We start from the raw sequence: 57,671 nt of genomic DNA on the forward strand, positions 1-57,671 counted from the left end.
CTTCCCCGTGACCTACAAGGCGCTCGGCGTAGGCCCGCTCGTGGGCATGCCCGTTCCCGGCACCGGCACAGCCGTGTGGTGGGAAGGCCTGCAGAACGGCATGTACTTCGGCATCCCCCAGGTGGGCATGATCGACAACGCCGGCAACTTCATGGAGAACACGCAGCTGGAGCCCGACATCCGCCAGCCGCTGGAGCCCGAGGAGGTGGCGAGGGGGCGCGACCAGCAGCTGGAAGCCGCCGTGAGGGCCTTGCTGGAGCAGCTGGGGCGTTGAGCCCAGGGCGGCCGGGGGACGATCGTCAGCCTGCAGGCCGGCGCAGCGCCTATATTGGCCGCCGGCTTGACCGATGCGGCAAGCCGGATGCATGCGTCAACAAGGCCAGGTCAAGTTCGTCCCGAAGGACCGTTCCGCTTTCCATGCCACCCTTCGGCAGCGCGTGGATGAGCATTTCCGCACCACCGGCCGCAGCCGGCACGCCAATGCGGCCATGATCGTGAAGACGGTGGTGCTGCTCACCATGTACCTGGCGCCCTTCGTGCTGCTGCTCACCCTGCAGCCGGGCGCGGGGGCCTCCATCGCCTTGTGGGCCATCATGGGCTTCGGGCTGGCCGGCATCGGCATGAGCGTGATGCACGATGCCAACCATGGCGCCTATTCCGCCAACGAGCGCGTGAACTGGTGGCTGGGCCACACGCTGAACCTGCTCGGCGGCAGCACCCACAACTGGAAGCTGCAGCACAACATCCTGCACCACACCTACACCAACATCACGCACGTCGACGACGACATCGCCGACCGCCTGGTGCTGAAGTTCTCGCCGCACACCGGCAAGCGCTGGTACCACCGCTTCCAATGGCTCTATGCCACCCTCTTCTATGGCTTGCTCACGCTCTATTGGGTGGTGGCCAAGGACTTCGTGCAGTTCAAGCAGTACGCGGCGCGCGGCGTGATGGCGGGAAGCGCCAGCGCGAAGCGCAGCGCCCTGCTGCGCATCATCGGGCTCAAGGTGGTGTACCTCGCCCTCGTCATCGGGCTGCCCCTCGCGCTGGGCCTGCCCTGGCTGCAGGTGGTCCTGGGCTTCCTGCTCATGCACTTCATCGCGGGCGCCATCCTCACCCTTGTGTTCCAATTGGCGCATACCGTCGAGGGCACGGACCATCCGCTGCCCGACGCGCACGGCGTGATCGCCGACGACTGGGCTGCGCACCAGCTGCGCACCACGGTCGACTTCAGTCCGGGCAACGGCCTGCTCAGCTGGTACGTGGGCGGGCTCAACTACCAGATCGAGCACCACCTCTTCCCGCGCATCGCCCACGTGCATTACCCGGACATCGCGCCCATCGTGGAGCGCACCGCGCGCGAATTCGGGCTGCCCTACATGGTGAACCCCACCCTGCTCAGCGCGCTGCGCTCGCACTTCGCGCTCATGCGGAGGATCGGGCTTCCGAGCTTGAATGAGGCGATCGGGTAGGCGCGAGGGGGGCGGGGGGGGTAACGACTACCCCGACTGCGCCACTCCTTCGCTCCACTTCGGAGAGCGAGGCAACGCTATGGTCAGCGAAGCATCAGGCCGCTCTTCCAGCCAGAGGTTGGCGGCCTGGGTCGTGCCTCAACGCTGAATGATCACGCGCTGCACCACCGGCGCGCGCCCCTTGCTCCGAACCGCCACCGTGTACAGCCCTTCGGCTTGCCGCGATAAGTCCAACACCATGCTGGCACTGGTGATGCGCTGTTGCAATACCGTGCGGCCAAGGGCGTCGCGCACTTCCACTTCTTCCGCCCCTCACTGCGCGTAGCCTGTGGCTACGCGCCACAACGCAGATCCATCGTAGCCTGCGGCTGCAACCGTTGCTCGTTCTACTCCACAACAACCCGCTCATCCCCCACCCGCCGCCCCTTGCTCCACAGCTCCATCAGGTACACGCCGCTGCCCAGCCCGTGCAGGCCCAGCGTGTGCTGGTGGGTGGTCACGCGCTCGCGTAGCACTTCGCGTCCCAGCGCATCGCGCAGCAACAGAACGCTAGCAGCAGGCAATTGCCCCAATTCGAGCGTGACCGATGCACTGGCCGGGTTGGGGTAGAGCGTGAAACTGATCTCCTCGTGCTCCCGCACCCCCACATCCAACCCGTACAGCCTGCTCACGAAGCGCTGCGTGGGGTCGTTGGTGGTGCCATCGTCGTAGCCGTGGTAGGCACCGTGGATGTAGTAGCTGCCATCGAACGAGGGTGCAATGCCTGCAACAACCAGATATAATGTGCCATTGTAGTTGTACATGCCGCATCCTTCGCCCTCGAATACACCAGGCAGCAACGCTCCATCAGCCGATAGCATCGCGATGCCCCCGCGGGTCTGGCCGTCTATCCGATCAAACCAGCCCGTCACGATCATGCGGCCATCGCTCAGCAAGTGAATATCCCTAACACTTGGCAAATCGCTGTTCGGATTGAAGGCAACCCCGAAGTCAAGCAGGTTGAAGGTTGGGTCGATGGAGCCATCCGGCATGAACCGCAAAAGGCTGTAAATCGTGTCGTTGCCGGGAAGCTTGAACAAGCCGCCCGCCAGTATGCGCCCATCCGCAAGGGTCAGGAACTTGTAAGCGCCTCCCCACGACTGCAGGACGGGGCTGAACGACGGGTCCAATCCGCCGTCAGGATGCACTCGGAAAACAGGACTAACCGGGACTCCTTCATACTCGGTCATCGTTCCCGAGCACAGGAACTTCCCATCCGGCTGCTCCTCGAACTCGAAGAGCACCTCGTCGCATCGCCGGTGGTGCTTGGTGGTATCCAACTGGCCCGTATTGGTGAACCAGATCAGGTTGTACAAGCCCACGAAGCCATGCTCCGGGTCGTTCAGCGTGTGCGCACCGCTGATCACGATGCGCCCATCGGGGTACACATGGTAGTCCCCGCCTTGGAGCGAGGAAAATAGTGGAGCATTAGCGTTTAGATGTTGAAACGAAGGATCCACATTGCCATTCAGAAGCAACCTCCGAACGGTCTGCGAAAGACCGACATAGATCTTATCCTGCCACGGCGTAATCCTACCACCCATAGAGGGGTAAGCTGGGAAGGTGGGGTCCAAAGCTCCGTCCTGCATCAAGCGCGCACCAGTTCTCCAAGATGCATCACCCGGATACCGAAACATGCCGGAAATCAGAACATTCCCATCCGGCAATGGAAGAACACTATTCACGGAAACCTGTTGTATGCTCGTCCTGAAGCCCATATCCAGATTGAAGGGCTGTTGGGCAAGGCCCAGCGTGGCCACCACCAGGGTGGCCACGCCAGACGTTGCTCGTTTGAGTTCCTCGATCACTCTACGCTGAGTTTGCGCGCATCCAAGGTAAGGCCTAGCTGCTGCAGCTCCACGGTGTACTGCCCGGCAGCAAGGCCGCGCAGGTCGAGGACCTGATCCATACCGTTGGCAACCACACGTTGGCGAAGCGCGATCCGGCCAAGCGCGTCGCGCAGCACGAATTCACCTTCGTCAATTCGGCCAGCGAGCTTGGCCGAGGTCCAGTTGCGCGCGGGGTTGGGCGCCAGCGTGAAGCTGGCTGCCGCAGCTGCTTCTTGAACGGGCAGCTTGCGCGCCTTGGGGCCTTCTTCCTCGCTGCCGCCGGTGAGCGGTGCGCGGCAGATGCCGTAGTGGAAGCAGAGGATGTTCTGCGCCCAGGTGGCAGGGCGGTCGTATTGATTGTTCACCAATGCCTGCAGCTGCGCTTGTTCCACTGGGCTCAGCTCGCCCTCATCACGCCCATCGGCATGCACCGCGTCAAGCAAATCAATCAAGTTCAGCATGCCCTGGCGCTCAATAGCCCCTCAACCTCGGCAGGGTCTCCCGCAGGGGACCCTGCCGCACCAACGCAACTATCACCTCTGCCGCGGCGCGCCCGCACCGTTGCTCGTTCTATTCCACCACCACCTTCGCACCCGCCAACCACCGTGTGCCATCGGTGAGGTGCAGGTAGTGCAGGCCGGTTGCGAGGTTGGAGGCTGCAAGGTTGCAGGTTGTGCCGCGCATCTGTTCCTCGTGCACCCTGCGGCCGGTGGCATCCAGCAGCACCACCCGTAATGGGCCGTTGGGCGTGAACGTTGGTGGCGGCTCGAAGCGGATGCGCAGCGGCTGGCCAGCGGCCACAGGGTTGGGTGCGATGCTCAGGTATTGGTTCATATCCAACGCGTATTCCTGCACGCCCACCGTGTGGCAGCCCGGCACCACGCAGCCAAGGCTGTCGGTCTTCACCACGTAGATGGTCTGCGATTGCTGGAAGTTGGGCGCGTCTATCGGCATCATGCGGTTGGCCTCGCCGGTGCAGACGAAGCCGCCATCGCTGGTGAGGGTCACATCGTTGAGGTAATGCGGGCCATGGGCCACCTGATAGCCCCGCGTCCACAGGCTATCGCCTTGCGGAGAGAACTTGCAGAGCATGCCGTTGAGGCCCGCCGCCGCGCTGAAGGCCACCCCAATGAAGGAGCCATCGGGCAGCACCTCGAAGTCACGGGCTCCCACATTAAAACCATAGTGGCTTTCCTTCTGCCAGACGATGTCCCCGACCGCGTTCCATTTGGTGAGCATCACCTGGCTGTATTCCGACGGCCAACTCGGCTCGCGGTAATTGCTCCAGGTCACGATGCCGCCATCTGCCGTTACCTTCACTGAACCATTCTGCGTAGCGTAACCGCCGTAGTAGCGCGTCCAGATCGGGTTGCCATTGGCATCGGTGCGGATCAGGAAGCTGGAGTTGAAGATGCTCGTGGCTTGGCGGTAGCCCGTGAGCACGAAGCCGCCATCGGTGTACTGATCCAGACCTAGTATGACCTCGTTCTGAGACGCGAGGCCGATGCGCCTCGTCCACAACGTGTCGCACTGCGCGTTCAGCCTGATCAAGAAAGCCTGTACGTCACCGGGCTGCTGCCAGAACCCCCCGAGCACATACCCATCATCCATTGTCGCGCGCGACTGACGGATGGCTCTGTTCACGGAATCCTCGGCCGGATACACCAGAAATGGCAACCGGAATATCCTATTCCCGCTCGCATCGAACCTATAGATGAAGGTCGTGTCCCCGTAGCCCCATCCTTCAGGGACACTGGCCAGGAAACTCCCATCGTTCCCATCGGCCAGCGCATCGATGTAGCCGATATCGTAGTGGCGGTTGTCGCCGTAGGTGTACTCCAATTCGCCCTGCACTGTGCCTTCTTGATCAAGCCTTCGGGTGAATACGTGCAGCTTCCCCGTGCCATCGTGCGAATATTGATGGCAGAATGCGAGGTATCCATCCGGCACCTCCCTTACAGAGATGCCCGCTCCGCTACGCCCCGCCTGCAGATCGTTGAAATGAACGATGAAACCCCCTTGGGCGGATGCCCGAAGGCACCCACCCAAGAGGATCATCATCAAAACTTGCCGGAAGCTCATCGGACCACGTTGAACTTGGTGCTGCCCAAGTTATAGCCATCGAGCATAAGACGCACCACGTAGAGGCCATCGGCCCAGCCGCGCACGTTGCTCTCCACCAAACCCTTGCGGCCATTGAGCGCAATGGTCCGCATTAGACGGCCTTGCGCATCGTGGATCTCCAGCACGCCTTCTTCGAGCCCCTCGCCGTAGGTGAAGGCGATGCGGTCCGTAGCCGGATTGGGCATCGCGGTAATCACTGGAATGGCCGTCAACTCATCCATGGAGTTCCGCCCGCGCGGCCGGCTCTTGAACATCACCGGCAGCTCTGGGGTCGGCAGGCTGTCGATCTCTGCCAATTGGTAGAGCGTGGCCCAGGCCAGGGCGCCGCCCGAGGGTGCGTGGCTCATGGCCATCTGGTAGAGTTCGTCGCGATCGGCCGGGGTGCTCTGGGTCCAATCGCCGTTGTGGTTCTGGTACAGAGCGCCCCATTCCAAGAGGCCCTCAACGCCCTTCGCGTAGGTGAGGGCAGCGGCCAGTTGCGCGGCTTTCGCGTCATCGCCGTTCAAAAGCGCCAAGAGGTAGCGGCCTCGCAAGCCATCGCCAAGGGAATCGGCCTGTAGCAGACCGTCAATCAATTGAAGGCAATTGAGCACCGTGCTGTCGTTAGCGAGCGAATCGAGCAGCAGCACCTTGGTGAACTGCGCCTCCTGCTGGCGCGCAACGATCTCCTGCTCCAGCAACTGCTTCAGGCCCATGCCCTGGTCGTACTGCTTCAGCAGGTTGTAGAAATAGAGCGGGATCAGGTTCGGATCCTCCACATAGCCCCACACCCATGGGCTCAGCGGACTATTCTGGATGAGCACTTGCGTGAGGTGCCACGCGTCCATGGGCTGCTCGCGCTTAAGCATGTTGATCATCACTGAATCGCTCAAGGGGTAGTTGCCCAGCAGCGTATCCCGGAGCAGATGGCTGGGGTGCCAGGGCTGGTGATGGATCATGCCCACCAGGTCGCCGGTCTTCATGCGGTCCATGGTGCCCCGGTAGTTCTGCCAGGCGCTGGCCAGCTCCGCCTGCCGCAAGGTGTACTGGCCCGCCAAGGCCATGTGCCCGCCACCGGGTGAAACAGCATCGAGCTTGCCCGAATGACAATCCCGCTCTTTGTCGAATTCAACAGCCTGCTCATGCCTGTTCAGGTCGTAGAACACTTCCCCGGTATAGGAGAGCGGGTTTCCGAACTGATCCTCTATGCAGTCCTGTCGTTGCTGGGGGCTGCTGGCATGGCCATAGTAGTGGTAGTTCACGTAGAGGCCGGTGGGTTGCCATGCCGCCACGTAGGTGTGCACACTGGGTGCAGTGCTGTTACCGGGGTCGCAGGTAACGCTGCTGAGGAAGCGGTTGTTGGCGAGCTTCTGGGTGTTCTCGCCAAGGCCTTGGTTGTGGCGGATCCAGCCGTTCCAGAGGATTACCTGGTCGGCCAGGTTGCCTAAATGGTCGCCGCAGCGCATTTGCAGGCCGGGCACAAGGCTTTCACCAGCAGGCGCGTTGTACGCCGCATGCCTGCCTTCCACCAGGCAGCCCACATTGAGGTTGTTGAACTCGTTGTCGTATACCTCATTGTTCTGGTAGCTCTGCCCCAGGAAATGGATGCCCACGCTGGGAACGCTGGTGCCCTGGTCGGTGAAGGTGTTGCGCTCCACGGTGTAGCCCTCGGCATTGAAGAGGCTGAGGCCCACGCTGGTCTGGCCCAAAGAGGGCATATTGGCCATGGTGGTGAAGCGGTTATTCGTGACCACGCCTCCCGTGCTGCCCCAATCGAGCAGGCCGTGGCTGTTGTTGAAGAAGCGCATGCCATCCACCCTATACACCTCCGCCGGATCCGGCACGTGGGCCGAGACACCGAGTGTGAGGCTCTCGAAGCGGCTGTTGGCGTTGCCATAGCCCAAGCAGCGGAAGGCCGCATCGTAGGAACGGATGCCCACGCCGCGCTGCCAGCGGTTCCAGTTCTGCGGCACCTGGTTCACGAAGCGGCTGTTGGTGACGAGCACGCCGTTCACGTCCTGAATGTCGATGTGGGCGCCGGGGTTTCCACCCGGCCAATCGGCGGTGGTCTCGAAGGTGCAGTTGTGGAAGTTCCCGAAGTAGTTCGCTTCCGCACCATTCAGGTACCGGTGGTAGTTCGTGATGCGCGCACCGTTGATGCAATCGCGGAAAGTGGTGCTCTGGACAAGCGCCCTCCCACCGAAGTAGCCGTTCACAGGTGTACTGATGTCCAACTCGCGGGCGGTCCACAGGCCTACTTGAGCATTGGCAACCGTGGAACTGGTCATGGTGATCTTCCCCTGAATGCTTTGGGATTGTGTTGGGTCGTTGGAGTCGCCCTCCACGCGTATACCAGGCCAGCGCTCACCAGGGCAAGTGATGCTGGTGAAGGTGGTGTTGTTCGTAGTGAGCGAGCCGGCACGCTTCACGATGACCTTAGCACCGTTGGTGAACTTGAGCGTGAGGTTGTTGAGCGTGAGGCTGGCACCACTTTCCACCACCAGGTCACAGTTGAACACGAGCGTGTTGCTCCCGGGCTGCAGCGGGTTGGTGGCCGCATTCCAGGTGCTGGGCTGCATGCCTTGCAATTGGGTATGACCTCCCACCACGGCGCCTGGCACCGTCTGGAAGTAGGTGCAGCAAGCGGCGAGGTTGGTGGCCGAGAGGTGGGTGTCACCTTGGACGGCGATGTCCAGGAAGCGCGGATATGGCGTGAAGCTGCTCGGTGCCATGTCGGGCGAGACCTGCAGCTGCGGCGCGTGGCCAGCCAATGCGCCGTTCACCACCGCGATGGAGGCCGGGTTGGCAATGCCGGTGATGGCATCGACCCCTCCCGCACGAGGGACGTAGATGGCCTCGCCGGATCCGGAAGGCGCACGGTTCCTGTAGAAACGGCTCTCGGTGTAGGCTGCCACGTTCGGCAAAGCGGCAGTGAGGTTCGTAGCGGCGCCCGTGATGAGGTCCACGTAGCCGAACCAAGGGGATGAGGTTGTGCAATCCGCGCTGATGCGGCCTACGATGTAGGCACCCGCGCCATCCGGGCTGAGGGCGCAACCGGCAAAGCCTGTAACCCCTGACGGAAAGGCATTGCAATAGAAGAGCTGATGCCCACGAACGGCGTAGTTGCCGCCGCTTTGGACCACCTGCCCTGTATTGGGGTCGAAGTCCATGGACAGCACGTTGTAGGACGTGCTGGCGTTGTTGTTCGGGTAGGCTCTGTAGCCCCCGAGATCAACCTGCACTAAACGCACATGGCCATTCGGGAGCAGTCTGGCATCGGCATCGCGCTGGTAGTTCTTGAAGGTGGAGACATCGCCGGTGCTGCCGGTGGGCAAGTGGTCGTGCGTGGGCACCGGGTTCACGCGGAACACCCCATTGCCCGTGATCTTGTAAACGGTTGTCTTGGTGACCATGATGGCGAAGAGCCAGGACGGAGACCCAGGCGCAGAACCCTCGACTACGCGTAGCATGGGCGATGTGCTCTTGCCGAACTGGTCGATGGGCAAGCGCGCTACGTATGGGGTCGTGGTCACAACGCCCGGCTCGAAGGCCAGGGCGCCGGAGTTGGCCCATTCGGAGAACTGAGGCATGTCGAGGAGCTCGCCATCCAGCATGCCCAGGAGCCGGCCTTTCTTCGGATTGCAGGTGCTGCCTTGGTTACCGAATCTGGGGTTGTCCTCGCCCATGTCCAGAATTGCCGCTTGCACGTAGGAGTAGTCGTAGGTGCCTTTAGGAACACTGCTGAACAGATAGTACTTGTCGCAGCTTCCTGGTACGGGTACACTCACGAACTCCATCACTCCGGGAGCCAGGCACTCCGAGCAGGTCTGGCTGCGCGCGTCTGCGATCAGATATCCATCCCCATCGTACAGGTTGCCATCCACCTCGAAGAAGATGAGCTGGCCGCTGCCGTTGGTGCGGATGTGCTGGGAGTAGCGGGCGGCCTGGCCGTTGTAGCCCAAGGCTCCGCCGGGCGCAGGCAAGGCCACTGTACTCCCGGGCGCGCCCAGCATGTTCGTCCAATTGCCACTGCCATTGCTCGCTGCTGTGGAGGTAATCCACGCATCGGCCTGCCCCATCACCTCCATCCCGCCCCAGCCGCACCATGCGGCCAGGCTTGCTGCAAAGGCAGCGGTTCGTCCCGCTTTCCAGCGGGATGACATCGTGTTTCTCATGGTCCAACGGGTTTTGGGTTAAGGCCGGTGTTGGCCTTGCCCAAACCTTTCGGACCAGGAGCCGCAACTCCACGCAACCGCGTTGCGGATCTGTTGCGAAAGCGTGCGCCCGTTGCGCAATAGCGCCTTCCTCTCCTCAATCGGGATGCGCCACTCTCCGCTACCGGGTTGCGAATCCACCCTCCCTGCGCTATGTTCAATCCGCCGTATGGCGCATCCTATTCCGTATCATGTCGTCCTCCAAGGCGGCGCGCTTCACCCCTTCCGCATGCCATGAGCCGATTCCCGGAACGATTCAAGGAGCTCCTGCTCTCCCTGGGCCTCACGTTGAAAGCGGCCGGCGAGCGCTTGAGCATGGATAAGAGCAACGTGTCGCGCCTGTTGCGCAACCCGCATCCGAAGCCGCACCTCCTCGCCCGCATCAAGAAGGCCTTCGGCGTGGATGCGGAGCGCTGGGTGCATGAGGATGGCTCCCCGGCCGCGGCACAGGCCGAACCCTCTGCGGATGAGCAGTTGCGCATCGTTCACCTGGAGAGCTCCGACGCATCGCGGCGGAAACCCAAGGACAAGCGGAAGCACCGCAAGCGCAAGGCCTTTCTGCGCGCCTTCGAGGAGTACGTGCGCCTAAAGGCGAAGCAGGATGACTGGAAGCGCGAGAAGAAGCGCCGGAAGCGTGATGGACGAAGTGGCGGGAACCAGCTTGGGGGGGGGGGGGGGGGTAATTGACTGGCGCTCAGCTGCGTAATCGCCATTGGGGCGAGCCCAGCACAGTGCGCACCCAGGCGCATGAGCGCGGTCCGATACCCTACTGCGCCCGCTCCAGCTTCAGGTCCCTCACTTGCAGCATCACCGCATACTCGTTGCGGAAGCCGTTCTCCGGGCCCGTGCGACTCATGCGGAAGCCCATGTGCAATGGCTCGGCCGACGTGGCGGGCCATCGCCACCCCTCCGCACCCTCAGTGCCCAGCAGGCCCAGCAGGCTCTGGTAGGTGACATCGAACCCCAAAGCGGCATATTCATCCACGTCGGTGTGGAAGCGCTCGCGGAACCGGCGCATGAAGGCCGCGGTGCGGGGCTCCAGCGGATCGATGAAGGACCCGGCGGCGAAGGAGAAGCCCAGTGCATCGAGGTCGGCGGCCGCCACCGGTGCCATGCCCAGCCAGGCCTCCGTGCCCACCAGCAGGATGCGCTGCTTGGCGGCGATGGGCTTCAGCTTCGTCACCAAGGAGGTCACGAACTCCACGTCCTCGCTCGGCGCCACGATCACGTTGAGCGCCGACGCATCAAGCCGCGCCGCCAAGGCACCGATGTCGCGACGGCCCGTGGCCACGATGCTGACGCTGTCGCGCAGGCGCGCGGGCTGGCTGCCCACCGCCGTGTTGAGCGCAGCCAGCACCTGCTCCTGCAGGTCGCGCTCACCGGCGATGTCGGGGCGCAGCACGATGATGTTCTCGCGGGCATGCTTCGCGGCCACGAAGCGGGCGGCATGCTTCAGCAGGTCGCTGCGCGAGGCGGAGGCCTTGCTGACGTTGGGCAGGCCGAGCACGATCTTGTTGGACTGGGGCACCGGGCAGATCACCGGCAGCCGCGGCTGCGCGCGGGCGAGCTGCTCGATGGCCGATCGATGGAAGGGCCCGATGCACAGCTCGACCCCCGCGATGGCCGGATCCTTGAGCGCAGCGGTCCATTGCGCGGGATCATCGCCCACATCGATCACGGTCACCTCGGCGCGGAGCCCCTGCCGCTCGAGCGAATCGAGGGCGAGCAGCGCGCCGGCGTAGAACTGCGCCGCGATGCGCGATGCCTCATGGAACCGCGGGCCGCCGGTCGCCAGGGCCGTGGCCTCCAGCGCGCTGTCGTTGCGCTGCACCGAGAAGGGCAGCAGGAAGCCGATGCGGCGCACCTCGCCCGGCGGACGGACGGGCTCCACCGCACGGATCACCGGGGGCGCCTCGCCCCGTTGCGGGATGCGGACGATGGCCCCGGCCTTGAGGCCTTCCGGCAGCCCATCGTTCGCGCGCTGGATCTCCTCCGGCCGCACGCCGTAGCGCTGCCCGATGCCGAAGAGCGTCTCACCCGGCTGCACCGTGTGCTCCACCAGGTGCACCGGCTCAGCAGGACGCAGCGCGGCATCGGCGCCCGGAGGCGCCGCCTTCACCGGGATGACCACCTGCACGCCTTCCTTCAGGCCTTCCGTGAGCTCCGGATTGCGCTCGAGCAGGTCGTTGATGTCGAGGCCATAGCGCCGTGCGATGCCGAAGAGGGTCTCCTTCCGCGCCACGGTGTGGATGAGCTCGCCATCCTTGGCCATGACCGGCGCCGTGCGCGCCTCCTTCTTCACCACCGCCGCCTGCGGTATGAGCAGCTCCTGGCCGATGGACAATCCATCGCGGGCCGCGGGATTGGCCTTGAGGAGCTCCTCCACGGGAACGGCGTAGGCGCGGGAGATGGCGAAGAGGGTCTGCCCCTGCTGCACGGCATGCACGGTGAACCGCTTCCCATCGATGGTGCGCACCTCCTGCGCCCGGGAAGCGAGCGGGGAGAGCAGGAGGCACACCGCGAGCAGCAGCCTGCAAGGTGCGCCGGCGGCGCCCGGAAGGCCGGCACTGAACCCCTCAACGCGTGCGATCATTCCCATTCGATGGTGGCGGGCGGCTTGCTGCTGATGTCGTACACCACGCGGTTCACGCCCTTCACCCGGTTGATGATGGCGTTCGAGATCCGTGCCAGGAATTCATAGGGCAGGTGGCACCAATCGGCGGTCATGCCATCGGTGCTGGTGACGGCGCGCAGGGCCACCGCATTCTCATAGGTGCGCTCATCGCCCATCACGCCCACGCTGCGCACCGGCAGCAGGATAGCACCGGCCTGCCACACCTGGTCGTAGAGGCCCTCATCGCGGAGGCCTTGGATGAAGATGTGATCGACCTCCTGCAGCAGGGCCACCTTCTCGGGCGTGATCTCGCCGAGGATGCGGATGGCCAGGCCGGGCCCCGGGAAGGGATGGCGGCCGAGGATGTTGGGGTCGAGGCCGAGCTCGCGGCCCACGCGCCGCACCTCGTCCTTGAAGAGCAGGCGCAGCGGCTCCACCACCTGCAGCTTCATGCGCTCGGGAAGGCCGCCCACGTTGTGGTGGCTCTTGATGGTGACGCTGGGGCCGTTCACGCTCACGCTCTCGATCACGTCGGGATAGATAGTGCCCTGGCCCAGCCATTTCACATCCTGGATGCGGTGCGCCTCGCGGTCGAAGACCTCGATGAAGGTGCGGCCGATGGCCTTGCGCTTGGCTTCGGGCTCCTCGAGCCCCTTCAGCGCGGCATAGAACTCGGCCTTCGCGTCCACGCCGGTGATGTTGAGGCCAAGGTGACGGTAGCTCTCCAGCACGCGCGCGAACTCATCCTTCCGCAGCAGTCCGTTATCGACGAAGATGCAATGGAGGCGATCGCCGATGGCACGGTCGAGCAGGAGCGCGGCCACGCTGCTGTCCACGCCGCCGCTCAGGGCCAGCACCACCTGGTCATCGCCGAGCTGCTGCTGCAGGCTGGCCACGGTGTGCTCCACGAAGCCGTGCGGCGTCCAGTCGCCCGCGCATCCGCAGATGCCGATGACGAAGTTGTGGAGCAGCTGCAGCCCGTCGGTGGTGTGGTACACCTCGGGGTGGAACTGCACGGCGAAGGTCATGTGGTCCTTCAGCCGGTAGGCGGCCACGGGGACATCCTTGGTGCTGGCGATCACGTCCATGGCCTCGCTGGGCGCGGTGATGCTGTCGCCGTGGCTCATCCAGACCTGGGTTCCGGCCTGGATGCCGTCGAAGAGGTGGCTGTCGACGATGGTGCTCAGGTGGGCCCTGCCATACTCCCGCACCCGGCTGCGCTCCACCGGTGCACCGGCGCGCTTGGCGAGCAGCTGGGCGCCATAGCAGACCGCCAGCACGGGTATCCGGCCGAGGATGCCGTCCAGGTCCGTATCCGGCGCATGGGCATCGTGCACGCTGCTCGGGCTCCCGCTGAGGATGACTCCCTTCACCGCCGGATCGGCAGCCAGCTCGCGGGCCCGGGTGTAGGGATGGATCTCGCAGTAGACGTTCAGTTCGCGGACACGGCGGGCGATGAGCTGCGTATACTGCGAACCATGATCGAGGATGAGGATGCGCTCGGACAAGACAGTGGCGGGATACGTGAACGGTAGGGTCGGCCAAAAGTAGCCAGCCCGCCCGGAGTGGCCCGCTCAGCCGTCCACCACCATCGTGAAGCGCGCATCCAGCGGGTCCAGTGCGTCCAGCAGCGCATCGAGCGCCCCGGGGCCGCTGGCGGCCAGCATGGGCAGGATGCCGTGGCGCCGCTCCTGCAGCCCGCCCCCGGGGAACAGGGCGTCGAGCATGGCCTGCACACGGCCCAGGTGCACCGCCTCGCGCCGGCGCAGGGCCCTGGCCATGCGGGCCTCCGCTTGCGCCAGGATCCGCTGCATGCGCACCGCTGCGGCATCGATGCTCGGGCCCAAGGTGGGGTCGATGGCCGTGGCACGCGCGCGGATCGAAGCTGACAGGCTGTCGAGCAGCGCGCGCTCCTGCGGCAGCGCGCTCGAGCGACCGGATGCCGCATGGGCCACGCGGTCCATGAGCGCGTGGGCGGGCAGGAAGAGGTCCTCCAGCGCGAGCCCGAGCTCACGGCGCTGGCGGTCGTGCTTGACCGTGAGGAAGGCGGCGCTGGTGCGCAGCAGCACCGCGGGCATGGGCAGCCGAACCGCTTGGAAGAGCCACTTCAGCTGCATCCAATAGGCCAGCTCCCCTCCTCCGCCGATGTAGGCGATGCCGGGCAGGATGGTCTCCTGGTAGAGCGGGCGCATCAGCACGTTGGGCGAGAAGCGCTCCGGATGCTGCTCCAGTTCCGCCAGCAGGCCATCCAGGTCGAATCGCGGCCCGCCGTGCAGCACCTGATAGCCTTCGCCGTCGCGCTCGATGCGCGCACGGTGCCCCGGCCTGAGGTGGAACAGGTTGATCGGTCGCGCATGGGCCTGCACGGCATGGCGCACGGCGAGCCGCTCATTGGCGTACCGCACCGCCTGCTCGGTGATCCCATTCAGCAGCTCCTCGCGCATCACCGGCGCGAACAGCGCCTTGAGCGCGGGATCGTCGCCATCGAGGATCAGCAGCCCGAACCGACCGAAGAGCGCATGGACGAACCGGCGCGTGGCATCGGCCAGCGTGCGGCCAGGCTGATAGCATTCGCGCAGCAAGCGCCCCAGGGCCTCGGCTTCGCTTCCGCTGCCGAGGAGGGTGCAGGCCTGCTCCACCACGGGGGCGATGCCCTCCAGGGGCAGGCGGCCCACGGCCCCGGCGGCGGTACCCGGCCAGTGCACCTGTCGCTCACCGAGCCATGCGTGGTCGATCTCGGCGCGGTCGTGGTCCTCCGTGGCCATCCAGAACACCGGCACCACCGGCCGACCCAGATCGTCGCTGAGGGTGCGCGCCAGGCGGATGGCATTCAGCAGCTTGAACGGGACGTAGAGCGGCCCCGTGAACAGGCAGAGCTGATGACCGGTGGTGACGGCGAGCGCATCAGGACGTGCCAGGAGCGCCAGATTGCGCTCCACGGCGGCCATGGGCTCCGATCCCCTGTACTGCCGGCGCAGCGCCTCCACCAGAACGGTGCGCGATGCCGCCGGGAAGGACCGCTGCTGCGCGGCTGCCCTCAACCCGTCCAGCGTGGGCGGGAAGGAGCGGAACGCATCCAGGAAAGCATCGCCCCCGGCGTGCTCCTCCACCAGCCGGGTGAAGCGCCTGGTGGCGGCATAGCCGATGCGCGTGCACTCCATGAGGGCGGCAAAGGTACCCGCAGGCCGCCGCCCGATGGATCAGCACTTGCCCGTGCCCCGCGCCTCCAAGTGCACGTTGAGGAACTCCGCGCCCTTGTCCACCCGCGCGGATTGCAGCAGCCGGCGGACATAGGTGATGGCATCCGCCCGGTCCGACAGCGGCACATCGGTGAGCTTGAGCACCACCACGCCGCTCCATTCACAGGCATACTCCAGGCTCATGGACCGATCCTTGGCCACCTCGGCCTGCAAGCGCGCATGCGCATCGGCATCGAATGCCTGCAGCTTGAGCACCAGGTGCGCATCCTGATTCTGCGCCACCGCGATGCTCGGCGCCCACGCCACCAGCATCGGCAGGAGAAGGAAGAGGGCAATCGTTCTGCTCAATGACATGGAATCCGCATTTGTGAGCGAAATTCGACCACGTCATCCATAACCACCATGACGGATGACAGGCCTCCCGGCCACCCCTACAGGAGGCGGCTGCAAGCCCCACCGTCCAACCCCCTGCGCGATGCCCATACGAATGACCCCTGACCGCCCCGGCGGCGGCACGAGCAATCGGCCCAGCATGCCCTCCGGCGGAGGCCGTCGCGGTGGCGGTGCCGGCCTCCTGGGAGCGCTCCTCCCCTTGCTGCTGCGCAACCCCAAGTTGCTGCTCATCGGCGCGGTGATCCTCGGCCTCGTCTGGCTCCTCGGCGGGCTGGATGGCTGCGGCGGCATGATGCAGCAGGCCGATGGCGGCAACCTGCTGGCCCAGCTCACCCGCGGTGCCACGCTCGATCCCGCCGAATACGACAAAGCCGAGGTGTATGAGCCCCTCACCGACAACGTGCGGTCCCCGCTTCCCGAGCGCGCCAGCCTGGAGCGCTTCGCGCCAGAGCGGCGGAACCAGGGCCGCCAGGGCAGCTGCGTGGCGTGGGCCAGTGCCTACGCGGCCAGGAGCATCATCCACAACCAGGCGTCCGGCGACGGAGGGACGACGGCCTTCAGCCCCAGCTTCATGTACAATCGCATCAAGATCGACGGGAGCGATTGCCAGGGCAGCTACATCCTGCGCGCCATGGACGACATGCTGCAGCGCGGTGCCGTCCCCTTCAGCCGCTTCGCCTATACCGATAGCGACTGCAGCGCCCAGCCCGATGCCGAGACCGAGCGCAGCGCCACGCGCTTCCGCATCAAGGGCTACCAGCGCCTCAGCCGCACCGACGACCCCAACAGCCCGGTGGACATGGTCGCCATGAAGCAATACCTGGCCCAGGGCTCGCCCGTGGTCATCGGCATGCTGGTCGGCGGCAGCTTCATGGAAGGCATGGCCGGCCAGGAGGTGTGGCTGCCCACGCAGCAGGACACCCGCATGCAGGGCTTCGGCGGGCACGCCATGTGCGTGATCGGCTACGACGACTACAAGCTCGGAGCCGGACAGGGCGGAGCCTTCCAGATCATGAACAGCTGGGGGCCGGAGTGGGGGCGCAACGGCATCGCCTGGGTGCCCTACGACGCCTTCGCCTTCTTCACCAAGGAGGCCTATGCTGTATATCCCATGGGCGCCAGCGCCGAGGAGCGCCCCGACCGCTACGACCTGCGGTTCGGCCTGGCCGTGGTGGATGCGGAAGGCGCGGCCACCGGCGAGCACATCGCGCTTCAGCACCGGGGCGGCCGAACCTTCCGCACGGAACGGCCGGTGCCGGCGGGCACGCGCTTCAAGGTGGAGCTGACCAACAACCTGGAGTGCTACACCTACCTCTTCGGCGAGGAGACCGATGGCAGCACCTATGTGCTCTTCCCGTACACGCCGAAGCATTCGCCCTATTGCGGCACCACCGGCATGCGCCAGTTCCCCAGGGACCACAGCCTCACCGTGGATGAGGCCGGAAGCCGCGATGCGATGGCGATCCTGGTGGCCAACCAGCCGCTCGACTATCCGCTCATCAACCAGCGCATGATGGCAGCGGGAGGTGCCGGACTCGCCCAGCGACTGGAAGCGGCACTGGGCGAAGAGCTGATGCCGGGCGAACAGGCCGCCTATCGCGCCGGGGAGACCTTCGGCCTCTCGGCCCCCGCCTCGCACAACGCCGTGGCCGTGATCCTGGAGATCGAGAAGCGCTGAGGCACCATCGACCGCTTACAGCATGCGACCCGCGCCGCTGATCGCCAGCCTGCTCCTGCTCGCCGCACCGGCAGCGGGCCAGGACCTGCTCTTCGATCACCTCGCCCGCACCGATGGGCTTCCGGGCGACGAGGTGCTTGCGCTGCACGAGGACCGGCATGGATTCATCTGGATCGGCACCGCCACGGGACTGGCGCGCCATGAAGGGATCCGCATCCGGACCTGGCATCACGACCGCAAGGACCCGCGGAGCCTGCCGAACAGCACCATCTGGGACATCGCGGAGGACGATGCCGGCACCATCTGGATCGCCACCGACCACGGCCTGGCCGCCTACGATGAGCGGCGCGGCGATTTCCAGCGGGTATACGTGACCGATGGCCGGAGGAACCCCACCAGCGCCAACCGCATCCACGGCATGGCACCGGATGGGAACGGCCTGCTGTGGCTGGCCACGGAGGACGGCGCGCACACCATCGACCTGCGCACACGCACATGGCGCCCGCTGCCGCCTGGCGCCGACAGCCCCCGGCTCACCAGGCCGCCACGCGCCACCCACCTGGTGCGCGACACCGTGCTCAACGGCCTATGGATCACGGCGGCAGACGGCATCGTGTTCTATGATGCCGCGGCCCAGCGGTTGGTGGAGCGGCCCACGGCCGGCTTCCCCTACCCCTGCCTCGCGGACCCGCGCGCCTCAACGCCCACCCCCGACCCCGCCTGCGGCCTCATCTGGCTTTCCACCGCGGACTACCGGCTGCACGGCATGGACCGCACGGGGCGCATCACCCTCGATGAGCCGATCGGCCAGGGACTGCCCAAGGCCACGCTCCAATTCCTGGCCCGCGACCGCACGGGGCGTCTCTGGGCGAGCCGCTGGACGCACGACCTGCAGCTCCGCCGGCGCGATGGCGGATGGATGCCGGTGAGGCATGCGCCCGATGAGCCTTGGAGCATCACCTCGGCCAATGCCAAGAGCTGGCTGGAGGACAGACAGGGCCGCATCTGGATCGGCACGATCGACGGGCTCAACGTGCTCGACCCGCGCAATGCAGGGATCGAAGCGTGGACCGTGCCGATGCAGGCGGCGCGGTCAGCGCTCGCCTTGGTGGCCGCCGCCGATGAGCTCCTCGTCTGCACGGACGGCGACGGGCTCGCCGTGCTCGACCGGGCCAAGGGCCGCTGGCGCACCGCCAGCCTGGAGAAGGCCTCGCGCGATGCCGAAGCGCTGCGCTGGGGCAACATGCCCGTGGCCGCCGAGCCGTGGAACGACGGCTGGCTGGTGGGCAGCGCCGCCGGGGTGTTCCATTGGGATGGTGCCTCCCCGGCCTACCGGTCGCTCCCCTGGCTCATCGACTCGGCCGGGGCCATGATGGCCACGCGTACCGCCTTCATCAAGCGCATCGCTCCGGGCAAGGCCTGGGTGGGCACCTGGACCAAGGGGCTGTTCGAGGTCACCGGCAACGGACCGGCCGTGCGCAGGGCCGCATTCGGGGGCGAACCGCTGCCCACCGCCCAGCTGCTCGCTGCGGCCAGCGCGGGCCGGGAGGTCTGGCTGGGCTTCAACAACGGATACGGCGCCATGCGCATCGCCGGTGAGGCCATCGTGCAGCGCATCCTTCACGAGCCCGACAGCACCGGCACCGCCTACGGCGTGGTGCGCAGCCTGGAGGTGCACCCCGATGGCACCCTCTACATCGGCACGCTCACGGGCGGCTTGGGCGTGCTGCCCCCGGGATCGGACGGAATCGGATGGCTCACCCGCAGCGACGGCCTTGCAGGGGACCGCATCGAACAGCTGGCCCTTGACCGGGAGGGCCTCCTCTGGATCCGGACGAATGAAGGCCTTTCGCGGCTGACGCCGTCCACCGGCGAACTGCGCACCATCGAGCTGCCGCGTTCCATCGCCTCGCAGGGGCGGCTGTCGGCCATCGCCGCCGACCACGATGGGTCGCTGCTCTGCGCCATCGGCCGCTACATCCTCGACCTCCCGCCGGACTGGGCCGGGCAGGCCATCGCGCCGGCCCCGGTGGTCACCGACATCCGATTCCTGGGCGCACAGCATGCCGCGTGGCCAGCGGACAGCACCGTGCAGCTGCCCTACGACCGGCGATCGCTCTCCATCGAGCTGGGCACACTGCCCTTCCCTGCCGGCCAGGGCATCCGCATGGCGTACCGGCTGCCCGCCACGGACAGCGCCTGGCGCACCTTGGGGGAGGATGCGCGGATCAACCTGGACCAGCTGCCGATCGGCGAGCACCGGGTGGAGATCCGCGCGGGGACCGGGGGCAACCGGTGGTCGGCCCGCCCCCTGGGCATCCGCCTGCAGGTGCTGCCGCCCCTGTGGGCCACCTGGTGGTTCAGGCTCGGAGCGGCTGCCGTTGCGGCCTTGGCAGCCTTTCTCGGCCTGCGCGCCTACACGCGGCGCAGGCTGCGCGAACAGCGCCAGCGCTTCGAGCGCGAGCAGGCCGTGCTGCGCGAGCGGGAACGCATCGCGAGCGACATGCACGACGACCTCGGCGCCGGCCTCAGCGGCCTGAAGCTGCGCAGCGAGATGGCCCTGCGGGTGGAGCAGGACCCCGTCAAGCGCGAGCAGCTCGCCTCCCTGGCCGCAACAGCGGGAGAACTCATCGGCAGCATGCGCCAGATGATCTGGGCGCTCGATCGCGAGCAGGCCAGCCTGGAGGACCTGCTCGTGTACGCCACCAGTTACGCCCGCACCTATTGCGACCATCACGGGCTGGCGCTCACCATCGACATCGCACCGGACCTCCCGCAGGCCGAGCTCACCACCGAGCAGCGGCGCAGCCTCTTCCTGATCATGAAGGAAGCCCTGCACAACACCGTGAAGCACGCCCGGGCCGGGCGCTTCACCATCACGGTGCGCTGGTCCGATGGCCTGCTCCTCACCCTGGCCGACGATGGGCTGGGGCTGCCCGCCGCCACCGAGCACGGCACGGGCAACGGCATGCGCAATATGCGCCGGCGCATCACCGCCCTCGGCGGCTCCATGGAACTGCGCGCCGAGCGGGGCACGGCCATCCACCTCCGCCTGCCGCTGCGCGCGGGCACTAACCTTCGTTCTATTGCCACGGCCTGAACAGCGGCGCAGCTTTGCCCCGATGCCCGAGGAACATACCATTCAAGTGAGCATCGTCGAGGACGATGAGATCATCCGCGAGACGCTGCGGACCCTTTTCGAACTCGAGGAGGGCATGGAGCCCTTCACGATACACAGCACCGCAGAGGACGCCTTGCTCCGCTTGAAGGCCAACTGCCCCGATGTGGTGCTCATGGACATCAACCTTCCCGGCCAGAGCGGCATCGACTGCGTGCGGCAGCTGAGCGTGCGCTGCACAGGCACGCAATTCCTCATGTACACCGTGCACGACGATGACCAGCGCGTGCTGGAGGCGCTCAAGGCAGGCGCCAACGGGTACATCCTGAAGCACAGCACGCCCGATGAGATCATCACCGCCGTCCGCGAACTGCACGCCGGCGGAGCGCCCATGAGCGCCCATGTGGCGCGGCGCGTGGTGCAGCAGTTCCGGCCGTCGCCCAGCGGCGCAGGAACCGAGGCGGACCTCAGCGAGCGGGAGCGCGCGGTGCTGGAACTCCTGGCACAGGGGCTGCTCTATAAAGAGATCGGCGAGCGCATGGGCATCACCACCGGCACCGTGAAGCAGCACATCCACCGCATCTATGGCAAGCTGCACGTGCAGAACCGCACCGAGGCGGTGAACCGCTACTTCGGACGATGAGCCGCCGCGCGCTCGGCCTGGTCCTGGCGCTGGCCTGCCTGGCCGCTGAAGGCACGCTCGCCCAGCCCGCCGTGCTCGGCATGCGCCGGCTGCCGCCCTTCGCCAATGCCGATCTGGACCGCCAGATGGCGCGCATCATCGCCCAGATGGACGCCTTCCATGGCGATTCGGCCACCATGCTGCTGAACGCGGCCTTGGCGATGACCGACCCCGAGAAGGACCATGAAGAGCGGCACTACCTGCTCGCCTACCGCGCCGAGGTGCTCTACTACGAAGGCCTCTTCAACAAGGCCATGCGCGACCTGGAGGAAGCGGAACGGCTGGCGCAGCGGCTCGGCGACAGCACGCTCATCGCGAACGCGCTCAACCTGAAGGGCCTGCTGCATGAGAATATCCAGGACAGCCGGGAGGCCCTGCCCTACCTGCGATCCGCCCTGCACTGGTTCCCGCACCATCCTGCCGCGCGCTACCCGGTCACGGAGCTGCATCATATCCACGGCAACCTGGGCAGCTACCTCAGCGCGCTGGGCATGCTCGACAGCGCCCGCCACCATGCGCGGCTCTCGCTGCGCCTGGCCGAGCAGGTGGAAGCGGCGCGCGCCATCGCCGTGGCCCATTGGACCCTCGGCAACATCGCGCTCAAGGCCGGCCATGCCGATTCCGCGCTGATGCGGTATGATCATGCCTGGGCCACGGCCGATGCAGCGCGCGACCACGACATCGGCGTGGATGCCCTGGTGGGCCGCGCGCTGGCGCTTGCCGAGGCCGGCCGAGCCGCTCAGGCACGCGAAGCGCTCCGGCTCGCGGGCGACTACCTGGAGGCCCATCGCGCGGGGGTCGGCCTGGTCACCCAGCGCAACTTCGCCCGCATGGCCGCGCAGGCCAGCCGCACCATCGGCGACCCCGAGGGCGCGCTCGGCCACATGGCCGCCTGGCACCGCATCGACAGCACCATCACCGCCAACAACATCCGTTCGGCGCTGGCCACGCAGGCCGAGCTGATCCGCGCGGACAACGCGCTGGAAGTGGAGCGCATGGAGCGTGAGCGCATGGAGGTGCGACTTGAGGGCGAGCGGCGCACGCGCCTGCTGCTGATCGTGGCGGGCGTGCTCGCCTTCGCCGCGCTCACGGGCATCTACCTGGTGGTGAGCGCCCGCCAGCGCCACCAGCGGCACCTCGCCGAGCTGCACGCCCAGCGCGCCGAGCAGGAGCGCACCATCGCCGAGCTGCGCGTGCGCGAGCAGGTGAGCCGCGACCTGCACGACGACCTCGGCGTGGGCCTCAGCGCCCTGAAGCTGCGGAGCGAGATGGCCCTGCAGCGGGGCCTTGCCGGCGATGCCGGCGCCTTGCTGCGCGAGCAGGCCGGCACTGCCGAGGAGCTCATCGCCAGCATGCGCCACATCATCTGGTCGCTGCAGGACGACCAAGGGAGCCTGGATGACCTTGTGGCCTACATCGGCTCCTATGCGCGCGGGTACCTGGATGCCTACCGGATCGCCCTGGAGCTGCGCGCCGATGCCGCGCTCCCCGACCTGCAGCTCACCGCGCAGCAGCGCCGCAACCTCTTCCTCATCGTGAAGGAGGCCCTGCACAACGTGGTGAAGCATGCCGATGCGCGCCACGTGCGCCTCACCCTGAGCTGGGAGGGGGCCTTCCACGTGGAGATCGCCGACGACGGCAAGGGCCTGGAGCGGTCGGACCGCAAGCCGCGCGGCCACGGCCTGCAGAACATGCGGAAGCGCGCGGAGGAGATCGGCGCCGACCTGCGCATCACCGGCGAGGAACGCGGCACCCGGGTGCTGCTGCGCGCAGGGCTGAACGAAAGTTAGCTTGATGCGCGTGCCGTGGGCCCGCACCTTCGCATCATCGCCCGCGCCAAACGGCCGCGGCGAGCCCTGCATGAACCAGCCATTGACCCTGCGCATCGTGGAGGATGATGAGCGCATCCGCGAGATGCTCGCCGCGGTGTTCCTGGCCACGCCCGGGATGCGGCTGGCGGGCACGCACGACTGCGTGGAGGATGCCGAGACCGTGGCCGATGACGACGCACCCGCCGTGGTGCTGATGGATGTGAACCTGCCCGGCGCGGATGGCATCGAGGGCGTGCGGCGGCTCAGCGCGCGGTGGCCCGCCACGCAGTTCATGATGTACACGGTGAACGATACCGATGACAAGGTCTTCGAGGCCCTCAAGGCCGGCGCCAACGGCTACCTGCTCAAGAACGCATCGCCAGATGAGATCGTGCAGGGCGTGCGCGAGGTGGCCCAAGGCGGCTCGCCCATGAGCATGAGCGTGGCCCGGCGCGTGGTGCGGCACTTCAGGCCCGTGCCCGCCGCGCGCCACCCGCTGAGCGTGGAGCTGGGTGAGCGGGAATTCGCCGTGCTGGAGCAGCTGGCGCAGGGGCTGCTCTACAAGGAGATCGCGCAGCGGCTCGGCATCACCGAAGGGGCGGTGAAACAGCACATCCACCGCATCTACGGCAAGCTGCACGTGAGCAACCGCACCGAAGCGGTGAACCGCTACTACGAGCGGTAGGCATCCGGCTGAAAGAGTGGTAGCGGCCCTTCCTGTTCCCTACCATCAAGGGCAGAAGCCTTCGCGATAGCGAATGCCACCACCGGCGCCACTGCCCTTGTCAACCAATGTTCTATTGACCGGACCGATCCGCGCAGCGTGCTTTGAGGCATCGGTTCCTCGGCCATGCTGACCGGCTTCATCCATCCCGCTCCGCTGCTGATCAATGTGTACCCGAACGGGAGCACGCCTCCGGAGCCCGCCCGAAACCCAAGCTGATGGACTCAGGAAGCAGCCGGTTCGGAAGGCCGCATCTCCACGTGGTGCGCGATGCGGATGCGTGCCCTGCCCGTGCTTCATCCATCGCGGAGGCCACGCGCGATAGCGCATGCCATTGCGACCAGATCCCGGTGCTGCTGGAAGCCCTGATGCATCAACGGGTGGAGATCGCGAAGCTGCGCGAGCGCCTGCTGCTGCAGCTGCAGGACCAAGCAGGGCCGCTTGCCGGCAGTGAAGGCTGAGCCTGAGCTGGCCCCATCATCACAACTTCCGATGCTAGACGACCTCCGCCCGCAGGTCGTGCTCGTTGGCCTCGGTGATGCGCACCTCGGCGAAGTCGCCCACCCGCAGGTAGCTGCCCTTGGTGGAGATCAGCACCTCGTTGTCCACTTCGGGTGAATCGAACTCGGTGCGGGCGATGTAGTGGCCGCCCTCGGCCTTGTCCACGAGCACCTTGAAGACCTTGCCCACCTTGGCCTGGTTCAGCTCGAGGCTGATGCCCCCCTGCAGCTCCATGATCTCCTGGGCGCGCTGCGCCTTCACCTCGTCGGGCACGTCATCGTCCATGGTGAAGGCGTGGGTCTGCTCCTCGTGGCTGTAGGTGAAGGCGCCCAAGCGGTCGAAGCGCATGCGCTCGATCCAGCGCAGGTTGTCCTCGTGATCGGCCTCGGTCTCGCCGGGGAAGCCGGCGATGAGCGTGGTGCGGATGGCGATGCCGGGCACCTTGTCGCGGATGGTGTTCACCAGCGCCTCGGTCTTCTCCTGCGTGATGCCCCGGCGCATGCGGGTGAGCATGCGGGTGCTGCCGTGCTGCAGCGGCATGTCCAGGTAGTTGCAGATGTTGCTCCGCTCGCGCATCACGTCCAGGATATCCATGGGGAAGCCCGATGGGAAGGCGTAGTGCAGGCGGATCCAGTCGATGCCCTCTACATCGCTGAGGCGCGCGAGAAGCTCACTGAGGTTACGCTTCTTGTAGAGGTCCAGCCCGTAGTAGGTGAGGTCCTGCGCGATGAGGATGAGCTCCTTCACCCCTTGCCTGGCCAGGTTCTGCGCGTTGGTCACCAGCTGCTCGATGGGCGTGCTGACATGCTGGCCGCGCATGAGGGGGATGGCGCAGAAGGAGCACTTGCGGTCGCAGCCCTCGCTGATCTTGAAGTAGGCGAAGTGGGCGGGGGTGGTGAGCAGCCGCTCCCCCACCAGTTCATGCTTGTAGTCGGCCTTCAGGGTCTTGAGCAGGCGGGGCAGGTCGCGTGTGCCGAACCAGGCGTCCACCTGGGGGATGCCCTCCTTGAGCTCGGGGGCGTAGCGCTGGCTGAGGCAGCCGGTCACGTACACCTTCTCCACCTCGCCGCGGTCCTTGGCGTTGGCCCAGGAGAGGATGGTATCGATGCTCTCCTGCTTGGCGTTCTCGATGAAGCCGCAGGTGTTGATCACCACCACGTTGTGGTCGCCGCGCTCGGCCTCGTGCTCCACGGCGATGCCGTTGGCCTTCAGCTGGGCCATCATCACCTCGCTGTCGAAGGTGTTCTTGGAGCAGCCCAGGGTGACGACGTTGACCTTGGTGCGCTTGAGGGTGCGGGCTTTCATGCGGGGCCGCAAAGCTAGCCCACCTTGCGCGGCAGGTGCCGAGGGGCGCTCAATCGAAGGCCCCGCTGAACCACTCCTGGAAGCGCTCGCCCAGCAGCGGCACGGGCTTCATCTCCGCATTGGCGGCGGCCACGATGCCCATGATCCACATCACCAGGATGCCGATGCCCAGCACGGGCAGCACCAGGCAACCCACGAAGGGGATGATGCCGAGGATGCTCATCACCACCGAGCATACCACGATGCCCAGGGCCTGGCGCAGGTGGTAGGCCCCCAGCGCGCTCTTGCGCTGGTTGTGGAGCACCAGGGCCACCACGAAGCCGATCAGGGAGAGGTAGGCCACGATGGCCACCGTCTTGTCATCAGCGCCGCCCGGGGCCGGCGGCGGAACCTGGACTGGTGTCTCGCTCATCGCCCGAAAGTAGGGCGAAGGGGGGCACGCGGCGCCCTCGGCGGCCCGGCTTTGCCGATCCGGGGCCGTTTCTATCTTGTGAGCCGAATGCCCCGTGCGCCCTTGCGCGGAGCGAAAAAAACCAAACCTACTCAAGCATGGAAAACAGCAACGCACCCACCGAAGGCAAGGATTGGCTCACCACCCTGCTCCTCAACCTGTTCCTGGGGAACCTCGGCGTGCACCGGTTCTACACCGGCCACACCATGACCGGTGTGATCCAACTGCTCACCCTCGGCGGCTGCGGCATCTGGTCGCTCGTGGACCTCATCATGGTGGCCACGAACAAGTTCAAGGATGCCAAGGGCAACCCGCTGGTGAAGAAGTAAGCGGAGCCGCCAGGCTTACGGCAAGGGGCGCTGCTGCGGTGGCGCCCCTTCGCGTTGGCGCCGGTCACGCCTTGAACAGCGCATCCACGAAGGCGCGCTTGTCGAAGACCTGCAGGTGGTCGATGCCCTCGCCCACCCCGAGGTACTTGATGGGGATGCTGAACTGGTCGCTGATGCCGATGGCCACGCCGCCCTTGGCGGTGCCGTCGATCTTGGTGAGGGCCAGTGCGGTGACGTCCGTGGCCTTGGTGAACTGCTTCGCCTGCTCGATGGCGTTCTGGCCGGTGCTGGCGTCGAGCACCAGCAGCACCTCATGGGGCGCATCGGGCACCACCTTGCGCATCACGTTGCGGATCTTGGTGAGCTCGTTCATGAGGCCCACCTTGTTGTGCAGGCGCCCGGCGGTGTCGATGATCACCACGTCGGCGCCCTTCGCCTTGGCGCTCTCCACGGCATCGTAGGCCACGGCGGCCGGGTCGGCGTTCATGCCCTGCGACACGATGGGCACGCCCACGCGCTGGCTCCAGATGGTGAGCTGGTCCACGGCGGCGGCTCGGAAGGTGTCGGCGGCGCCCAGCAGCACGCTGCGGCCCTCCTTCTTGAAGGCGTGCGCCAGCTTGCCGATCGTCGTGGTCTTGCCCACGCCGTTCACGCCCACCACCATGATCACGTAGGGCTTCACCGCCGGGTCCATGGGTGCGGGATCCTTCATCAGCGCGGCGATCTCCTCGCGCAGCAGGGCATTGAGCTCGCCCGTGCCCACGTATTTGTCGCGCTTCACGCGCTGCTGGATGCGGTCGATGATGCGCAGGGTGGTCTCCACGCCCACGTCGCTCCCCACAAGCACCTCCTCCAGGTTGTCGAGCACCTCCTCATCCACCGTGCTCTTGCCGGCGATGGCGCGCGTGAGCTTGCCGAAGAAGCCCTCGCGCGAGCGCTCCAGCCCGCTGTCCAGGTCCTTCCGTTCAGCCTCGGCCTGGGCCGCTTCCTTCTTCCTTCCGAAGAGTCCGAACAATGCCATGGTCCGTCACAATGCTCGAAAAGGCCTTCCCGGCACGCCAGGAGGGCCTTTTCGCGATGGTAGGGGGAATCACTTTCCGGCGAGGAGCTTGTCCGCCTCGTCGGTGGGCAGCACCTGCTCCACGAAGGCGTAGCCGCCGGTGTCCTTCTTCACCATGCGGATGACCTTGGTGAAGGTCTTGGCATCCGCCTTCTTCAGGGTAGCAACGGTCTTCTTTGCCATGGCTTACTTGATCTCTTTGTGAACGGTCATCTTCCGCAGGATCGGGTTGTACTTCTTCAACTCGATGCGCTCGGAGGTGTTCTTGCGGTTCTTGGTGGTGACGTAGCGGCTGGTGCCGGGCTGGCCCGAGGTCTTGTGCTCGGTGCATTCCAGGATCACCTGTACGCGGTTCCCTTTCTTGGCCATGGCTTCGGGGTGCTAGCGGTTGAGAATCAGGCGCTGAGGAAGCCCTTTGCGCGGGCGCGCTTGAGGGCCTCGGCGATGCCGATCTTGTTGATGGTGCGCATGCCGGCGGTGCTCACGCGCAGGGTCACCCACTTGTTCTCCTGGGGGATGAAGAACTTGCGGTCCTGGAGGTTGGGGGCGAAGGTGCGCTTGGTCTTGATGTTCGAGTGCGACACCTTGTGGCCGGTGATGACCTTCTTGCCGGTGATTTGGCAGACTTTGGACATGGCGTTCCGGATTGCGGGGGCGCAAATGTAGGGAATGGAACCGTAGGTTGTTGCATGGCCTGATGTTCATCGGCGTCTGTCCGATGCGCAACCCCTTCCTTCGGGCAGCGAGACCTTCTACTTTTGCGGCCTCGCGCCGGCAACCCGGCGCTCACGGCCTGCGGGCCACCCTCTCGCCCGCCCCCCCCATGCGTAACCCCGAGCAATGGCGCCCTACCAGGCTGGTGAGGGACCCTGCCACCGGCGAATTCCGGCTCAACCTGCGCCGCACCTATCCGGGATCGTTCTATATCGCTGAGCTTCAGCGCAAAGCCTACCTGCCGCTGCTCCAGGCGCACCTGCGGGGGGCGCTGCTCGACATCGGTTGCGGCCCGGCGCCCTACTACGAGGTGTATGCGCCCCTCACCACCGAATCCATGTGCGTGGACTACCCCGGATCGGTGCATGGGCTGGATAACCTCGACCTCCAGCTCGACCTGAACGCGGCGGACCGCCTGCCCTTCCCCGATGGCCGCTTCGACTCCGTGCTGGCCACGGACATGATCCCGCACATCCAGCGCCCGGATGCCTTCATGCGGGAGCTGGCGCGCGTGCTGAAGCCCGGCGGCAAGCTCATCATCACCAGCACCTTCATCAACTGGATCGGCGAGTATCCCTACGAATACAGCCACCCCACCGGCCCGGGGCTGCGCTGGCTGGCGGAGCAGGCCGGCCTGGAGGTGCAGCACCTGGAGTCGTTCGGCGGGCATGCCGATGTGCTCATGGACACCCTGAACAAGTTCTTCCCGAGCGGCTGGGGGAACCGGTTCTTCCGGGCCTTCGCCTGGGCGGTGGAACGCACCGGATGGCCCGCACGCAACCGCAAGCGCACGCGCGACCGCTACGCGCTGGGCAATGCCATGGTGGCCTACAAGCCTTAGGCTTCAGCCGTTCAGCTTCTTGCGCAGCAGGTTGAGGGCCGCCAGGGCGCTTCGCTTGATGACCAGGTCGCGCGTGCCGGGGAAGTAGCCCTTGAGGGCCTCCACGCCATCGGGGCCGGCCACAGCGATCCACACCGTGCCCACGGGCTTCTCCGGGGTTCCGCCCTCCGGCCCGGCCACGCCGCTCAGGGCCAGGCTCCAGTCCGTGCGCAGGGCCGTGCGCACGCCCGAGGCCATGCGCTCCACCACAGGCTGGCTCACGGCTCCGTTCAGCTCCAGCATGTCGCTGGGGATGCCCAGCTCCTCCATCTTCACCGCATTGGCATAGCTCACCACGCCGCCGGTGAAGTAGGCCGAGCTGCCCGGGATGCTGGTGATGAGGTGGCTGACATAGCCTCCGGTGCAGCTCTCGGCCATGGAAAGGGTCTGGCCGCGCTCTTTGAGCATCCGCCCCACCACCTGCTCCAGGCGCTCCTCCCCTTCGCCGAAGATGAGCTCGGGGATGAGCCGGTAGAGCTGGTCGGACTTGCGGTCCACCCGGTCGCGCGCCCCGCGCGGGTCGTTGTTCGCATAGGTGCTCAGCCGCAGCTTCACCAGGCCGGGGCTCGGCAGGTAGGCCAGCTTGATGCCCTCTTCGGCGAGGCTGTCCTCCCAGGCGGCGATGCGCTGGGCCAGGTGGCTCTCGCCGAGGCCCGTGGTGAGGATGGTGCGGTGCACGATGGCGGGCGGTGCGAAGGCCCTGCGGAGCTCGGGGAGCACGTGCTTCTCCATCATGGCCTTCATCTCGTAGGGCACCCCGGGCATGCTCACGAATACGCGGCCGTCGCGCTCGAACCACATGCCGCTGGCCGTGCCGCGCTCATTGGGCACCACGGTGCAGGCCTCGGGCAGGTCGGCCTGGGCGAGGTTCACCTCCAACGGATCCCGCCCGATGCTCTGGAAATAGGCCGCGATGCGCGCCTCGATGTGCGGATGGCGGATGAGCCGCGTGCCGAAGTGCTCGCACAGCACCCGCTTGGTGATGTCGTCCTTGGTGGGACCGAGTCCGCCGGTGATGAGGACCACGTGCGCCGTGGCATCGCCAAGGGCGTCGAGGATGGCTTGGCGGTCGTCGCCGATGGTGCGCACGCGCACCGGCCGGATGCCGATGAGCGAGAGCTGCTCACCCATCCACCCGGCATTGGTGTTGATGGTCTGGCCGATGAGCAGCTCATCGCCGATGGAGATCACCTCGGCGGTGATCTCGCGGGGGGCGCGCGCCTCAGCCATGCATCGTGGGGGCTTTGCCGTAGCGGCTCACCACCTCGGCCTCGTACGCCAGGAACTCCCTCCAGCGCTGGTCCACGTCAACCCGGCCGCCGTAGGCCCGGGCAAAGCCGATGAAGGTGGCGTAGTGCCCCGCCTCGCTCTCCATGAGGTCGCGGTAGAAGGCGCGCAGCTCCGGGTCGTCGCACTCCTGGGTGAGCAGCTTGAACCGCTCGCAGCTGCGGGCCTCGATCATGGCGCTGAAGAGGAGGCGGTCCACCAGGCGCTCCTCGCGACCGCCCTCCTTGCGCACGAACTGCATGAGCTCGTTCACGTAGTGGTCCTTGCGCTCGGGGCCCAGCGTCCAGCCCCGTGCGTGGATGCGGTCCACCACCTGGCCGAAGTGCTCCAGCTCCTCCTGGGCGATGCGGGTGAGCTCGGTGACCAGCTCGCTCAGCTCGGGATAGCGCACGATCATGCTGATGGCGTTGCTGGCGGCTTTCTGCTCGCACCAGGCATGATCGGTGAGCAGCTCGGGCAGGTCCTGGCGGACGAGCTGCGCCCAGCGCGGGTCGGTGGGGAGTTGAAGGCCGAGCATGGTGCGCGAAGGTCGGTAAAAGCCGAAGCCCCCGCGCCTGTCGGCACGGGGGCTCCGTTTCAGCGATGAACGAGCTACTTCTGGATCACCAGCCGCTCGGTGTAGCTGTCGGTACCGGCGGTGATGCTCACCACATACATGCCGTTGGCGAGCTCGCCGTTCAGTTCCAGCACGCTGTTCACGAAGCCGTCCTGCACGGGGATGGTGCGGGCCGCCACGCGCTTGCCGAACAGGTCGAAGATGTCGATGCTCACCGTCTGCACGCCCTCAGCCACCGCGCTCAGGCCCAGCATCAGCTGGTCGCCCTGGTTGGGGTTGGGGTACATGCGCAGGGTGCCGGCTGCGGTGCCGGTGCCGGTGCCCTCCTCAGCCAGTGCATTGCTGCAGGTGGTGGTGAGCAGGCACACATCGCCCCAGGGATTGCTGCTGTGGCACCAGGTGGCGCCGCCATCGAAGCTGGCGCGCACGTCCACCTCGTAGGTCTTGTCGCACTGCAGTCCATTGGTGTTCACGAAGTACTTGCCCAGCGCGCTGGTCTTCACCAGCTCGAAGTTCTCGGAGGGCAGGCGGAAGCGGAACTGGTAGCGGTTGGCGCTCACCCAGTTGCAGTTGGCGTTCATGCGGCGCACGGGCCTGGCATGCACCAGGCTGGCCTGGCTGGTGCCCACCGGGCGGGTCTGTCCGCAGCTCAGGTATTGGTTGCCGGGGATGTCCATGAGCTTGGTGCGGGGGCATTGCGCAGCGGCGTTGTTCACCGTGAGTCGGCAGGCCGGTCCCCAAGGCAGGTAGTTGCCGGCGATGCGGCCGCGCACCTTCACGTTGTACACCACGCCCTCCTGCAGCTGGTTGCCGCTCCAGCTGTTGAGCTGGAAGTGGCAGGCGCGGGTGGCGCTGGCGGGCAGGCCGTTGGAGGTATTGTGGCTCTGGAAGCGCTTGAAGCTGTAGCCGCCGTTGGGGTCGAACCACCACATCTGGTAGCCGCTGTTGGCATTGCTCACGCCGTACTGGGCGCTCACGGCCGCGTTGGTGTTGGCCACCACGAACTCGCCGCCGCAGGGGCTGGTCTTCCAGTCCACGCGGTCGCAGCTGGTGAAGATCAGGCGGTCGCTTCCCAGGGGCAGGCAGAAGCCCTCGCCATTGGCCACCTGGCTGGTGTAGCCGGTAGTGAATCCGCCGCTGCCGAAGGCATCGGTGAGGTTGTCGATGATGCGCGCGCCGCTGTTGATCTTCAGCTGGTAGCCGCCGCCGGCGATGCCGTCGCCGGCATCATCGGTCACCACCAGGTAGAAGCAGCCGTCGGGCAGGCAGGTGGCCTCGCTGTAGGCGGGGGTCTCCGGATAGATGCCGCCGCCGGCCTGCACCAGGATGTCGGTGCCCTGCTGGCGGAGCTCCCAGGTGATGCTGCTCACGCCATCGGGCTGCCAGATCAGGTCGAGGTCGGTGGTGCAGGCCTGGCCCGCGCACGTGCAGCTGCCGTCGAGGACATCGAGCACCGTGTTCGGGTTGCTGTCGTCGCAGGCCGAGCCGATCTGGCCGGGCGTGGTGGGGCAGCTGTCCACACAGTCGGGAATCAGGTCGCCGTCGGTGTCGAGGTTCAGGTAACCGACCGTGAAGGTCTCCGTCACCGTGCAACCGCCCATGGTGACGGTCACCGTGTAGGAAGCGGCAGGCAGGCCACTGAGGTCCTCGGTGAGGTTCATGCCTCCGCAAACCCCCATCTGGCAGATGCCGATGGAACCCGGGCATTGCGCAGCGAAGGAGCATGGGATGGTGCTCACCCAATCGAAGGTCGGCGAACCGGTCCCGCCGGTCACCGTCAGGTCGATCGCACCGTCGCTCTGGCCCGGGCAGCTGGCCGGGGTGATGGCCGCAGAGAGCGTGGGCGGGGCGTTCACGACCACCTCCACGGGCACCGTGGTGCTGCCGCAGCCGCTCGAGACGGTGGCGTAGTAGGTTCCCGTTGCCGCACCGAGGAAGGACACATTGGGTGAGGCGGGATCCACCGGCACGAGGGTCCCCGTGCCTTGCCAGAAGTAGGACAGGGTCCCCACCCCTGTCGCGTTCGCCGTAAGGGTGAGCGCATCGCCCGCGCAGATGGGGCTGTTCGTGGTCACGTTCACCACCGGCGGATCGCAATCCTGCGGGGCCAGGGCCACGCCGCGGAAGGCGGTGTTCGCAGGTGCGGTGGCCAGGGTGACGGCGGAGCTCCCCGCGCCGGTGTCATCGATGCGGATCAGGCGTCCGCCGCCATCGGCGGTGATGCCGTAGACGATGGGGACGACACCGCTGAAGTCGACCTCCACGCCGCGCGCGCCGGAGGTGCCGCCGGTGCCCAGGGTGTAGCTCAGCGTCCACACGCCGCCCACCAGGTCCCAGCGCTGGATACCGCCGCCCGAGGCCACGGCGCGGTCGTCGGCGATGTAGCAGGTGGTGCCGCCGGCGTTGAACACGAACTCATAGGGGCTGGAGGTGCCGCCGGTGTTGATCACGTTGGTGCTGGTGGTGCCAGTGCCCGTGGGCAGCCCGGTGCCCACCGCCCAGATGCCGCGCGTGGCGCCGGACCCGGTGCTGAAGTAGAGCTGGCCGCCATACACCTCGGTGCTGCGGTTGTTGGTGAGCGTGGTGCTCACGATGGCCGGTGCGCCCGGTCCGTAGTACACCACGCCCGTGTTGGAACCGGCACCCCAATAGCCGGTGCCGTCACCGCCTGCCGAGCGGGGGTTGCCGCCACTGAAGAAGCTGGACGAGACCGCTTCGCGCGCATAGGCCGCACTGGCGCTTACCGTGCCCACGGCACGACCCACGGTGGCCGCGGTGGTGCCAGGCAGGTTGCTGGCGCCGGGCAGGGTCTGGGCGTAACCGGCGAAGACCAGCTCGCGACGGTCGCTGGACCGGGAGAGCAGGCCTTCGGAAGTCGCCGTTCCGCTCACCACCAAGGGATCCGCACCGCTCGAAGGGATGGGGAGGTCGAAGGTGCTGGTGCCCGTGGGGGTGAACTCGCGCAGCACGATCGGGTTGCCCGTGTTGGTGAGGCTGCCCGTTCCATTGCCGGCCTGGAGCACCACCACGTTGCCCACGCCATAGCTCACCGGCGTGCCGGCGCAGACGCAGCCGTTGTCCCACACATCGTTGAAGGTGCCCGGATTGCCATCGTTGCAGGCCGAGCCGGGAATGGCCGGCCCGCCGGGCACGCCTTCGCAGTCCAGCGCCAGTCCCACGCAGACGCAGTTGGCATCCCAGGTATCGTTCCCGGTGGCGCCATCGCCATCATCGCAGGGCGTGCCGGGGAGTGCGGGTCCGCCAACGACGTTCTCGCAGTCGATGAGCTGGCCCACGCAGTTGCAGGCATTGTCCCAGGTGTCGTTGCCCGTGGCGGGATCCTCGTCATCGCAGGGGGATCCGGGAAGCGCCGGACCATTGGGCGTGCCCTCGCAGTCCACGTTCTGGCCCGCGCAGGTGCAATCGCCCTGGATCTGGTCGTTGATGGTGTCGTCATCCCCATCGTTGCATGGCGAACCCACGGTGCCGGATACCAAGGGGCATGCATCGCCGGCCACAGCGACATGGTCCTCCGGTTGCGCGCAGGCCAGCTGCGTATCGTTCGGGTCACCGAGGCCATCCCCGTCGGCGTCGGCGTACCACGTGGTGGGCGCATCGAAATTCGCATCTCCGGTGGTGAAGGCGATGGGCGTGGTGCCCGCGCTCGGGTTGACGGTGCTTCCTGCGCCTGACCAGATGCCGTTCGGGCTCAGTCCAGGGCAGTCCACCAGGTCGCCCGTGGCCGTGCTGCGCTGCTCGATGCGCCGGATGCCATTGGGCAGGGTGGTGGGCAGGTAGGCGGCCCAACGGCCGGCCTGTCCGTCCACGTTCCCATCATGCCAGGTGCTGTAGGTCTGATCGATGCCGTCGCTCTCGGCCCAGCTGCCCCAGATGGGACGGCCGGTGCCGGCTTCGTTGTCGTAGAGGAACACCATGTTCTCCGCCGCCGCCGATGAGCTGCCGTAGGCCGCGCGCGCCGTGCTGGTCGGGATGATCATCCGGATCGTGTTCGTGGTGCGCACCGAGTTCGTGATGGTGAGCCCGCCGAAGCCGTTGTTCAGCTGCACATAGAAGTACACGTCGTTCCCGTTGTCGAACACGGCATTGCCCGTGGGCACCATGCTGAACCAGCCGGTGTAGGCACCATTGGCGTCGGTGGTCAGCTCGGCGAAGCGGCTGCCCGAGGGCGCGAATTCATCACCGGTGAGCAACTGGCCATTCATCCCTTTGCTGGCCGTATGGCCCGCCACATGGCCGAAGGCATCAGCCGCATTGTTGATCGCGTACATGTTGCCGGCGGCGGTGCTCAGGCCCAGGCTGGGGTTCGTGCTCGCGCCCACGATGTAGCGATAGGTGGCGTTGGGCACCAGATTGGAGAGCTCCAACCGGCATACGTAAGGCAGGCGCACGCCCGAGGTGGCACCGTTCACCGCATACTGCGGGAGGATGAGCTCGATCATGGCCGGCACATCGGTGATCACGATGGCCGGGCTGTTGCTCCCGTTGAGGCCCACGGCGCTCGCGCTGAGGATGTACTGGCCCGGGGCATCGAAGCTGATGTCGTTGAAGGTGGCCGATCCGTTAATGGCATTCTGGGTGAGCGTGCCCAGCAGGTTGCCGGGGCCGCTGAGCAGGGAAAGGGTGATGGCTCCCGCATACTCCGTGGCCACCGTGGCATCGAACCGCAACGCGTCAACCTGGAATGCGCCGATGGCCTGGCCCGTGAGGCCCGAGGGCGCCACGTTGGCGAAGCTGAGGTCCTGCGCAGGGCCGAGCACGTCGAAGGGGTCACTGAAAGCATCGGCCAGCGCATCGCCGGCAGTGGCCTGCGCGCGCAGCACCACACCGAAGTCGAAGGGCGAATAGGTGAGGTTGGTGAACGTGACGCTGTTGGTGCCGCTGAGGATGGTGCCGGTGAGGGTGCCGCCGAGGGCGCCGAAGCCCTGGTCGACCGATAGCTGCACGGTGGTATTCTGCGACACGTTCTGCAGGTTGTCATCGTCGTCCCGCGCCTCCACCGTTACGCTGAAGGGCAGGTTGTCCACCACGGGGTTGCCGCCGTTCACCGGGGTCATGACGAGCTTGGTGGGCGCTGCCACCGCGATGCCATTGCCCTGCACGGCGACGTTCTGCGTGGTGGCGCCGGTGCTGGAGCAGGCGACGTCCGCCGCGAAGGGTCCGGCCGCGCCCGGGCTGAAGCGCACGTAGATGGGGGTGGCGGCCACATTGCCGCCGCTGGGCGTGAGCACCACCGGATTCACGTTCCAGGTGCTGCCATCCAGCGACACCTCGAAACCGGCGGGTGCCAGCACCTCCAGGTTGGCCGTGAGGTTGTTGCCGCTCACGCTGAAGGTGGAAGACGCGCTGCTGCTGCCCACGTTCACGTTGCCGAAATCGGCGGTGAAGCCGGTGAGGTCGGTGAGCACCGTGGGCGTTGAGGTGGCGACGATGGAGAATTCACCGATACCGGCCGTGGCATCGCTCCCGCCCTCATCGGTATCCTCCCAGCGGATGTAGAGGTACTCGCCGTTGTCCCAGCCCAGGCCGGTGAGGTCGGCCGTGATGGGCGCCCCACCGATGAGGAACAGCGGGCTGATGGCCGCCTGGGTGGCATTGGGAGCGCCGGTGCCGGTTGTGGGGGTGTTGAAGCCCGTGCTGCTGATCCAAGAGCCGGCGGCATCGTTGAAGGTCCCATCACCGGTGCCGCTCCCGGCCAGAACGCCGGCAGCGCTGACCCGGTACGACATCGGGAAGCTGTTGACCGTGGTGGAGGGGTTGCGGTTGATGTAGGCGCTGTAGGTGATGGAGACGTTGTTGATGGTGCTCCCGGAGGTGTTCTGCAGCACCACGCCGAGCGCGGTGGCCACACTGCCCGAGGCCAAGGAGCCCAAGGCCCGCTTCGGCGTGGGCTGGCCATCGAACATAACGAAGAAGGAACCCGTGCTCGCAGCGCCATTCGTCCTGCCCCAGCGCGGCGTGCCGCTATTCTGATGGTAGACGTACCACCCGGTCACCGAACCGCCTCCATTCTGGGCGCTCACCTCCAGCATGGTGGTGGCCGAAATGCCCGCCGGGGTCAAGTTGGTCGCCGTCATGCTCTGGAAATCCTGGGTGTAAGCGGCACCGGTGAAGGGCACCGGCTGCGCCTGTGCGGTCAAGGCCGCGCCGAAAGCTGCGGCGCCAAGCAGTGTGCGCATCGGGGCTCCAAGCAGGTGCATCACCGCACCGCTCAGCGAGCGCGTCCGTCCGGCACCGTGCCATCGATTTCGTTCAGAACAGATCATGGGTTGGGGAATTGGGGTGGGCAAATGAAGCGGGGCAAGGTTTCCCGCATGTGAAGAGAGCCCGAAATTGAGGCGAATGCCGCTCCCGGCGAGGGAGAATGGGCAACTTGTTGAAAAAACGCGGCAGGAAGCCGGCCCGGCGGCAGGATCACTCCTTCACCAAGCGCAGCGCGTGACCGGAGCCGCTCCCTTGGATGAGCACCGCATAGGCACCGGGTGCCAGGCCGCTCACCGGGAGCTCCAAGCGGTCCGTGTCACCTGAACGGCTCAGGGAAACCGCCACGCGCCCGGAGGCGTCCACGATGCGCACCTCCTGCCAATCCACCGGCAGGCCGGCCAGCTGCGCCAGGTTCCGGGCCGGGTTGGGATAGATCACTGGCGCGGCCGTGGTCCCGAACCGGATGGGCACGGCATCGCTCTCGGTCCACGTGCCGTCGAAATCCGTCTGGCGGAGCTTGTAGTAGGACAGGCCGTCCCATGGAGCGGGGTCCTTGGCGTGGTAGTCCCGCACCACCTGGCTGTTGCCGGCCCCGGCCACCCGGGTCACCGGTTCATAGGTATGGCCATCGCGGCTGCGGAGCACGGTGAAGTGCGCGTTGTTGAGCTCAGAGGCCGTGGTCCAGGCCAACTGCACGGCATCCCCTTCCGGCCAGGCGGTGAAGCGCAGCAGCTCCACGGGCAGCGGGGAGATGATGTTGGTGAGGGTGAAGGGGCCGAAGCCAGTCACGGTATCGGCATCGGCCCAGTAGGCGGCTGCCGTTCCCTCCAGCTGCTCTTCCCAATAAGGCACGGTGCTGTTCCACCGCTGCGCGCGCATCGACAGCGGATTGTCGAAGGGCGCGGCGGGCAGCTCCGTGGGCGCATAGGTGAAGGTGAGCTTGGCCATGGGCGACCCGGTGGGGTCGATCTGCCAGAAGCGGTCCACCGTGGCGGGGCTGTTGTCCGGCTGGATGTAGCCCAGGTAGCTGGGCAGCACCGTGACCAGGGTGGGCGTGGTGGGCAGCGGCTGGTTATCCGGCGGGGTGCCGTAGGTGGCCATGGTGACGCTGCCGGCATCGCCGTTCAGCAGGTCGAAGGTGAAGGGGATGTAGGCCGCCGAGGTGCCGAAGGGCACCAGGTGCGGACCGGCGGTGGTGCCGATGTCCCATCGCACACGCGAACTGTTGTCGGTGCGCTCGCTGCGGATGTGGCGCGTGGTGCCGAAGGAGCCCGATGCCGTGGAAATGGCGCCCGCCGCCGGGTTGTACATGGTCAGCTGGTGGCCGTTGAGGTCGAGGATGGCACCGAAGAAGTTCACCGCGGCCCCCAATTCCAGGTTGCTCAGCACCTGCACCGGGCTGCCCATGGTCACCAGCGGCTGCGCCGTGGTCTTGTGGATGCGCCAGTTGAAGAATTGCTCGCCCGTGCCGCCGGTGGTGATGGTCTGCGGCACTGTGGAGCCGTTGCCGAAGAGCACCAGGCCGGTGCGCTCGTTGAATCCCGCAGGTCCGTAGTTGGTCCAGTTCCCCCACACGGTCACCTGGAAATTCGACACCGACACGTCCAGCTCCGGCGAGCCGGTGGTGTTCAGGATCTCGAGGTCGCCCTTCACCAGAAGCGTCCCAAGGATCTGCTTCACGCCGCTGCCCTGGATGCGCAGGTTGCCGTACCCGCCGTTCACGTTGCGGATGTCCTGCGAACCGAGAGCCGGGTAGATGGTTTGGCTGCTATTGACGAACTGAAACTGGTTGTTCGTGGTGGAATAAGCGGGCCAGGCCGTCGGCGTCCCCGTGATCTCCAAGGTCCCTCCTGCATTCACGATCATCCGATGCCAAGCAGTACCGGAGGGGCCCGCGGAAATCTGCGACACGCGCACCAAGCCGCCGTTGTTGATCTCCAATCGGCACACGTATGTCGCCGAAGCATTGTTCGTCGTGGCGTAGTAGATGCCCGGGATGATGAGGGTGCCGTTCACCGTGATGGTGCCGCCCAATTGCGCGGCATCGCTACCGGCCAACCCATCCATGGAGACATTGCCCGTACCGACACCCACCAGTGTGACGGTGGATCCGGCGTTGATGGTGACGTTGAAGTTGCAGGCCGCCCCCGCGCCGTTGTACAGCATGGTGGTGGTCCCCGAGCTGAACCGGAGGTTCACGTTGCGGGCGATGGTGAAATTGGTGGTGGTGAGCGCCGCCAGCGTGGTGGGATGCGCGGTCAAGGTCTTCCGGATCCGCGCCACATCCACGGTGCCGGTTCCGCTGAGGGTCACATTCGCCCCGTCGATGCTGAGGCTGATGCCATCCAGGGTGGCGCCGTTGCCGATCTGGCCATCGCAGACGATCTGCCCGGTGTAGCCGGGCGCGGTGCCCAGCACGTGCACATAGGACAGGTTGGTGCCGCCGGTGTTGTTGTTGTAGAGCCGCCCGCCGGCCTCCACGAAGAGGTTCTGGCAGTAGTACTGGGAGCCGAAGGCGGCCGTTACCGTGGTGCCCGTGCGGATGTAGACATTGTTGGTGGCTCCGGGAGCCGATGCTGCAGCCGGCGAGGTGGCCCAGCTGCTGCCATCATAGACGCGCCAGGTGGCGGCGGTATTCCATGCCCCCGAGGCCCATGAGCCGTAATCTCCAGCGCTCTGCGACCAGGCCACCACGGCGGCAAAGACCCCCGCAACCGCCATGGCTGCACGCAGCAGCCCCGGGCGGAACCTTCGCAGGGGAGGCAAGGCAGGCAAGGAAGGCGTCACCGGTGGATGGGGCGTTCCCTTGGAACGTATGCAAAAGTAAACAAACCCCTGTGCCATGGGAAGGACGAAAAAGGGACAGGTTTGGAACACAGCCGCCGAGCTGGCCTCCCCCCCTGGCCGCCGAGCCGCCAACCCCGGTGCTGGTTCCATCCAGCTGGAAAGACGCGCGACCTCGGATGGGATGCCTCGGACCACGGCCACCGCGAGACCACCCCGCCTCCGCCATCCGGTCAGCGACCCGTTCATGGCGCAAAGGACCCTCCGGCGGGTGAACCGCCTGTTGCGCCCAGGCAAAGCGCATGTGAAAAGGCCATCCGGCAGGCCGCCGCCCTACCGCCGCTTCAGCGCAGCGCACAAGGTGCCGGTGGAAGCCACCGGAGGAGAATAGCTTTGACCGATCCACGACGACAAGGAATAGAGCAGAGCTATCATGACGCTGCAGCAGCTCCACTACATCGTTGCCTTGGCCGAGCACCGGCAATTCGTCCGGGCCGCTGAAGCGTGCCACGTGACCCAGCCCACGCTCACCATGCAGGTGCGCAAGCTGGAGGAGGACCTGGATGTGGAGCTCTTCGACCGCAGGACCCTGCCGGTGCGCCCCACGGAGGCGGGTGAACGGGTGGTGGCGCAGGCCCGGGCGGTGCTCCGCGAGGCGGAGCAGTTGCGGGCGCTGGTGGCGGAGATGCATACGGGACTGGCGGGCACCTGCCGCATCGGCGTCATCCACACGCTGGCCCCCTACCTCATGCCACTGTTCCTGCCGCGCTTCGCCGAGGAGCATCCGGACCTGCGCCTGATCATCGACGAGCGGAAGACCAGCCGCATCCTGAAGGGGCTCCGCCGCGGCGAGCTGGACCTGGGCATCGTGGTGACGCCGGTGGACGCACCGGACATCGAAGAGGTACCGCTCTTCGTGGAGCGCTTCCTCGCCTACCTCCCCGCCGGGCACCGCCTCTGGCGCCAGCGCGAGGTGCGGCGCGAGCAGCTGAAGCGCGAGTCCCTCTGGGTGCTCGGCGAAGGGCATTGCTTCCGCGAGCAGACCCTCAGCCTTTGCGGCAGCCCCAGTTCGGGGACGCATGCGAACCTGCTCTACGAGAGCGGCAGCATCGAGACCCTGAAGCAGCTGGTGCGCAATGGCGAGGCGATGACCCTGGTGCCGGAGCTGAGCGTATCGCCCGACGATCCGCACGTGCGGTGCTTCGCCGATCCGGAGCCGGTGCGGCAAGTGAGCCTGGTGGCGCGCAGGCCCTTCGTCCGCCGGCGCCTCATCGAGGCGCTTGCCGGGGCCATCAAGCGCAGCACCGCACCGGCGCTGGCCGCTTCCTCAGGGGACCGCCGGCGCGTGGCCGTGGTGCCGATCCATTGAACGGGGCCACGCCTCACCGCAAGCGGTCGGCGCTGCGCACCAGATGCTCATCCTTGCGGATGGCGCGCTCGGCGAGGACCGCGAAAACCACCACCCCGATGGGCAGGAAGAAGGAGGCGCCATAGGTGCCGGTGGCCTTCGCGCCCTCACCGAGGTAAGCATCCAGCGAATTCGAGGAGATGAACTGCAGCACGCCGGCCAGCAGGGCCACGAGCCATCCGCCGCGCACCACGCGGGCCTGGCGCGGCCTGTTGCCATAGAGGAATACCGCCACCAGCAGCACCGCCGCCACCACCGTATGCAGTATGGAATACGGGATGGGCAGCGCGGCATCGGCCATGGGCGTCCCATCGGCCATGAATACGCCGGAGGGCCGATAGACGACCGCCGCTTCGCCCAAGGCCCATCGGCGCACGGGGAAGAGCCAGGTGAGCCCGCTGAGCAGCGCGGCGATGAACAGGAAGACGGATTGGATGCGCTGGAGCATGAGGGGTTGCCGGTGCGCAAAGATGGCGGTGGACCGCTTGCGGGGATCCCTGTTCACCTTAGGTTTGCGCCGTTCATACCGGCGGGCCCCACCTCGGTGGCCTACCCAAACCTGACCGCTTACTGACCCTCGGAGGCCCCCACGGGCTCCACGCAGGCGGAATGCCTGCGCACCTTCCACCAACCGCACGTTCATGTACGATCATGATGCGCTCAATGGCCTGAAGCTGGCCGAGCTGAAGGACATCGCCAAGAAGCTGAACCTGAAGAAAGCGGACACGCTGAAGAAGCAGGACCTCATCGCCCGCATCCTGGAGGCCCAGGGTGCCAAGAAGGACGAAGGCGAAAAGCACATCGGGCCCGCCTTCCGGGGCGACGAGAAGGACCTGATCGCCCTGGCCGATGCGGACGAGCCGGTGGTGGAGCCCGACCCGGAACCCGTGGCCCCGCCCGTGGATGACGATGACGACGATGACGACGACGAGGAGGAGGACGGCGATGAGGAGGAGGAGGAGGAGGACGATGCCGATGAGAAGGAAGAGCCGGCCCCCTCGGAACGGCCCGCTGGCACCATGGCGCCAAGCGCCCCGGGCGAAGCGCGGCCGGCCCCCGCACCGGGCGAACAGCGGCGCGAGAGCTGGCGGGAGCGCCGAGAGCGCATGCGCCAGGAGCGCGGGCAGGCGGCGCAAGGCGAGCAGCGGCCGCGCGACGACCGGAACGAGCCGGGCGACCGGCGGCGCGAGCAGAACGACCGTGGCCCACGCGAGGAGCGCCGCGACCAGCCCCGCCAGGAGCGGCAGCCGGGCGGCGAGCAGCAGCGCCCGGGCGAGGGCGCCCCGCGGCAGGACCGCCCCTTCCAGCCGCAGCGCGAGCAGATCACCTTCGATGCATTCGTGGAATGCGAGGGCGTGCTGGAGGTGATGCCCGAAGGGTACGGCTTCCTGCGCAGCAGCGACTACAACTACCTGGCGTCGCCCGACGACGTGTATGTGACGCAGCAGCAGATCAAGCAGTACGGCCTCAAGCTGGGCGATTCGGTGAGCGGCTTCGTGCGCCCGCCGCGCGAGGGCGACAAGTTCTTCCCGCTGGTGAAGATCGACCGCATCAATGGCCGCGACCCCGAATGGGTGCGCGACCGGGTGCCGTTCAAGTTCCTGACGCCGCTGTTCCCCGACGAGAAATTCAACCTCGCGCCGAAGGGGGCCGACATCAGCATGCGCGTGCTCGACCTCTTCGCGCCCATCGGCAAAGGGCAGCGCGGCCTCATCGTGGCGCAGCCGAAGACCGGAAAGACGGTGCTGCTGAAGGATGTGGCCAACGCCATCGCCGCCAACCACCCGGAGGCCTACCTGATCGTGCTGCTCATCGACGAGCGGCCCGAGGAGGTGACCGACATGGCGCGCAGCGTGAAGGCCGAGGTGATCGCCAGCACCTTCGACGAGCCGGCCTCACGGCACGTGCAGGTGGCGGGCATCGTCCTGGAGAAGGCCAAGGCCCTGGTGGAATGCGGCCACGACGTGGTGATCCTGCTGGACTCCATCACCCGCCTGGCACGCGCGTACAACACCGTGCAGCCCGCCAGCGGCAAGATCCTCAGCGGCGGCGTGGATGCCAACGCCCTGCAGAAGCCCAAGCGCTTCTTCGGCGCGGCCCGGAAGATCGAGAACGGCGGATCGCTCACCATCCTCGCCACCGCGCTGGTGGATACCGGCAGCAAGATGGACGAGGTGATCTTCGAGGAGTTCAAGGGCACCGGCAACATGGAGCTCCAGCTCGACCGGAAGATCTCCAACCGCCGCATCTTCCCCGCCATCGACATCCTCAGCTCGGGCACCCGCCGCGACGACCTGCTGCACGGCAAGGAGGTGCTGCAGCGCACCTGGATCCTGCGCAAGCACCTGGCCGACATGAACAGCGTGGAGGCCATGGAATTCGTGAAGAAGCACATGGAGGGCACGCGCAGCAACGAGGAGTTCCTGGTGTCGATGAATGGATGAGCAGGACTGCAGGTCGATGGTTGAACCGCTTGGCTGAGGGTTGAAATGGTACTCGCGCTACTCACCGCGCTGGCCGTGATCGCCCTGCGGCTCATCCTGCACACCATCGGAGCGCCGCCCCAGGGCACGGACTTCATGCTCGTGCACTTCCTGGCCATCGTCACCATCGTCTTCTTCATCGACATGCGCCTGCTCCGGAGGAACCGGGCCGCCGGCTTCCCGGACCTGATGCGCGAGGGCTTCAAGGGCGCCGCCCTGTACGCCCTGCTGCTGATGGCCTACCTCTGGTTCCATTACACCGCCATCGAGGACGATGCCTTCAGCAAGCGGATCGAGGCCATGGTGCTGCAGGCCGTTGAGGAAGGGCAGCCGGAGCGGATCGTGAGGCCGAGGCTGACGCGCTTCTTCACGCCGTTCAACTACGCCAGCATCAGCTTCTTCGCCCTCCTGGCCACCGGTGCCTTCAATGCGCTCCTGATCGGCGCCATCCACCACAAGCTGCTGCGCCGCGCTATGCGGTGAAGGCCTCGCTCAGCGCCTGCAGGTCGAGCCCGCCGAAGTTGCCGCTGCTCATCATCAGCAGCACGCTGTCGCCGCCGATGCCATCGCGCACGGCGCCCATGACGGCGATGGGGTCATTGAGCACCACGAGGTCCTCGCGGGCGAAGGCCCTCTTCACGCGCTCCACCGGGATGGCCGGAAGGCGCTTCAGCTGCACGGCGTGCGGGTCGTAGAACACGATGGCGCTGTCCGCGGCATCCATGCAGCCGGCGTACTGGTCGATGAAGCCCTCACTGAGGCTGCTGTAGGTGTGCAGCTCCATGCAGGCCACCAGGCGGCGCTGCGGGAACTGCTCGCGCACAGCCTCGAGCGTCGCCTTCAGCTTGCTGGGCGAATGCGCGAAGTCCTTGAATACGGCACGGCCCGGCACCTCGGCCAGCTTCTCCAGGCGCTTGGCGGCGCCGTGGAAGGTGCTGATGGCCGCGTGGAACTCCTTGTCGCCGATGCCGAGCAGATGGCACACGTGCCGCGCGCCCTCGAGGTTCTGCAGGTTGTGCCTGCCGAAGACCTGCAGGGGCACATCGCCGTGGGCGGTCTCCAGGATGGTGACGCCATCCACGATGCGGTGGCTCGGAATCCCATACGGAATGCGCTGCGCGCCCACCTGCGGCTCCTCGGCCAGCGCCTTCACCTCGGCATCCGCAGCGCAGTGCACCAGCTTGCCGCCCGGCTCGATGCAGGCGATGAACCTCCGGAACTGGTCCACGTAGCTCCCGAAGGTCTTGAAGACGTTGATGTGGTCCCACGCGATGCCGCTGATGAGCGCGATGTCAGGCCGGTACAGGTGGAACTTGGGCACGGGCTCCAGGGCCGAAGCGAGGTACTCATCGCCCTCGATGATCGCCACCTGGCTCGTATCGCTGAGCTTCACCATGCAATCGAAGCCGTCGAGCTGCGCGCCCACGAGGTAGTCGAATTCCACACCGGCCTGACGCAGCACGTGCACGATCATGCTCGTGATGGTGGTCTTGCCATGGCTCCCGCCGATCACCACGCGGGTCTTGCCCTTGGTGCGCTCGTAGAAGTACGAGGGGTAGCTGTAGATGGGGATGCCGAGCTCCTGCGCACGCAGCAGTTCCGGATTGTCGATGCGGGCGTGCATGCCGAGGATGACGGCATCGATATCCTTGGTGATGTCCTCCGGATGCCAGCCGAGCGAATCCGGCAGCAGGCCTAGGCGATCCAGGCGGCTGCGGCTCGGCTCGAAGATCTCGTCATCGCTGCCGGTGACGTCGAAGCCCTGGCGGTGCAGCGCGATGGCCAGGTTGTGCATGGCGCTGCCGCCGATGGCGATGAAGTGGACGCGCTTGGTCATGGGCGCACGCGGACATGGGCGCATGTGCCCGTATCCGTGCCGCGAAGCTGCGCGCAGAGTTCCTTGCGCCGTCGCGCTGCAACGGATGTTCGTGAACGCCGCGGTGTGGAATCCTCGCGGCTTCACCTGCAGCACCTGGCCATCCGCCTCCTGGCGATGCGCGTGCCGTGCAATCGGGCGGTCCTGCGAGCATCCTTGGCGCAGGAGACCGATCTTCGCCCCTATGAAGCTCCATGTGATCGACACCGGCTACTTCAAGCTCGACGGCGGCGCCATGTTCGGCGTGGTGCCCAAGACCCTCTGGAGCAGGCAGCACCCGCCCGACGAGAAGAACCTGTGCACCTGGGCCATGCGCTGCCTGCTGGTGGAGGACGGCGACCGGCTGATCCTGATCGACAACGGCATCGGCGACAAGCAGGATGCGCGGTTCTTCGGGCACTACGACCTGCACGGGGATGCCACGCTGGACGGTTCCCTGCGCAAGGCCGGCTTCAGCCGTGACGATGTGACGGACGTCTTCCTCACGCACCTCCACTTCGACCATTGCGGGGGCAGCATCCGCTGGAACAGCCGGCGCGATGGCTATGAGCCCGCGTTCCGCAATGCGCGCTACTGGAGCAATGAGCACCATTGGGCCTGGGCCACGAAGCCCAATCCGCGCGAGAAGGCCTCATTCCTGAAGGAGAACATCCTGCCGATCGAGGAGAGCGGGCAGCTGCGCTTCGTGGAACTCGGCCGCCGCAGCGAGGAGGAGAACTACTACCTGCGGGATGCGTTCCCCGGCTTCGATGTGTTCGTGGTGAACGGCCACACGGATGCGATGATGGTCCCGCACATCCGCTACAAGGGCCGCACGGTGGCCTTCATGGCCGACCTGCTGCCCAGCGTGCACCACATCCCGGTGCCCTGGGTGATGGCCTATGACACGCGCCCGCTGCTCACCCTGCAGGAGAAGGCCGACTTCCTCGACTCCGCGGCGGAGGAGGACATCGTGCTCTTCTTCGAGCACGACGCCCACCATGAGTGCTGCACCGTGGAGCGCACGGAGAAGGGCGTGCGCCTGAAGGAGGCCTTCCCCTTGAGCGCGCTAGGGTGAGCCGCGCCTCAGGATGAACGCGCCCTGACGGCGCACATCGTGACAGGGCACCCCCGCCTCCGCGCAGCGCTTGTTCATCCAGCGCCTTGCGGTGCCGCTGAGGCCGCTGGCGAGCACCACTTGCCGTGCACCGCCCAGGATGCCGTCCGCCACCGCATCGTCCAAGCGATGCAGGTCATGCAGCACCACCGCATCGTAGGGCTCCGTGCGGGTTGGCCGGAAGGGCGACCGGTCGGAGACGAAGAGCACATCGAGCCGCGGACTGCGCAATCGGCCTTGCGCCATCCAGGCGTGGCCGTGGCGGGCGGGCTCCGGACGGAACAGGTCGGTGCCGACGGGCACCAGCGCATCGATCCCGTGCGCGCGCATGTGCCGTTCGATGCGGGCGGCGGCGAACGGCGCGGCCAGCGCGCTGTCCGCGCCCGCAACCACTGCAAGCGACCGGCCGGCGACATGGCCGGCGAGCATCGCACGCGCATCGTCATACACCACGAGCGCCTCACCCTCGTTCACGGAGCGCGCACGTGACCAAGCCGCGCCCGCGATGCCGATGGCGCACCAGAGCACCACGGGGCGCATGCGGGTCCAGCCCCACTGCCACCAGGCCCCTGCGGCGAAGATGAGCACGTAGAGCAGCGCAGCCTCCCAGAGACCGATGCGTATGGCCGGATAGGCATGGGGCAACCCGGCGAAGAAGGCGGTGGACTCCCCGACGATGCGCAGCAGCCATTCCATCGCCGTGGTGAGCGCGGCGCCCACCAACGGGACCTTGTGGAGGGCGAGCAGCGCCACGCCGCCATAGACGGCCATGCTCGCTGCGGTGACCACGATGAGGTTGGCTGGCAGGAACCAGACCGGGAACGCCTGGAAGAGGAAGAGCGAAAGCGGCGTGGTGAGCACCTGCGCACTGATGGACACCACCGCCAAGCGCCATGCCTGATGGGGCAGCCAGCCGGCTGGCGACCAGAGCCCGGCTATGGGGCGGTAGAACAGGATGATGCCGAGCACGGCCAGGAAGGACAACTGGAAGCCGGCCTGAACGATCATGGAGGGATCCCAGACGACCAGCACCAGCGCCGCCGCAAAGAGGTTGTTGATATGGTCCGTCCGCTGCAAGCCCATGCCCGCCACCGTGAACAGGGTGAACATGACCGTGGCCCGCAGCACGCTGGGCGATGCACCGGTGAGACCTGCATAGCACCACAGCGCGATGAGGATGATGATGCCCCGGGCCAGCCTGGCCCGACCGCTCCGCCCCCACCAGCCGAGCAGGAAGGCCAGGACGGCGTAGATGAGGCCCACATGCATGCCGGAGACCGCCAGCACGTGGATGGTGCCGCTGCGCGCGAAGGCGGTGCGCTGTCCGCCATCGAGCTCATCGCGCAACCCCAGCACCAGGGCCTTCACCAATGCGCGCTCGCGCACCGGCAGGGCGCTCTCATCGAGCCAGCGGGATACGGACGCGCGCATCCCATCGAAGGCATCGGTCCATGACCAGTCCTGGCCGGCCAGGGCCCACGCGCCCGACGGCGCGAAGAACTCGTGGGCGATGCCGCGCGTGGCGGCCCATGCGCGACGGTCGAACCCGCCGGGGTCGGGGGCGCGGTCGATGGGCCGCGGATCGCGCCTGACCAGTACGAGATCGCCGATGCCCAGGCCGGCCGCACCATCGGTGAGCAGCGTGAGCATGGCCGCCCCCCGGGCCGGTTCGAGACCATCGCCCCCCAGGCGCGCCACCACCTCCGCATCGCCTCGCCAAACGCGCTCACCCGTGCCGCTCACTGCCGCGATGCGAAGCACCCAGGCCTCCGCCGCCGGGGCGCGGTGGAAGTGCAGGGAATCGCTCTTCGGATCCCGGAAAGCCGACCAGGTGACGCCGAACGCCGCATACCAGCCCATCAGCGCAGCGCCCCGCCACCAGCGGCGCCCAGGATGCAGGGCTGCGAGGATCACGGCCAGTGCCGCAGCCGAAGCTGCGCTCAGCAGCACCGCCGCCGATGCCGGCGATAGGACCAGCCAGCGACCGACGGCCACGCCGGCCACCAAGGGCAGCGCCATCCGCACGAACGGCGCGCGCCGTATGGCGCTCCAAGGGCCGTGCAGGTCGGATACGAGCATGGCTGCCAGCGAAAAGGTAGCAGCCCTGGCGATCCGCTCAGCGCACCTCCAGCACCAGGCACTTCAGGTAGCGCGTTTCCGGCACGCCCCAGAGCACGGGGTGGTCGGCCGGCTGCCCGCCATCATGCACTTCGCGCAGCCGCCGGCCCGCATCGTGGGCGGCCTCGGCCACCATGCGCCGGAAGAGCTCGGGCGTCATGTGCTGCGAGCAGCTGCAGGTGACGAGGAAGCCCCCCTGCGGGATGCTCTTGAGGGCCCTGAGGTTGATCTCCTTGTAGCCGCGGTAGGCATTCTCCAGCGCGCCCTTGCTCTTGGCGAAGGCCGGGGGATCGAGCACGATGATGTCCCATTGCCGTCCGCTTCGGCTCGCCTCGGTCAGGTAATCGAAGACGTTCACCTCCTGGAAAGCACAGTTCCCCAAGCCATTGAGGGCGGCATTGCGGGTGGCGAGCGCCACGGCATCGGCGCTGATGTCCAGCCCGAGCACGCTGCGCGCGCCGGCCTTCGCAGCGTGCAGGGCGAAGCCCCCGGTATGCGTGAAGCAGTCGAGCACCTCCCTTCCTGCGGCGATGCGCTGCACGGCGAGGTGATTGCCCACCTGGTCGAGGAAGTGCCCGGTCTTCTGCCCGCCCGCCACATCGACGTGCATGAGCACGGACTGCGGGCCATCGCCCTCGGCGATCGTCAGGTCGGTGCTGAAGGCCTTGCCCAGCGGGCCCTTCTCCAGTGCCAGCCCCTCCTTCTCGCGGACGGCCACATCGTTGCGCAGGAAGATGCCATCCGGGCGCACCTGCTCCTGCAGCGCCTCCAGCACCACCTCGCGCCAGCGCTCCATCCCCAGCGTCAGGATCTGCACGCTCAGCACCCGCTGGCCGGTGCGCGCATCCTGGAAGAGGTCCGCCACGAGGCCGGGCAGGAAATCCGCCTCCCCGAAGACCACCCGGCAGCTCCCGGTGAATCCGAGGCGCTGGCGGAACTCCCACGCCCTGCGGATGCGGTCGCGGATGAACTCCCGGTTCACCCGGGCCTCTGGAAGGCGCGTGAGCATGCGTACGCGGATCATGCTCGCCGGGTTGATGTAGCCTTGGCCGAGCGGCCTGCCCTTGATGTCCGTCACCTGCACGACATCGCCGGGGGAACAGGCGCCCTCCTGCCCCGCCACCTGCGTGGCGAACACCCAAGGGTGGCCGTTGCGGACGCGGTCGCCCTTGTCGTCGATGCGGATGCGTGCCTGTGCCATGGTGATCAGCGCGCCTGCGGACCAGCCCCCCGGCCCGGCGGCCGGAGCGTATCCCCCTCATCGCGGAAGAAGTCGAGCGTGGAGAGGTCCACGAGGTGCACATTGGAATAGTAGTGGTGCAGGATGTCGGTGTAGGTGCGGCCGGCCTTGGCCATGGCCATGGCGCCCTCCTGGCAGAGGCCCACCGCATGCCCGAATCCCCGGCCGCGCAGCAGCACCCGATCGCCATCGGCACGGACGGAGAAGTAGGTGCTCTTGAGCTTCAGGTCCTCACGCACATGCTTCAAGGGCAGCAGGGGCCAGGTATTGCCCAGATAGAGGTCGCGGCATTGCGGCTCGTACTGGAGGACGGCGTGCACTTGGCCGGAATCCGCCGGATTGAAGCCGAATCGGCGATCGAGGTAGCCGAGCCACTCGCGCCGGCTGAGCGAACGCTCCCAGGTGGCATGGGGGGCGGCCAGGCAGAAGGTGTCGCGGGTGGCGCGCAGGTAGGGCTCCTGCTTGCTCCAGAGGTCCTCCGCGTTCATGGTCTCGCCGCCGCAGTTGCTGTGGAAGGTGGCGTGGATGAGCTTGATGTCGGAATCCACCAGCACCAGCCCTTTCGTGGCATCAACGGCCATGCCGATGCTGTCGTTGCGATTGCGGCCGTGGTACACCTGGCAATGCACCCCATCGCAGAGCTCGAAGCCCTCCGGCAGGTGCTTGCGCTGGTTGGTGAGGGCATAGGTGCGGCAGCTCACCGCCTGCAGCTTGTAGTACTCCTGGTGGTGCTCCTTGCCCGCCTCCGCGCTGACCACTCCGGCGGTATAGGGCTCCAGCGGCACGCGGTTCACCAGCATGAGGGCCCCATTGGCGGGCACCACCTCCAGCCTGCCCGGGTAGTCGCGCTCGCTGCCCTTGCGGTCGGTGGCCTTCAATCGGAATCCCCCGGTGGCCAGCACGGGCACCACCTCGATGCGCTTGGCCGTGAACGACATGGCCAGTGAGCGCGCGCTGAGCGCCTTGCCCGCCGGCTCGATCCGCAGTCCGTCCGTGGCCGGGAGCTCGCCCATGCGCACTCCGTCCGCGAACACCTGGCAGGCGCCGCGATGGCTCATCACCAGGGCCTGGCTAACGGTCCGTTCCCGGTGCAACCCGATCCGTACCTCACGCTCCGCAGCGGGCACCTGAGCGAAGCCGCGGACCGCCGTCATCGCGAAAGGGAGCCACAGGAAACGCCTCGCCATCCTCATCATCGGTCGGCAAAGCTACCGGGGTGCGCTCCCGGCGTCAGACGCGGGGAGGCAGACTTTTCCACACGGCCGAAGCCACCTTGGCGGAGGCGCCCGGCCCGCCGAGCCGTGCGGCCAGCTGGGCGTAATCCGCCAGCATGCGCTCCCGGCCCGGCCCTTCGTCGAGGAGCATGCGGAGCTCACGCTCCAGCGCGTCCGCGGTGAGGTCGGATTGGATGAGTTCGCGGACGACCTCTCGGTCCATGATGAGGTTGACCAGGCTGATGAACCGGATGTCCACGAGCCGCTTGGCGATCCAGACATTGAGGGCACCGCCGCTGTAGCAGACCACCTCGGGCACGCCGAAGAGGGCCGTCTCCAAGGTGGCGGTGCCACTGGTGACGAGTGCGGCGCGGGCCTGCCGGAGCACATCGTAGGTGCGGCCCTTGACCACTGCGATGCCGGTTCCGGCCAGGTGCTGCCGGAAGGCATCATCCGGCATGGAGGGGGCTGCGGCGAGCACGAAGCGGTGGCCTGGGAAGCGCGTGGAAACGGCCGCCATCAAGGGCAGCACGCGACTGACCTCCTGCCGCCTGCTGCCGGGCAGCAGGGCCACCATGGGCCGGCCATCGTCGCCTGGCAGCGGCGTGAGCGGGCTCCTCCCCTCCTGCTCGATGGCGTCGAGGAGCGGGTGCCCCACGAAGTCGACCTCCATGCCATAGCCGGCGTACCACGCCTTCTCGAAGGGCAGGATGCAGTACATGCGGTCCACCACGCGCTTGATGGCATGCACCCGTCCCTTCTTCCACGCCCACACCTGCGGGCTGATGTAATAGTGCACGGGGATGCCCTTTGCGTGCGCCCATTCGGCGATGCGCAGGTTGAAGCCCGGGTAGTCGATGAGCACCAGCGCCTCGGGCCGGAAGTCGGCGATGTCGCGCTTGCACGCATCGATGTTGCGCAGGATCGTGCGCAGGTTCATCACTACCTGCGTGAAGCCCATGAAGGCGAGGTCGCGGTAGTGCTTCACTACCTCGGCACCGGCAGCGGCCATGCGGTCGCCGCCCCATGCGCGCACCACGAGCCCCCCGGGACCCGCCTGCGCGTGCAGCGCACGGACCAGGTTGCCGCCGTGCAGGTCGCCGCTGGCCTCGCCCGCGATGATGTAGATCCGCCGCGCGCTCATGGCTCCAGGAGGCTGCTTCCGAGCGCGATGACGATATAGGCCCCGTAGACGAGCATGGCCAGGATGACGCCGCGCATGGCCCGCTGCATGCCCATTCGGTCTAGGAGGAAGAAGAGGAAGGCGTCGGCGATGAGGCTGAGGCTGACCACGCGGGGCCGGAAGACGGGCGTGCCCAGGAAGAGTTCCTGCACGAACCACTGGAAATCGTGGTGCGGGCGGATGGCGGTGACGTAGATGGTGCCATAGGCGACGAAGCCGAGCACCGGCGCCAGCATGCCCAGCACGAAGCCGAGCAGCGGACTATCCCACCGCATGGTCCCAGGTGTTCAGCTGCGCGATGGCGTGGTGGGCGGTCATGTCGTACTGCGTGGGCACGATGCTCACGTAGCCGTTCTCCACGGCGTACACATCCGTATCATGTCCCTGGTCCTCGCTGCGGAACTCGCCTTTGAGCCAGTAGTACTCCTTGCGGCCGGGATCGAGGCGCGTCTCGAACTCATCCTCCCAGTTGGCCTTGGCCTGCCGGCACACCCGCATTCCCTTGAGCGGTTCGCCGGTGCTCTTCGGCACGTTCACATTCAGGCAGGTTCCCATGGGGATGCCGTGACGGAGGACGTTGCCCACCACGTTGCGCACCACGGGCCTGGCCTGGCTGAAATCCGCCTCTATGGCATGGTCCATCAGGCTGAAGCCGATGCTGGGGATGCCCTCCATGGCCCCCTCCACAGCGGCGCTCATGGTGCCGCTGTAGAGCACATTGATGCTGATGTTGGCGCCGTGGTTGATGCCGCTCACCAGGAGATCGGGCTTGCTGCCGCCGAGCAGCTTGTAGATGGCGAGCTTCACGCAATCCACCGGGGTTCCCGAGCAGCTCCAGGCCTCCACGCCATCGAGGAGGTCGGTGCGGTGGAGCCGGAGGAAGCTGTGGATGGTGATGGCATGGCCCATGGCGCTCTGCGGCTTGTCCGGTGCCACCACCAGCACCCGGCCGAAGGGCATCACCTCCTCCACCAGGGTGCGGATGCCGGGGGCGAAGATGCCGTCGTCGTTGGTGACGAGGATGAGGGGGCGCTGGTCCATGGGCCGGCAAAGCTAGGATGCAGCACGGCCCGGTACCGGCCGCGCTCACGCCCGGTGGATGGACCACCAGCTGGCCAGCGCGTAGTGCGGCCAAAGGCGCATGCCGGTGACGCGCCCCGCGGCGAGTTCCTTGCGGAAGCCGGGTGAATAGAGCCGCAACGCATCGTCCATGGCGAGGATGAGGTGGCGCTGTGCGAGGGCCTCGCGCGCATTGAGCACCTCGTGGAGGGGGATCGTGAATCCGACCTTCGGCCGGTCGATGATGGCATCGGGCAGCAGGCCGCGGGCGAACCGCTTGAGGGCGAGCTTCTCCCCTGCCTTCCCCACGAGCAGCCGCAGCGGAAGGCGCATGGCCTGCTCCACCAGCCGGTGGTCGAGGTAGGGCACGCGGGCCTCGACGGAGGCGGCCATGGACATGCGGTCCACGCGGGCCAGCAGGTTCTCGGGCAGCCTGAACTGAAGGTCGAAGGCGCTGAGCCGCTGCAGGAGATCGGCGCTGCCGCAGGCAGGAGCATCGCAGTGGGCGGCCACTGCCGCGTAGGGGTCCCGCGCATCGGCCAGGAAAGCCGGGCTGAAGAGCGCATCGGGATCCTCGCGCAGCAGCGCATCGTTCCCGCCCCAGATGATGCGGCGGCCTTCGGCGTGGCGCTTCATCCAGGCCACCCAATCCGGCTTGCGGGCGGCGAGCCCGGGTGCGCCCAGCGCGAGGAACGCCTTCACCCCGGCACGCGGCAGCGCGCCCAGCATCCGCTGCACGCGGTGCGCATCGTGCCAGTGCCGGTAGCCGATGAAGATCTCATCAGACCCCTCGCCGCTCAGGCACACGGTGACGCCCTCGGCGCGCGCCTTCTCCGACAGCAGCAGCAGGGGACCGCACGCCTCGTTGGCGATGGGCTCGTCCAGGATGCGGAACACGCGCTGCTGCGCGGTGAGGTACTCCTGTGGCGTGATGGTGATGGGATGATGCCGGCTGTCCAGGTGGCGCGCCACCAGCTCCGCATGCCGCAGTTCGCTGGCGTAACCCGGGACATCGTCCGTGAATCCGATGCTGAAGGTGCTGATCCGCCGCCCGCGCGAGGCCAGCGCCGCCACCACCGACGAGTCGAGCCCGCCCGAGAGGTAGGTCCCCACCTCCACATCGGCCACCATCTGCAGCTCCACGGCTTCCTGCAGCAGGCCCATGCACGCATCCGCATCGGCCAGGTCCCGCCCGTGCGCGGCGGCCTGCAGGGGGTGCCACCAGCGCTCGGGCACGGGCTCCGCGCCACGCACCAGCTCGAAGCAGTGGGCGGCGGGCAGCTTCCTGATCGACGCATCGAAGGTGGAGGCGCCCTCGATCTGGAGGAAGTTGAAGTAATCCAGCAGCGCGCTGCGGTTCACCTCGCCGCGCTGCAGGAATGCCTTGGGCTCGCTCGCGAAGCTGAGCACGCCATCCGCCCAGCGGTAGTAGAACGGCTTGATGCCCAGGCGGTCACGCGCGGCGAGGATGCGCCCGGCGACCTGGTCAACGAACACGAAGGCGAACATCCCGTTGAGCCGATCGAGGCATCCGCGTCCCCACTGCACGCACGCGTTGAGCAGGGTCTCGGTATCGGAATGGTCGGTGCGGAAGACATGCCCCAGGCGGATCAGCTCAGCCCGGATGGGCGCGTGGTTGTAGATCTCGCCGTTGAAGACGATCCAGTAGCGGCCGTCCGCCGAGGACATGGGCTGGTTGGCCGCATCGGCAAGGTCGAGGATGGAGAGCCGGGCGTGCGCCAGCTTCCAGCGCAATGCGACGGGCGGAGCCGGCAGCTCGGCGGACCGCACGGTGATCAGCGCGTCCGGCCCCCGATAGGAGAGACGGGCGATATCGACCGTATCGAGGTCCGCCTCGGGCCCCGATCGCCAGGAAACGCTGCCGGCTATGCCGCACATGCCGAATAAGGGGCGGGATTCACGGCTGCGAAGAACGGTATCCCGCGATCAATGCCTTCACGGTTTCGGCACCGGCGAATCCGAGCAGTCGGAAGGCGGCCGCATAGGCGCGCGTACTGGCGCCGCCCGCCTCCGGCACGAAGCCATGCGGCTCTAGCCACCGCCGGTAGAGGCGCAGCGCCAGGTCGCGGTCGTGCGGGTACAGCATGCGCAACCCGCCGAAGAAGGCCTGGCGCACCCGCGGCCAATCCACCGTGCCCTGGCGCCGCACGAAGGCCTCCAGCATGCGCTCCTGCACCTGCACGAGCACCTTCCAGAGCCGGCCCTCGGCGCCCTGCGAGATCCGGCCCGATGGCCGCTCGCGCACGACGGTGCGGCAGCCTCCCAGCCGGCGGAACCTGCATCCCGCCTCGTAGAGCCGCAGCATGAGGTCGTACTCCTGGCTGCTGGCGAGGCCCGGGTCCCATCCGCTCACGGCGCGAAGGGCCTCCGTGCGCCACAGGTTGGCGCAGGTGTTCCCCAGGTTGCCGGCCACCAGCCCCACCTCGACATCGGCATCCGGGACCTTCATCCGTTCGCTGCCATCGAGGCTCCTGTACACCGCGCTCTCGTAGAGCACATCCGCGTCAGCCGCAGCGGCCAGCTGCGCAGCGATCTTCCCTGGCAGGAGCAGGTCATCGGCATCGAGGAACTGCACCCACTCCGTCTCCACGCGCGGCAGCGGATGGTTCCTCGCCGAGCTGGCGCCCCTGCGCGGCTCATGCTCCGTGATCACCCGCAGGCCGGGATTCGCCCTGCTCCAGGCATCGATGGCCTGGATCGTGCCGTCCGACGATCCGTTGTCCACGCAATGCACCGCATGCACCGCCGCCCCCTGCTCAAGCACGGATGCAAGGCATTCACCCACGTACTCCGCCACGTTGAAGCATGGGATGATGACCGTGGCGCGGTCGCGGATCGTAGGATGGGCCATGGCCATGCGGTCACCTGCCTCCCCTGCGGCAAGGCGGCCAAAACTACCGCGCTCGAGGGTGCCATGGCCCGACGAAGCGTAGCGCGGATCGCCCAACTTCGCAGGCGCAGCGCTTCACCCTCGCGCCTGCCTAGCATCATGAAGCAACCCGTGTTCCCGCCCAATGCGGCCAAGCCCCTCGCTCCGTACACGCCCGCCATCGCAGCCGGCGGATTCGTCTTCCTCAGCGGGCAGATCGCCCTGGATGAGCACGGCCACCTGCATACGTCCGACATCGCCACCGAGACGCGGAAGGTGATGGAGAACATCGGCCATCTGCTCAAGGCCGCCGGGCTCGGCTATGAGCACCTGGTGAAGGTGACGATCTTCCTCAGCGACATGGCGCACTACGCGGCGGTGAACGAGGTGTATGGCGGGTACTTCGGCGAAGCGCCCCCGGCACGCGAGGCGGTGGCCGTCAAAGGGCTCCCGCGTGGCGTGAACGTGGAGATCAGCGGGATCGCGGTGCGCGACTGAGGTCGATCACGCCCCCGCACCCAGCAGGGCCATCAAGGCCGCCACCAGCGCCAACTGGATGGCGAAGACGATGAGCCCGAAGCCGAGCCCTTTGCGGCCGGACCGGAACAGTTCGGCAAAGCTCACCTTGAGGCCGATGGCGGCCAGCGCGATGGTCAAGGCCAGCTTGCCTCCCAGTTCCATCGCATCGAGCAGGGGTGCAGAAAGCTGCACCACGGAGGTGAGGACCGTGATCGCGAGGAAGCCCCAGAGGTACCATGGCAGCCTGAGATGCTCGCGCCAGCTGCGGGCCTCATCGCGGTTCACCAGGTAGTTGAAGAGGACGAGCGCCGGCGACAGCAGCGCCACCCGCGCCAGCTTGATGGTGGTGGCGGCCTCTCCTGTCGCCGTGTCGATGGCATACCCCGCCCCTACCACGTTGCCCACGGAATGCAGGGTGCCCCCGATGAGCAGTCCCATCCGCGTGGGCCCGAGCCCCAGTTCGGCCAAGGCGAAGGGAAGGGCGATCATGCCCACGCTGCCGAAGAGGTTGACCACGGCCATGGCGATGCCCACGTCCTCCTTGTTGCGCGCCACGCGCGGAGCCAGCGCGGCGATCGCCGATGACCCGCAGATGGCCGTGCCGAATCCGACGAGCCAG

General features: G+C 66.9%; 45 protein-coding genes (2 of these 45 running past the window's edge). 16 read left to right on the top strand and 29 right to left on the bottom strand.

The annotated features are described in order from the left end of the window. Both QY325_06885 and QY325_06890 read left to right on the top strand, forming a co-directional pair. Nucleotides 1–274, top strand: the 3' end of a protein-coding gene (locus QY325_06885) for a S41 family peptidase (protein ID WKZ67645.1). It extends 2,990 nt beyond the left edge of the window; the window shows 274 of its 3,264 coding nt (coding positions 2,991–3,264); its start codon lies beyond the left edge, outside the window; it ends in the stop codon at nt 272–274. 91 nt (nt 275–365) lie between these two features. Beyond that, nucleotides 366–1,472, top strand: coding sequence for an acyl-CoA desaturase (locus tag QY325_06890; GenBank protein WKZ67646.1), 1,107 nt, complete (start codon nt 366–368; stop codon nt 1,470–1,472). A 386-nt stretch (nt 1,473–1,858) separates the two neighbouring features. On the opposite strand, the gene QY325_06895 is transcribed toward QY325_06890, so the two are convergent. The 4 genes from QY325_06895 to QY325_06910 all read right to left on the bottom strand — a co-directional run bounded on the left by QY325_06895 (nt 1,859) and on the right by QY325_06910 (nt 9,618). After that, the gene (locus QY325_06895; GenBank protein ID WKZ67647.1) at nt 1,859–3,319 is read right to left on the bottom strand and encodes a T9SS type A sorting domain-containing protein; all 1,461 of its coding nucleotides are present in this window, start codon (nt 3,317–3,319) and stop codon (nt 1,859–1,861) included. Beyond that, nucleotides 3,316–3,801 carry a hypothetical protein gene (locus tag QY325_06900; protein WKZ67648.1) on the bottom strand — a complete coding sequence of 162 codons (486 nt, stop codon included), beginning with the start codon at nt 3,799–3,801 and terminating at the stop codon, nt 3,316–3,318. The genes QY325_06895 and QY325_06900 overlap by 4 nt, the downstream gene beginning before the upstream one ends. A gap of 109 nt (nt 3,802–3,910) precedes the next feature. Beyond that, complete coding sequence (locus QY325_06905) at nt 3,911–5,401, bottom strand: hypothetical protein (GenBank protein WKZ67649.1); 1,491 nt, start codon at nt 5,399–5,401, stop codon at nt 3,911–3,913. A 17-nt stretch (nt 5,402–5,418) separates the two neighbouring features. Beyond that, on the bottom strand, nt 5,419–9,618 hold the full coding sequence (locus tag QY325_06910; protein WKZ67650.1) for a right-handed parallel beta-helix repeat-containing protein: 4,200 nt from the start codon (nt 9,616–9,618) through the stop codon (nt 5,419–5,421). A 273-nt stretch (nt 9,619–9,891) separates the two neighbouring features. Here QY325_06910 and QY325_06915 point away from each other — a divergent pair, with 273 nt between their 5' ends. Beyond that, complete coding sequence (locus QY325_06915; GenBank protein WKZ67651.1) at nt 9,892–10,344, top strand: helix-turn-helix domain-containing protein; 453 nt, start codon at nt 9,892–9,894, stop codon at nt 10,342–10,344. A gap of 79 nt (nt 10,345–10,423) precedes the next feature. Here the strand turns inward: QY325_06915 and QY325_06920 are convergent, their stop codons facing one another. From QY325_06920 to QY325_06935, 4 genes are all read right to left on the bottom strand, one after another. Next, nucleotides 10,424–12,250, bottom strand: coding sequence for a LysM peptidoglycan-binding domain-containing protein (locus QY325_06920; protein ID WKZ67652.1), 1,827 nt, complete (start codon nt 12,248–12,250; stop codon nt 10,424–10,426). After that, entirely contained in the window at nt 12,247–13,779 is a 1,533-nt protein-coding gene (gene guaA, locus QY325_06925) for a glutamine-hydrolyzing GMP synthase (GenBank protein WKZ67653.1), read from the bottom strand. The genes QY325_06920 and guaA overlap by 4 nt, the downstream gene beginning before the upstream one ends. A 66-nt stretch (nt 13,780–13,845) precedes the next feature. After that, nucleotides 13,846–15,432 carry a bacillithiol biosynthesis cysteine-adding enzyme BshC gene (bshC, locus tag QY325_06930; protein WKZ67654.1) on the bottom strand — a complete coding sequence of 529 codons (1,587 nt, stop codon included), beginning with the start codon at nt 15,430–15,432 and terminating at the stop codon, nt 13,846–13,848. 39 nt (nt 15,433–15,471) lie between these two features. Continuing rightward, entirely contained in the window at nt 15,472–15,825 is a 354-nt protein-coding gene (locus QY325_06935) for a hypothetical protein (GenBank protein ID WKZ67655.1), read from the bottom strand. A gap of 133 nt (nt 15,826–15,958) precedes the next feature. Here QY325_06935 and QY325_06940 point away from each other — a divergent pair, with 133 nt between their 5' ends. From QY325_06940 to QY325_06965, 6 genes are all read left to right on the top strand, one after another. Next, nucleotides 15,959–17,542, top strand: a complete 1,584-nt coding sequence (locus QY325_06940; protein WKZ67656.1) for a C1 family peptidase — start codon at nt 15,959–15,961, stop codon at nt 17,540–17,542. A 22-nt stretch (nt 17,543–17,564) separates the two neighbouring features. Continuing rightward, on the top strand, nt 17,565–20,642 hold the full coding sequence (locus QY325_06945) for a two-component regulator propeller domain-containing protein (protein WKZ67657.1): 3,078 nt from the start codon (nt 17,565–17,567) through the stop codon (nt 20,640–20,642). A gap of 22 nt (nt 20,643–20,664) precedes the next feature. Further along, nucleotides 20,665–21,303: a response regulator transcription factor gene (locus QY325_06950; protein ID WKZ67658.1), complete on the top strand. Its 639-nt coding sequence runs from the start codon at nt 20,665–20,667 to the stop codon at nt 21,301–21,303. Further along, entirely contained in the window at nt 21,300–23,132 is a 1,833-nt protein-coding gene (locus tag QY325_06955; protein WKZ67659.1) for a histidine kinase, read from the top strand. Before QY325_06950 ends, QY325_06955 begins: the two co-directional genes overlap by 4 nt. Before the next feature lie 70 nt (nt 23,133–23,202). After that, nucleotides 23,203–23,838: a response regulator transcription factor gene (locus QY325_06960; protein WKZ67660.1), complete on the top strand. Its 636-nt coding sequence runs from the start codon at nt 23,203–23,205 to the stop codon at nt 23,836–23,838. Nucleotides 23,839–24,095: 257 nt separating this feature from the next. After that, the gene (locus QY325_06965) at nt 24,096–24,338 is read left to right on the top strand and encodes a hypothetical protein (protein ID WKZ67661.1); all 243 of its coding nucleotides are present in this window, start codon (nt 24,096–24,098) and stop codon (nt 24,336–24,338) included. Nucleotides 24,339–24,372: 34 nt separating this feature from the next. Here QY325_06965 and rimO read toward each other — a convergent pair whose 3' ends face one another. Both rimO and QY325_06975 read right to left on the bottom strand, forming a co-directional pair. Further along, complete coding sequence (gene rimO / locus QY325_06970) at nt 24,373–25,683, bottom strand: 30S ribosomal protein S12 methylthiotransferase RimO (GenBank protein WKZ67662.1); 1,311 nt, start codon at nt 25,681–25,683, stop codon at nt 24,373–24,375. Nucleotides 25,684–25,732: 49 nt separating this feature from the next. Beyond that, nucleotides 25,733–26,095 carry a hypothetical protein gene (locus tag QY325_06975; GenBank protein ID WKZ67663.1) on the bottom strand — a complete coding sequence of 121 codons (363 nt, stop codon included), beginning with the start codon at nt 26,093–26,095 and terminating at the stop codon, nt 25,733–25,735. Between the two features lie 137 nt (nt 26,096–26,232). On the opposite strand from QY325_06975, the gene QY325_06980 reads away from it, so the two are divergent. Beyond that, the gene (locus QY325_06980; GenBank protein ID WKZ67664.1) at nt 26,233–26,463 is read left to right on the top strand and encodes a TM2 domain-containing protein; all 231 of its coding nucleotides are present in this window, start codon (nt 26,233–26,235) and stop codon (nt 26,461–26,463) included. Nucleotides 26,464–26,527: 64 nt separating this feature from the next. Here the strand turns inward: QY325_06980 and ftsY are convergent, their stop codons facing one another. From ftsY to rpmB, 4 genes are all read right to left on the bottom strand, one after another. Then, entirely contained in the window at nt 26,528–27,484 is a 957-nt protein-coding gene (ftsY, locus tag QY325_06985; protein ID WKZ67665.1) for a signal recognition particle-docking protein FtsY, read from the bottom strand. Nucleotides 27,485–27,553: 69 nt separating this feature from the next. Continuing rightward, nucleotides 27,554–27,706, bottom strand: a complete 153-nt coding sequence (locus QY325_06990) for a DUF4295 family protein (GenBank protein ID WKZ67666.1) — start codon at nt 27,704–27,706, stop codon at nt 27,554–27,556. Nucleotides 27,707–27,709: 3 nt separating this feature from the next. After that, entirely contained in the window at nt 27,710–27,892 is a 183-nt protein-coding gene (rpmG, locus tag QY325_06995; protein WKZ67667.1) for a 50S ribosomal protein L33, read from the bottom strand. A gap of 26 nt (nt 27,893–27,918) precedes the next feature. Continuing rightward, the gene (gene rpmB / locus QY325_07000; protein WKZ67668.1) at nt 27,919–28,158 is read right to left on the bottom strand and encodes a 50S ribosomal protein L28; all 240 of its coding nucleotides are present in this window, start codon (nt 28,156–28,158) and stop codon (nt 27,919–27,921) included. Nucleotides 28,159–28,382: 224 nt separating this feature from the next. Between rpmB and QY325_07005 the strand changes: the two genes are divergently transcribed. Next, nucleotides 28,383–29,078 (top strand): methyltransferase domain-containing protein, encoded by a 696-nt coding sequence (locus tag QY325_07005; protein WKZ67669.1) that lies wholly within the window; start codon nt 28,383–28,385, stop codon nt 29,076–29,078. A 3-nt stretch (nt 29,079–29,081) separates the two neighbouring features. Here QY325_07005 and QY325_07010 read toward each other — a convergent pair whose 3' ends face one another. The 4 genes from QY325_07010 to QY325_07025 all read right to left on the bottom strand — a co-directional run bounded on the left by QY325_07010 (nt 29,082) and on the right by QY325_07025 (nt 39,948). Then, nucleotides 29,082–30,347 (bottom strand): competence/damage-inducible protein A, encoded by a 1,266-nt coding sequence (locus QY325_07010; GenBank protein WKZ67670.1) that lies wholly within the window; start codon nt 30,345–30,347, stop codon nt 29,082–29,084. After that, complete coding sequence (locus QY325_07015; GenBank protein ID WKZ67671.1) at nt 30,340–30,921, bottom strand: tRNA-(ms[2]io[6]A)-hydroxylase; 582 nt, start codon at nt 30,919–30,921, stop codon at nt 30,340–30,342. The genes QY325_07010 and QY325_07015 overlap by 8 nt, the downstream gene beginning before the upstream one ends. Before the next feature lie 74 nt (nt 30,922–30,995). Beyond that, entirely contained in the window at nt 30,996–37,157 is a 6,162-nt protein-coding gene (locus QY325_07020; protein ID WKZ67672.1) for a T9SS type A sorting domain-containing protein, read from the bottom strand. Between the two features lie 235 nt (nt 37,158–37,392). Next, nucleotides 37,393–39,948 carry a T9SS type A sorting domain-containing protein gene (locus tag QY325_07025; GenBank protein ID WKZ67673.1) on the bottom strand — a complete coding sequence of 852 codons (2,556 nt, stop codon included), beginning with the start codon at nt 39,946–39,948 and terminating at the stop codon, nt 37,393–37,395. A 451-nt stretch (nt 39,949–40,399) separates the two neighbouring features. On the opposite strand from QY325_07025, the gene QY325_07030 reads away from it, so the two are divergent. After that, a complete protein-coding gene (locus tag QY325_07030) occupies nt 40,400–41,335 on the top strand; it encodes a LysR substrate-binding domain-containing protein (protein WKZ67674.1) in 936 nt (311 codons plus the stop codon). Between the two features lie 13 nt (nt 41,336–41,348). Here the strand turns inward: QY325_07030 and QY325_07035 are convergent, their stop codons facing one another. Further along, nucleotides 41,349–41,822, bottom strand: a complete 474-nt coding sequence (locus QY325_07035; GenBank protein WKZ67675.1) for a DUF4293 domain-containing protein — start codon at nt 41,820–41,822, stop codon at nt 41,349–41,351. 193 nt (nt 41,823–42,015) lie between these two features. Here QY325_07035 and rho point away from each other — a divergent pair, with 193 nt between their 5' ends. Together rho and QY325_07045 are read left to right on the top strand one after the other, a co-directional pair. Next, a complete protein-coding gene (gene rho, locus QY325_07040; protein ID WKZ67676.1) occupies nt 42,016–43,818 on the top strand; it encodes a transcription termination factor Rho in 1,803 nt (600 codons plus the stop codon). 45 nt (nt 43,819–43,863) lie between these two features. After that, nucleotides 43,864–44,340 carry a hypothetical protein gene (locus tag QY325_07045; protein ID WKZ67677.1) on the top strand — a complete coding sequence of 159 codons (477 nt, stop codon included), beginning with the start codon at nt 43,864–43,866 and terminating at the stop codon, nt 44,338–44,340. Here the strand turns inward: QY325_07045 and QY325_07050 are convergent. Further along, on the bottom strand, nt 44,330–45,694 hold the full coding sequence (locus tag QY325_07050; GenBank protein WKZ67678.1) for a Mur ligase family protein: 1,365 nt from the start codon (nt 45,692–45,694) through the stop codon (nt 44,330–44,332). The genes QY325_07045 and QY325_07050 overlap by 11 nt on opposite strands. A 223-nt stretch (nt 45,695–45,917) precedes the next feature. Between QY325_07050 and QY325_07055 the strand changes: the two genes are divergently transcribed. Then, nucleotides 45,918–46,790 carry an MBL fold metallo-hydrolase gene (locus tag QY325_07055; protein ID WKZ67679.1) on the top strand — a complete coding sequence of 291 codons (873 nt, stop codon included), beginning with the start codon at nt 45,918–45,920 and terminating at the stop codon, nt 46,788–46,790. Here QY325_07055 and QY325_07060 read toward each other — a convergent pair. The 8 genes from QY325_07060 to QY325_07095 form a co-directional block, all read right to left on the bottom strand. After that, complete coding sequence (locus tag QY325_07060) at nt 46,782–48,908, bottom strand: ComEC/Rec2 family competence protein (protein ID WKZ67680.1); 2,127 nt, start codon at nt 48,906–48,908, stop codon at nt 46,782–46,784. The genes QY325_07055 and QY325_07060 overlap by 9 nt on opposite strands. A 37-nt stretch (nt 48,909–48,945) precedes the next feature. Further along, nucleotides 48,946–50,148 carry a class I SAM-dependent rRNA methyltransferase gene (locus QY325_07065; GenBank protein WKZ67681.1) on the bottom strand — a complete coding sequence of 401 codons (1,203 nt, stop codon included), beginning with the start codon at nt 50,146–50,148 and terminating at the stop codon, nt 48,946–48,948. Nucleotides 50,149–50,153: 5 nt separating this feature from the next. Next, nucleotides 50,154–51,341, bottom strand: a complete 1,188-nt coding sequence (locus QY325_07070; protein ID WKZ67682.1) for a SpoIID/LytB domain-containing protein — start codon at nt 51,339–51,341, stop codon at nt 50,154–50,156. Between the two features lie 76 nt (nt 51,342–51,417). Then, a complete protein-coding gene (gene lpxB, locus QY325_07075) occupies nt 51,418–52,545 on the bottom strand; it encodes a lipid-A-disaccharide synthase (protein WKZ67683.1) in 1,128 nt (375 codons plus the stop codon). After that, a complete protein-coding gene (locus QY325_07080; protein ID WKZ67684.1) occupies nt 52,542–52,859 on the bottom strand; it encodes a hypothetical protein in 318 nt (105 codons plus the stop codon). The genes lpxB and QY325_07080 overlap by 4 nt, the downstream gene beginning before the upstream one ends. Continuing rightward, nucleotides 52,846–53,625: a 5'/3'-nucleotidase SurE gene (surE, locus tag QY325_07085; GenBank protein WKZ67685.1), complete on the bottom strand. Its 780-nt coding sequence runs from the start codon at nt 53,623–53,625 to the stop codon at nt 52,846–52,848. Before surE ends, QY325_07080 begins: the two co-directional genes overlap by 14 nt. Before the next feature lie 45 nt (nt 53,626–53,670). Continuing rightward, nucleotides 53,671–55,542 carry an asparagine synthase (glutamine-hydrolyzing) gene (gene asnB, locus QY325_07090; GenBank protein ID WKZ67686.1) on the bottom strand — a complete coding sequence of 624 codons (1,872 nt, stop codon included), beginning with the start codon at nt 55,540–55,542 and terminating at the stop codon, nt 53,671–53,673. A 19-nt stretch (nt 55,543–55,561) separates the two neighbouring features. Then, nucleotides 55,562–56,515, bottom strand: coding sequence for a glycosyltransferase family A protein (locus QY325_07095; protein WKZ67687.1), 954 nt, complete (start codon nt 56,513–56,515; stop codon nt 55,562–55,564). A gap of 138 nt (nt 56,516–56,653) precedes the next feature. Between QY325_07095 and QY325_07100 the strand changes: the two genes are divergently transcribed. Continuing rightward, on the top strand, nt 56,654–57,031 hold the full coding sequence (locus tag QY325_07100; GenBank protein ID WKZ67688.1) for a Rid family detoxifying hydrolase: 378 nt from the start codon (nt 56,654–56,656) through the stop codon (nt 57,029–57,031). 6 nt (nt 57,032–57,037) lie between these two features. Here the strand turns inward: QY325_07100 and QY325_07105 are convergent, their stop codons facing one another. Continuing rightward, on the bottom strand, nt 57,038–57,671 hold the 3' portion of the coding sequence (locus tag QY325_07105) for a putative sulfate exporter family transporter (GenBank protein WKZ67689.1). 347 nt of this gene lie beyond the right edge of the window; the window shows 634 of its 981 coding nt (coding positions 348–981); the start codon falls outside the window, past its right edge; its stop codon occupies nt 57,038–57,040.

Source organism: Flavobacteriales bacterium, from assembly GCA_030584065.1.
In the GTDB taxonomy this organism is placed as follows: domain Bacteria; phylum Bacteroidota; class Bacteroidia; order Flavobacteriales_F; family PHOS-HE28; genus PHOS-HE28.

Excerpts from the sequence above, each read along its gene's own strand:
- QY325_07100 (WKZ67688.1), top strand. The coding sequence starts at position 56,654 with ATGAAGCAACCCGTGTTCCCGCCCAATGCGGCCAAGCCCCTCGCTCCG.
- QY325_06975 (WKZ67663.1), bottom strand. The coding sequence starts at position 26,095 with ATGAGCGAGACACCAGTCCAGGTTCCGCCGCCGGCCCCGGGCGGCGCT.
- rpmG (WKZ67667.1), bottom strand. The coding sequence starts at position 27,892 with ATGGCCAAGAAAGGGAACCGCGTACAGGTGATCCTGGAATGCACCGAG.
- surE (WKZ67685.1), bottom strand. The coding sequence starts at position 53,625 with ATGGACCAGCGCCCCCTCATCCTCGTCACCAACGACGACGGCATCTTC.
- QY325_06890 (WKZ67646.1), top strand. The coding sequence starts at position 366 with ATGCGTCAACAAGGCCAGGTCAAGTTCGTCCCGAAGGACCGTTCCGCT.
- QY325_07080 (WKZ67684.1), bottom strand. The coding sequence starts at position 52,859 with ATGCGGTGGGATAGTCCGCTGCTCGGCTTCGTGCTGGGCATGCTGGCG.
- QY325_06965 (WKZ67661.1), top strand. The coding sequence starts at position 24,096 with ATGGACTCAGGAAGCAGCCGGTTCGGAAGGCCGCATCTCCACGTGGTG.
- QY325_06990 (WKZ67666.1), bottom strand. The coding sequence starts at position 27,706 with ATGGCAAAGAAGACCGTTGCTACCCTGAAGAAGGCGGATGCCAAGACC.
- QY325_06980 (WKZ67664.1), top strand. The coding sequence starts at position 26,233 with ATGGAAAACAGCAACGCACCCACCGAAGGCAAGGATTGGCTCACCACC.
- QY325_07060 (WKZ67680.1), bottom strand. The coding sequence starts at position 48,908 with ATGCTCGTATCCGACCTGCACGGCCCTTGGAGCGCCATACGGCGCGCG.
- asnB (WKZ67686.1), bottom strand. The coding sequence starts at position 55,542 with ATGTGCGGCATAGCCGGCAGCGTTTCCTGGCGATCGGGGCCCGAGGCG.
- lpxB (WKZ67683.1), bottom strand. The coding sequence starts at position 52,545 with ATGAGCGCGCGGCGGATCTACATCATCGCGGGCGAGGCCAGCGGCGAC.
- QY325_06945 (WKZ67657.1), top strand. The coding sequence starts at position 17,565 with ATGCGACCCGCGCCGCTGATCGCCAGCCTGCTCCTGCTCGCCGCACCG.
- QY325_06950 (WKZ67658.1), top strand. The coding sequence starts at position 20,665 with ATGCCCGAGGAACATACCATTCAAGTGAGCATCGTCGAGGACGATGAG.
- QY325_07055 (WKZ67679.1), top strand. The coding sequence starts at position 45,918 with ATGAAGCTCCATGTGATCGACACCGGCTACTTCAAGCTCGACGGCGGC.
- bshC (WKZ67654.1), bottom strand. The coding sequence starts at position 15,432 with ATGGAGTGCACGCGCATCGGCTATGCCGCCACCAGGCGCTTCACCCGG.
- QY325_06915 (WKZ67651.1), top strand. The coding sequence starts at position 9,892 with ATGAGCCGATTCCCGGAACGATTCAAGGAGCTCCTGCTCTCCCTGGGC.
- QY325_06910 (WKZ67650.1), bottom strand. The coding sequence starts at position 9,618 with ATGAGAAACACGATGTCATCCCGCTGGAAAGCGGGACGAACCGCTGCC.
- QY325_06920 (WKZ67652.1), bottom strand. The coding sequence starts at position 12,250 with ATGATCGCACGCGTTGAGGGGTTCAGTGCCGGCCTTCCGGGCGCCGCC.
- QY325_07035 (WKZ67675.1), bottom strand. The coding sequence starts at position 41,822 with ATGCTCCAGCGCATCCAATCCGTCTTCCTGTTCATCGCCGCGCTGCTC.
- QY325_06905 (WKZ67649.1), bottom strand. The coding sequence starts at position 5,401 with ATGATGATCCTCTTGGGTGGGTGCCTTCGGGCATCCGCCCAAGGGGGT.
- QY325_07030 (WKZ67674.1), top strand. The coding sequence starts at position 40,400 with ATGACGCTGCAGCAGCTCCACTACATCGTTGCCTTGGCCGAGCACCGG.
- QY325_07070 (WKZ67682.1), bottom strand. The coding sequence starts at position 51,341 with ATGACGGCGGTCCGCGGCTTCGCTCAGGTGCCCGCTGCGGAGCGTGAG.
- rimO (WKZ67662.1), bottom strand. The coding sequence starts at position 25,683 with ATGAAAGCCCGCACCCTCAAGCGCACCAAGGTCAACGTCGTCACCCTG.
- QY325_07065 (WKZ67681.1), bottom strand. The coding sequence starts at position 50,148 with ATGGCACAGGCACGCATCCGCATCGACGACAAGGGCGACCGCGTCCGC.
- QY325_06955 (WKZ67659.1), top strand. The coding sequence starts at position 21,300 with ATGAGCCGCCGCGCGCTCGGCCTGGTCCTGGCGCTGGCCTGCCTGGCC.
- QY325_07015 (WKZ67671.1), bottom strand. The coding sequence starts at position 30,921 with ATGCTCGGCCTTCAACTCCCCACCGACCCGCGCTGGGCGCAGCTCGTC.
- rpmB (WKZ67668.1), bottom strand. The coding sequence starts at position 28,158 with ATGTCCAAAGTCTGCCAAATCACCGGCAAGAAGGTCATCACCGGCCAC.
- QY325_07020 (WKZ67672.1), bottom strand. The coding sequence starts at position 37,157 with ATGCGCACACTGCTTGGCGCCGCAGCTTTCGGCGCGGCCTTGACCGCA.
- QY325_07010 (WKZ67670.1), bottom strand. The coding sequence starts at position 30,347 with ATGGCTGAGGCGCGCGCCCCCCGCGAGATCACCGCCGAGGTGATCTCC.
- QY325_07050 (WKZ67678.1), bottom strand. The coding sequence starts at position 45,694 with ATGACCAAGCGCGTCCACTTCATCGCCATCGGCGGCAGCGCCATGCAC.
- QY325_06960 (WKZ67660.1), top strand. The coding sequence starts at position 23,203 with ATGAACCAGCCATTGACCCTGCGCATCGTGGAGGATGATGAGCGCATC.
- QY325_06940 (WKZ67656.1), top strand. The coding sequence starts at position 15,959 with ATGACCCCTGACCGCCCCGGCGGCGGCACGAGCAATCGGCCCAGCATG.
- QY325_07045 (WKZ67677.1), top strand. The coding sequence starts at position 43,864 with ATGGTACTCGCGCTACTCACCGCGCTGGCCGTGATCGCCCTGCGGCTC.
- QY325_06935 (WKZ67655.1), bottom strand. The coding sequence starts at position 15,825 with ATGTCATTGAGCAGAACGATTGCCCTCTTCCTTCTCCTGCCGATGCTG.
- QY325_06900 (WKZ67648.1), bottom strand. The coding sequence starts at position 3,801 with ATGCTGAACTTGATTGATTTGCTTGACGCGGTGCATGCCGATGGGCGT.
- ftsY (WKZ67665.1), bottom strand. The coding sequence starts at position 27,484 with ATGGCATTGTTCGGACTCTTCGGAAGGAAGAAGGAAGCGGCCCAGGCC.
- rho (WKZ67676.1), top strand. The coding sequence starts at position 42,016 with ATGTACGATCATGATGCGCTCAATGGCCTGAAGCTGGCCGAGCTGAAG.
- QY325_07095 (WKZ67687.1), bottom strand. The coding sequence starts at position 56,515 with ATGGCCCATCCTACGATCCGCGACCGCGCCACGGTCATCATCCCATGC.